Below are 52,575 nucleotides of genomic sequence, written 5' to 3' on the forward strand. Positions count from 1 at the left end.
AGCGTCAGCTCCCAGCCTCCCGGCGGCCAGGCCCGCCACGGCGGCCGGGTTCCGCGCGCGGCAGTCGACGACCGGCGGCCCGGATTCCGTGACCGTCGCCCGCGAGATCCTCCTGCGCGCCGAGGAGGGCGACGATCAGGCCCGGACCGTCGTCGAGGAGGAGGGCCGCACCATCGGCGAGGCGATCGCCACCGTCTGCGCCGTCGTCGACCCCGACTGGTCCTCCTCGGCGGCCCCATCGGCAGCCACCCCGCCCTGCTCGAACCCGTCCGCGCGGCGGTGAACGCTCTCGCTCCCCTGCCCCCGCCCATCGAGTCCGGCGCCCTGGGCGAGGCGGCCCCCCTGCGCGGAGCCCTCGCCGTCGCCCTGCGGCGCACCCGGGCCGACCTGCTCACCCACGCCAAGGAAACCTGAGCCCGCACAGACGGCCGGCCCGTCCGGGAGCACAAGGGCCGGTCCCGTCGCCGGACGCTCCCAGGTCACGGGCCGGTTGTGAGATCTCCCACCTGCTCTTGCCGGGGCGACGGACGCTTACCTACGTTCGGTCGCATGTCCCCCCATGGCCGCGCCCTACCTGGCGAACCGGACGAACCCGCTCCGGACGAACCCGCTCCGGAGACCAGGTCTGCTGCGGACCGATCCGACGCCCTCCCGACGGTCGACCTGGACGTCGACCTGAGCTCGCACGAGATGCTCCGGCGCGCCCATGTCCTGGCCGCTCTCGGCTCCGACTGGGACCCGCTCGCCGCACTGCGCGGCGAGGAAGCGGCGTACGAGCTGCTGTACTCCGGTCTCGACGCGGAGCAGCAGCGCGTGTACGACCAGCTGGTCGAGGCCGGTGTCCTGCCGAGGAGAGGGGACGGCCATGCTGCCGCTTGACCCCCAGGCCGACGTCGGGCGTCGCGCCTGGGTGGCCTGCCCGAACTGCGACGACCGACGCGGGTGTGCCACCTGTGAGCAGGGGCGTACCTGCTCCGAGCACTGGCGCTATCTGCTCTCCAACGTCGGCAGCCTCCTCCATCTGCAGTGCAGCTCGTGCACGCACATCTGGACCCACGAAACCCACTTCGGCGCCACCGCTCCCCGTGGGAGCGCATCACCAGCGGCCTGCGGCGACGCTGATCGTTCACCACGGCCGACCAGGTGAGCCGCGTCGACGGCGCTGCCGCGCACGTTCACCGGTGAGGCCGGACGGCGGAGCGGCGCCCGCTTTCGGATGACCCGGGCGTCTGTCGCCGGGGACGGCGGCGCCACCGTGGCCGAGGATCGCGGTCGGCGGCCCTCGCTGCCTGCCGTTCGTCCGCCCGGAGGCAGCCGTGCACATCCTGATCCTGGCCAGCGCGTTCAACAGCCTCACCCAGCGCACCCACGCCGAACTGCGCGACCGCGGCCACACCGTAACCGTGGAACTCGCTCTGCCGGGCAGCTCACTGCCGGAGGCCGTGCGCCGCCACGCACCGCGGCTGATCGTCGCGCCGATGCTGAAGACGGCGATCCCCGAAGAGGTGTGGGCGGCGCACACGTGCCTCGTCGTCCATCCGGGACCGGTGGGCGACCGGGGGCCGTCCTCCCTGGACTGGGCGATCCACGAGGGCGTCGACCAGTGGGGCGTCACCGTCCTGCAGGCCGACGGGGAGATGGACGCCGGTGACGTGTGGGCCTCCGTACCGTGTCCGGTCCCGCAGGTCTCCAAGAGCGAGCTGTACCGGGGCGAGATCGCCGACGCCGCGATCGAGGCCCTGATGCTCGCGGTGGAGCGCTTCGCCGGGGGCACCTACGTACCGCGCGAGCAGGACGACGCTCGCCCGAGCGACGTCCGCCCGCGCGCACGTCCCTACCTCGACCAGAGCGTCCGGCGGATCGACTGGGCCGAGGACTCCACCCAGGTCGTCCTGCGCAAGCTGAGGGCGGCGGACTCGCAGCCGGGTGTGCTGGACGTGCTGCTCGGCGGTGAGTGGTATCTGCACGGCGGTCACCCCGAGAGCGTGCTGCGCGGCCGGCCGGGCGAACTGCTGGCCACCCGGGCCGGGGCGGTCTGCCGGGCCACCAGGGACGGCGCCGTGTGGATCCCGGAACTGCGGCCCCGGCGCGGGCCCGGGGGACCGCCCACCTTCAAGCTGCCCGCCGTACAGGCCCTCGGCGACCGGCTGCCGCCGCTGCCCGAGCACACCCCGGCCCGGTTGCCCGAGGTGTCGCGCGGCACATGGTCGGACATCCGCTACCGCGAGGACGGGAACACGGGCTTCCTCTCGTTCTCCTTCCCCGGCGGCGCCATGAGCACGGAGCAGTGCCGGCGTCTGCGGGACGCCTACCGGGAAGCGTGTACGCGGCCCACGTCCGTGCTGGTGCTGGGCGGCGAACGGGACTTCTTCTCCAACGGGATCCACCTCAACGTCATCGAGGCCGCCGCCGACCCCGCCGCCGAGTCCTGGGCGAACATCAACGCCATCGACGACCTGGTCGAGGCGGTCCTGACGACGACGGACCGGCTGGTGGTCTCGGCGGTCGCGGGCAACGCCGCGGCCGGCGGGGTCATGCTCGCCCTGGCGGCCGACGAGGTCTGGTGCCGCTCGGGCGCCGTGCTCAACCCCCACTACCGGCTGATGGGCCTGTACGGCTCCGAGTACTGGACGTACACCCTGCCGCGCAGGGTGGGCCCCTCCACCGCCGAACGGCTGATGCGTGAGGCCCTGCCCGTCAGCTCGGCGAGCGCACTGCGCCTCGGACTCGTCGACCGGGTGGTCGACCGCGGTCCGGACGAGTTCGCGGGGGAGGTCGCCGTCCTGGCGGCGCGTCTGGGCTCACTCCCGGCGACGGCCTCCCGGATCGCCGCGAAGAAGACGGAGCTGGACCGCCTGGAGAGCACGACCCCGCTGGCCGGCTTCCGTCAGCGGGAGCTCGCCCGGATGCGCCGGACCTTCGACGACCCGAACGCCCCGTACCACGCCCTGCGCCGTTCCTTCGTCCACAAGGAACGGCCACCGCACACCCCGCCGCATCTCTCTCCGGCTCCGGTTGCGTGAACCGGCGAGATCCGCTCCGCGGGCGATGTCACCGGAACGGCCCTTGATGGCGTCTCGTCACGGCCGCACCGCTGATACGAAGAAGAGCGACGGTCGAAATGCAGGCCTTCATCCCTTACCTCCCCAGGAGGCGGTCCCATGACTGAGGCGACGCCGGGCACGGTGGACGTGGCGGACGCGGGCGGCGCGCCCGCCGACGAGACACCCACGATCCACATCCTCTGGATCAACGCGGGGCTGAGCTGCGACGGTGACTCGGTCGCGTTGACGGCGGCCATGCAGCCCAGCATCGAGGAGATCGTGCTCGGTGTGCTGCCTGGGCTTCCGAAGGTCGCCGTGCACTGGCCGCTCATCGACTTCGAGTGCGGCCCGATCGGCGGCTCGGACACGTTCATCGAGTGGTTCTTCAAAGGGGAGCGGGGCGAGATCGACCCGTTCGTGCTGGTCGTCGAGGGTTCCATCCCCAACGAGGCGATCAAGCCCGAGGGCTACTGGTGCGGCTTCGGCGACAACCCGGAGACCGGCCAGCCGATCACCACCAGCGAGTGGATCGACCGGCTCGCCCCGAAGGCGCTCGCGGTCGTCGCCATCGGCACCTGCGCCACCTATGGCGGCATCCACGCCATGGCGGGCAACCCGACCGGCGCGATGGGCGTGCCGGACTACCTCGGCTGGGACTGGAAGTCCCACGCCGGAATCCCCATCGTGTGCGTTCCCGGCTGCCCGATCCAGCCCGACAACTTCGCCGAGACGCTCACCTATCTGCTCTACCAGGCGGCCGGCGCCGCCCCGATGATCCCGCTGGACGACAAGCTGCGTCCCACCTGGCTGTTCGGGGCCACCGTGCACGAGGGCTGCGACCGCGCCGGCTACTACGAGCAGGGCCAGTTCGCCCTGTCGTACGACTCGCCGACCTGCCTGGTCAAACTCGGCTGCTGGGGCCCGGTCGTCAAGTGCAACGTGCCCAAGCGCGGCTGGATGAACGGGATCGGCGGCTGCCCCAACGTCGGCGGGATCTGCATCGCCTGCACCATGCCCGGGTTCCCCGACAAGTTCATGCCGTTCATGGACGAGCCCCCCGGCGCCAAGGTGTCGAGCAACGCCAGCGGCGCCTACGGCGCCGTGGTCCGCAAGCTCCGGTCGATCACCGCCAAGACCGTGGACAAGGAGCCCAAGTGGCGCCGCACCGGAGACAAGATCACCACCGGGTACCGGCCGCCGTGGTGAGCATCCGCCACACGTAATCCCCCACCCCGCTTCGTGCACCCCCACAGGACCCGACCGCGCAACGAAGGGCACGGCACAGACGATGGCACCGAAGACGAAGGCGGCCGGCGACGGCAGCGGCCTGGTGGAGATGGCCTGGGACCCGATCACCCGGATCGTGGGCAGCCTGGGCATCCACACGAAGATCGACTTCAAGCAGAAGCAGGTCGCGGAGTGCTACAGCACGTCGTCGGTCTTCCGTGGCTACAGCGTCTTCATGCGCGGCAAGGACCCCCGCGACGCCCACTTCATCACCAGCCGCATCTGCGGCATCTGCGGCGACAACCACGCCACCTGCTCGGTGTACACGCAGAACATGGCGTACGGCGTGAAGCCCCCGCACCTCGGCGAGTGGATCATCAACCTCGGCGAGTCGGCGGAGTACATGTTCGACCACAACATCTTCCAGGAGAACCTGGTCGGGGTCGACTACTGCGAAAAGATGGTCAAGGAGACCAACCCCGGCGTCCTCGAACTCGCCGAGCGCACCGAGGCCCCGCACGCCGCCGAGCACGGCTACCGCACGATCGCCGACATCATGCGCTCGCTCAACCCCCTGGAGGGCGAGTTCTACCGTGAGGCCCTCCAGGTCAGCCGCTACACACGCGAGATGTTCTGCCTGATGGAGGGCCGCCATGTGCACCCCTCCACGCTCTACCCGGGCGGCGTCGGCACCATCGCCTCCGTACAGCTGTTCACGGACTACCTCAGCCGTCTGATGAAGTACGTCGAGTTCATGAAGCGCGTCGTGCCCCTGCACGACGACCTGTTCGACTTCTTCTACGAGGCGCTGCCCGGCTACGAGGAGGTCGGCCGCCGCCGCGTGATGCTCGGCTGCTGGGGCGCCCTCAACGACCCCGAGTACTGCGACTTCACCTACGCCAACATGTCGGACTGGGGCCGGCGCATGTTCGTCACCCCCGGCATCGTCGTCGACGGCAAGCTCGTCACCAACGACCTCACCCAGATCAACCTCGGCATCCGCATCCTGCTGGGCAGCTCCTACTACGAGGACTGGCAGGGCCAGGAACAGTTCGTCACCCACGACCCGCTCGGCAACCCGGTGGACCCCCGCCACCCGTGGAACCAGCACACCATCCCCGCCCCGCAGAAGCGCGACTTCGACGACAAGTACAGCTGGGTCATGTCACCCCGCTGGTTCGACGGCAAGGACCACCTCGCCCTGGACACCGGCGGCGGCCCCATCGCCCGCCTCTGGTCGACGGCACTGTCCGGTCTCGTCGACATCGGGTACGTCAAGGCCACCGGCCACAGCGTCGTCATCAACCTGCCCCGCACCCTGACCAAGCCGGAGACCACCTTCGAGTGGAAGATCCCGCAGTGGTCCAACGCCCTGGAGCGCAACCGCGCCCGCACCTACTTCCAGGCGTACGCCGCCGCCGTCGCCCTGCACTGCGCGGAGCAGGGACTGGCGGAGGTCCGCGCCGGACGCACCCAGACCTGGGAGAAGTTCGAGGTCCCGGACGAGAGCATCGGCGTCGGCTTCACCGAGGCGGTCCGCGGCGTCCTCTCCCACCACATGGTGATCCGCGACGGCAAGATCGCCAACTACCACCCGTACCCGCCCACCCCCTGGAACGCCAGCACCCGGGACACCTTCGGCACACCGGGCCCGTACGAGGACGCCGTGCAGAACACCCCCATCTTCGAGGAGAACACCCCGGAGAACTTCAAGGGCATCGACATCATGCGCGCCGTGCGCAGCTTCGACCCCTGTCTGCCCTGTGGCGTCCACATGTACGTCGGAGGCGGCAAGACGGTGAAGTCGATGCACGTGCCCACCGGCCTGAGCGGACTGGGCGGATGAGCGCGGCGACGGCGGCGGCGCCGGTCGACGCGGAGCGGACCGGCCGCCGGATCGAGGAGGTGCTGGACCGACTGACCGCGAGCGGCGACCCGGCCGCCTCCCAGGCGGCGGAGGAACTCGTGCGGACCCTCATGGACTTCTACGGCGCGGGCCTGGCCCGCGTCCTCCACCTGCTGTCCTCCGCTCCGGGCCGAGCGACGGCGGCACTGCTCGGCGACGAACTGGTCGCGAGCCTGCTCGTCCTGCACGACCTGCACCCCGAGGACCGCGACACCCGCATCGCCCGGGCCCTCGACAGCGTCCGGGAGCACCGGCTGGAGGTCGTGGGCTTCGAGGAGCACAGCGGCACGCTGAGGGTGCGCAACCGGGCGGGCGGCGGGTGCGGTTGCGGCTCCGAAGCGGATGTCCGGCAGGCCGCCGAGGCGGCGCTCGCCTGCTTCGCGCCCGAGGTCGAGGCCGTGGAGGTGGAGACCACCCCGGCGGGGCCCACGCTCCTCCAGATCGGTACGGCACCGACGGGGGCCCGATGAGCACGACCACCCTAGGCCTGCGGAGGTTCCTCACCGAGCGTCCCCCGCGGCCGGAGCGGTGCGAACTGTGCGCGGTGGTGGTGCCCGAGGGCCACCGCCACCTGGTCGACACCGAGAAACGCGCCCTCGTCTGCGCCTGCGCCGGCTGTGCGCTGCTGATGGAACAGCCGGGCGCCGCCGCGGGCCGCTTCCGCACGGTCCCGGCCCGCTACCTCAGCGACCCGGCACATCGTCTGGACGAGAGCGCGTGGGACGCGCTGCAGATCCCGGTCGGCGTCGCCTTCCTCTTCCGCAACGCGGCGCTCGACCGGCTGGTCGCCCTCTACCCGAGCCCGGCCGGAGCCACCGAGAGCGAACTCGAACCGGCCACCTGGACCGAGGTCCTCGGCGGCAGCGGCCTCGCCGAACTCCTCGAACCGGACGTGGAGGCCCTGCTGCTGCGCCGCACCGACGGCCGCTGCGAGTGTCACCTCGTCCCGATCGACATCTGCTACGAACTCGTCGGCCGCATGCGCCTGTTGTGGCAGGGCTTCGACGGCGGCCCCGAAGCCCGCGCCGAACTGGACGCGTTCTTCGCGGACGTCGCCCGCCGCGCCCGTCCCGTCGACGAGGTGGGGCGTCCGTCGGACGAGGCGAGGCACCCGCTGGACGAGGCGAGGCACCCGTCGGGCGAGGCGAGGCACCCGTCGGGCGAGGTGGGGCACTCATGACGGAGCTCTCCTTCGCATGCACCGGCGTCCGCGCCGACCGGTACGCCGCCGGACCGACCCTCGTCTTCCGCCTGCGCGTCACCGCCGCCGACAACGCCCACGTGCACGCCATCGCCCTGCGCTGCCAGATCCGCATCGAACCCGCCCGCCGCACCTACGAGTCGGCCGAGGCCGACGGGCTGGTGGACCTCTTCGGCGAGCGCTCCCGCTGGGGCAGCACCCTCCAGCCGGTGCAGTTCGCCCAGGTCTCGCTGATGGTCCCGAGCTTCACCGGAGAGATCGAGGCCGACCTCGTCGTGCCCTGCACCTACGACCTGGACATCGCCGCCACCCGCTACCTCAGCGCCCTCACCGACGGCGAGGTCCCCCTGTTGATGCTCTTCTCCGGTACGGCCTTCACCGGCGCCGGCGGCTTCCGGGTCGAGCCGGTCCCCTGGGACCGCGAGGCGGCCTTCCGGATGCCGGTCACCACCTGGCGGGAGATGGTCGAGCAGCACTTCCCCGGCTGCGGCTGGATCCGGCTGCCCCGCGACACCATGGACGCCCTCCTCGCCTACCGCTCCCGGCACGCCCTGCCCTCCTGGGAAGCGACCCTCAAGGCCCTGCTCGACGCCAGCCGCGCCCCGGAGCCGCCCGCGAAAGACCCGTTCCGCGCGCTCACCGGCACCACCGGAAGGACCGACCCGTGACCATGACCGCGTTCGCCCCTGAGACCGAGGAGCGGTTCGCCGTCGCCCGGCAGGTGGCCGACGCCGTCCTCTTCGAGGGCTATGTGCTCTACCCCTACCGTGCCTCGGCGGCCAAGAACCGGCTGCGCTGGCAGTTCGGGGTGCTCGTGCCGCCCGGCTGGGGTGCCGACTCCGAGGAGCACGACTTCCAGCACACCGAATGCCTGATGGAACCGAAACAGGGCGCGACCCTCTCGGTCGAGGTGCGCTTCCTGCAGGCCCGCAGACGCACGGTGCAGCGGGCCCGCCCGGACGGCGGCTTCGACACGGTGCCCGAACTCCGTCTCGACGACCGGGTGTTGGTGCCCTGGGACGAGGGGAACGAGGAGCGCGTCGAGGTGGTCGCGCCGGTGGACGACCTCCTCGGCGACGGCGTCACCCATCCCTTCCACCGCCCCGCCCGGGAGGACACCGCACCGGTCCTGGACGCGGCCGGCCGCACCGTCGGCCGACTGGTCCGGCGGTACGAGGAGATCAGCGGGACGGTCCGGCTGTCCGCCCGCGAACTCGACGGCCCCTACCGGGCCCTGCGGCTGACCGCCGTCGTCGAGAACACCAGCGCCTGGATTCCGCCCGAGGGCCGTGGCGCCGACCGGGACGCGGCGCTGCCGCACTCCCTGGTGGCCACCCACCTCCTGATGGCCCTCAGCGCCGGGTCGTTCCTGTCGATGACCGATCCCCCCGAGTGGGCGAAGAGCGCGGCAGCCGCCTGCCGCAACCTGCACACCTGGCCCGTACTCGCCGGCGAACCCGGCCGCGCCGACCTCGTCCTGTCCTCGCCGATCATCCTCGGCGACCACCCCGCCATCGCCCCGGAGAGCCCGGGAGCGCTCTACGACGCCACCGAGATCGACGAGATCCTCGCGCTGCGCACCGCCGCCCTCACCGACGAGGAGAAACGCGAGGCCCGGGGCACCGACGAGCGGGCGGCCGCCGTGATCGAGCTTGCGGACTCGATGCCGCCCGAGGTCCTGGAACGTCTGCACGGGGCGGTGCGCGGTCTGCGCGAGGTGACCGGCCCGGGCCTCGCCGCCCCGGACGGCGGCTTCCCCGACGAGTACGGGGTGCGGCGGCCCGACACCCCCTGGTGGGACCCCGCGAGCGAGGCGGGCTTCGACCCGGCGCGGGACCGCGTGGTCGCGGACGGCCGGTCCGTGGGCAAGGGCAGCCGGGTCGAGTTGCAACCCGGCCTGCGGCACACAGACGCGCAGGACATCTTCCTGCGGGGCCGCACCGCGACGGTCGAGGCGGTGCTGCACGACGTCGACGGCGGCGTACACCTCGCGGTCACGGTCGACGGCGACCCGGGCGCCGACATCCGCCGCGAACAGGGACGGTTCCTGTACTTCCAGCCCGACGAGGTCACACCGCTGGAGGACGACGGATGAAGCTTCCCCCACCGGCCGGTGCGAGGACTCTCGTCGCGGGCATCGGCAACATCTTCCTCCGCGACGACGGCTTCGGCGTGGAGACCGCGCGCCGGCTCGCCGAGCGCGACCTGCCCGGACACATCGAGGTCGTGGACATCGGGGTGCGCGGGGTGCACCTCGCCTATCAGCTGCTGGACGGCTACGACACCCTCGTCCTCGTGGACGCCACGGCACGCGGTGAAGCCCCCGGCACGCTGTACGTGATCGAACACGACGTCGGCGGCGGGAGCCCTTCCCCCGGCACACCGCCGCTGGACGGTCACCGGATGACCCCCGACGCCGTCCTGGCGCTGCTGGACACCCTCTGCGCCGGGACCGGCGGCGAGCCACCACGCCGCGTCCTGGTCGTCGGATGCGAACCGGCCTCGGTGGACGAGGGCATCGGTCTCACCGCGCCGGTGTCCGACGCCGTACCGCAGGCCGTCCGGCTGATCGAGGAACTGCTGTGGAACGGGGAGCCGGGAGAGTCCGCGCCGCGGGCCACGGCCGGTGGGGCCTCGACGTGAGGAGCGACGGGATGAATGTCGACATGAGGAGAGACGGAATGAAGAAGATCGTCATTGGCGGGGCGGCCGTGGCCGCCCTGGTCGCCGTCGCCACCGAGGTGCTGCCCGACCTCAGGCGCTACCTGCGGATCCGACGGATGTGAACCGCGGGCGCCGGCGGCCGTGCCCCGCGGTTGCGTCGAACGGCGTACCTGCCGACCGGTGACGGCGCGCCGGGCCGTACGACCCGAGTGCGCGCGCCTGTAATGAACCCCGGCGGGAGGCAGGCGGCGGAAGGACGAGGACCCATGCACGAGATGTCCGTCGCGCTGGCCGTCGTCGACCAGGTCACGGAGGCCGCCGAACGGGTAGGCGGCATCACGGCGGTGCGATCGGTACGGCTCCAGGTGGGCGAACTCGCCGGCGTCGTACCCGACGCGCTGTCCTTCTGCTTCGAACTGGCCTGCGCCGGAACCCTGTTGGAAGGCGCCGAGCTGGTCACCCGCGCGGTGCCGGGGCGGGCCCGCTGCACGCCCTGCGCACACGAATGGGCCGTCGGCATGCCCCCGCGACTGACCTGCCCCACCTGCGGCGGGACACGTACCGAACTGCTCGCGGGCCGGGAGCTGCGGATCCTCGACGTGCACTGGGAGGACGGCAGTCCCGCGCAGGCGCCCACCCGCGAACCGATCTCCGAGGAGCGCTGAACCATGTGCCGTGTCGTCGACCTGCGCCAGGCCGTACTCGCGAAGAACGACGCGAGCGCCCACGACCTGCGCGCACACCTCGCGGCCCGAGGCACCGCCGTCGTCAACCTGCTGTCCAGCCCGGGCAGCGGCAAGACCGCGCTGCTGGAGCAGGAACTGCTGCGGGCACGCGAGCGGTCCGTTCCCGTCGCGGCCCTGAGCGCCGATCTCGCCACCGAGAACGACGCGGTGCGTCTGGCACGTTCCGGCGTCCCGGTCAAACAGGTGCTCACCGACGGACTCTGCCATCTGGAGGCGGGGATGCTCGCCGGGCACCTCGACGGATGGCTCCCCGACGACATCCGGCTGCTGTTCGTGGAGAACGTCGGCAACCTCGTCTGTCCGGCCTCCTACGACCTGGGGGAGACGCTGAGGGTCGCTCTCGCCTCCGTGACGGAGGGCGAGGACAAGCCGCTCAAGTACCCCACCGCCTTCGGCCTCGCCCACCTGGTCGTGATCACCAAGACCGACATCGCGGAAGCCGTCGAGTTCGACGAGCTCGCCTTCCGCGCCAACCTGGAGCAGGTCAACCCCGGCGTCGAGGTGATCCTGACCTCGGCACGCCAGGGGAGGGGGATCGGCGCACTGCTCGACCGGGCCATGGCAGCCGCGGACGGCGCCCCCGTCCACTCGCCCGTCATGGCCACGCAACCCCATCACCACGGTCACACCCACGCACACCCCGAGGCCACCGGCGCCATGGCCCACACCCACTCGTGAGCGCTCCGCAGGCCCCGGCCGCCGTCGCCGAGGACACTCCGCTACGCCGCCGCGTCACCGTACGGGGAGTGGTGCAGGGCGTCGGCTTCCGGCCCTACCTGTACGGTCTCGCCACCGAACTCGCCCTGGTGGGCCATGTGACCAACACCCCGGAGGGGGTCGTCGTGGAGGTCGAGGGCGCCGCCTCGGCCGTCGCCGGGTTCTGCGACCGGATCGCCGCCCAGGCACCCCCGTTGGCCCGCGTCGAGTCCGTCGACCACAGAGAGGTGCCTTCGGCCGGCGGGACCGCCTTCACCATCCTCGCCTCCCAAAGCGACGGCCCGGCCCGCACCCTGGTCTCCCCGGACACGGCCACCTGCGCCGACTGCCTCGCCGAGCTGGCGGACCCGACGGACCGGCGCTACCGCCACCCGTTCGTCAACTGCACCCACTGCGGCCCCCGTTTCACGATCGTCACCGGCGTGCCGTACGACCGCGCCCACACCACCATGGCCGGCTTCGCGATGTGCCCCGACTGCGCCCGGGAGTACGCCGATCCGGCCGACCGCCGTTTCCACGCGCAGCCGGTCGCCTGCCCGGCCTGCGGGCCACGGCTGCGGTTGGTCGTCGCCCAGGAGACAGGGCTCAGGAGCGCCGACGCGGCGGACCCGGTGAGCCGGGCGCGTGATCTGCTGACCCGGGGCGCGATCCTCGCGGTGAAGGGCCTGGGCGGCTACCACCTGGCCTGCGACGCCTCGAACCAAGAGACGGTCGCCCTCCTGCGGCGCCGGAAGGCGCGCGGGGACAAGCCGTTCGCCGTCATGGCCAGGACCGCCGACGACGTCCGGCACCTCGTCCGGCTGGGCCCCGAGGAGCGGAGCCTGCTCGAAGACCGGGCCAGGCCGGTCGTCCTGATGAGGCGGCGCCCGCACCCGTCGTACGCCGCCGGGGGCCCGCGGCCCGCCGAGGCCGTCGCACCCGGCAGCCCGGACCTCGGCGTGATGCTGCCGTACACGCCCCTGCACCAGCTGCTGTTCGGTCTGCCCGGCGATGTGGAGGGGCCCCGGCTGCTCGTCATGACCAGCGGGAACCTCTCCGGTGAGCCGATCGTCACCGACGACGCCGAGGCCCTGGAGAGGCTCGCGCATCTGGCCGACGCCTGGCTCACGCACGACCGGCCGATCCACGTCCCGTGCGACGACTCCGTGGTCCGGGTCTGCGACGGGGAACCGCTGGTGATCCGCCGCTCCCGTGGCTACGCCCCCCTGCCGCTGTCTCTCCCGCTGTCCGTGCGGCCGGCCCTCGCCGTCGGCGGAGACCTGAAGAACACCTTCTGCCTGGGGGCGGGCCGCCGCGCCTGGTTGTCGGCGCACATCGGCGACATGGACGACGTCGGCACGCAGCGGGCCTTCGAGCGCGTGGCGGGGCAACTGCAGTCCCTCACGGGCGTGCGGCCGGAGACCCTGGTGTCCGACCGGCATCCCGGCTACCGCTCCGTCCGATGGGCCGACCGGAACGCGGCGCATCGGCCCGTCGTGCGGGTACAGCACCATCACGCGCACATCGCCGCCGCGATGGCCGAGCACGGGCTCGACGGCACGCGGCCGGTGATCGGCGTCGCCTTCGACGGCACGGGCCACGGCGACGACGGCGCCGTGTGGGGCGGGGAGTTCCTGCTCGCCGACTACGACCGCTTCACCCGGTTCGGGCACCTCGCGTACGTCCCGCTGCCCGGCGGCGACGCCGCGGTGCGTCGCCCGTACCGCATGGCGCTCGCCCATCTCCGGGCGGCCGGGATCGAATGGTCCGACCACCTCCCCTGTACCGCCGCCTGCCCGCCCGACGAACTGCGCCTGCTGGAGCGGCAGTTGGAGCGCGGCCTGAACTGTGTTCCCACGTCCAGCATGGGCCGGCTCTTCGACGCCGTGTCCTCGCTCGCCGGTGTGCGCCACCGCGCCGGATACGAGGCACAGGCCGCCGTCGAGCTGGAGGGCGCGGCTCTGTGCGCACCCGTCGAGGACAGCATCGCGTATGCCTTCGCCCTGCACGAGTCGGAGGAGAACGGGGGCGTCGTCGTGCGGGCCGATCCGGCACCCGCGCTCGCGGCCGTCGTCCGAGACCTGCGTGAGGGCGTCGAGCCGGCCCTGGTCGCGGCGCGCTTCCACCGGGGCGTGACCGGCCTGGTGCGCCGGATGTGCGGACGAGCGCGGGAGCGGCACGGGCTGGACACGGTCGCCCTGACGGGAGGCGTGTTCGCCAACGCACTGCTCTCCTCCGCCTGCGCCGCCACCCTGCGCGAGGACGGCTTCACGGTCCTGCGGCACCACCTGGTGCCGCCGGGCGACGGCGGCCTGGCGCTGGGCCAGTTGATGGTGGCCGCCCGGGCCACTCCCGTTCCCACCGGCTGAGCGACGCGACCCACAGCGAGGAGAGGCCAATGTGCCTGGCGGTACCCGGCAGAGTGCTGGACATCGAGGAACGGGACGGCACCCGGATGGCAACCGTCGACTTCGGCGGCGTGGTCAAGGAGGTGTGCCTGGAGTATCTGCCCGACCTCCAGGTCGGCGAGTACGCCATCGTCCACGTCGGGTTCGCCCTGCAACGGCTGGACGAGGAGTCGGCGCGGCAGACGCTCGAACTCTTCGCCGAACTCGGCATGCTGCAGGAGGAGTTCGGCGACCCCTGGGAGATGGCGGCGGTGGAGGCGGGCGTGGACCCGGTGGAAGAGGTGCGCGACAAGTGAAGTACATCGACGAGTTCCAGGACCCGGAGCTGGCACGTCGGCTCCTCGACGACATCCACGTCACGGTCACCAGGCCGTGGGCCCTGATGGAGGTGTGCGGAGGGCAGACACACAGCATCATCCGGCACGGCATCGACCAACTCCTCCCGGACCAGGTCGAGTTGATCCACGGGCCGGGCTGCCCGGTGTGCGTGACCCCGCTGGAGGTCATCGACAAGGCGCTGGAGATCGCCTCCCGACCGGAGGTGATCTTCTGCTCCTTCGGTGACATGCTGCGGGTGCCGGGCACGGGACGGGACCTGTTCCAGGTCCGCGGCGAAGGCGGTGACGTGCGCGTCGTCTACTCCCCGCTCGACGCGCTGCGGATCGCCCAGCAGAACCCGGACCGCGAGGTGGTGTTCTTCGGCATCGGCTTCGAGACGACCGCACCTCCCAACGCCATGACGGTCCATCAGGCCCGGAAGCTGGGCATCCCCAACTTCAGCATGCTGGTGTCCCACGTCCGCGTACCGCCGGCCATCGAGGCGATCATGTCCTCGCCGAGCTGCCGTGTGCAGGGCTTCCTGGCGGCCGGGCACGTCTGCAGCGTGATGGGCGTGGGGGAGTACCCGGAACTGGCCGAGCGCTTCCGCGTCCCGATCGTCGTGACGGGCTTCGAGCCCCTGGACATCCTCGAAGGCGTACGACGGGCCGTCCGCCAACTGGAACGCGGGGAGCACACCGTCGACAACGCCTACGCCCGCGCCGTGCGCCCGGAGGGCAACCCGGCCGCCCGGGCCATGCTGGAGGACGTCTTCGAGGTCACCGACCGTGCCTGGCGCGGCATCGGGGTGATCCCGGACAGCGGTTGGCGGCTGTCGCCGAAGTACCGCGACCACGACGCCGAGCACCGCTTCCCGGTCGGTGGAATCCGGACGGCCGAACCTGCGGAGTGCCGCAGCGGAGAGGTCCTGCAAGGGCTGCTGAAGCCGCACGAGTGCGAGGCCTTCGGCACCCTGTGCACCCCGCGCACTCCGCTGGGAGCCACCATGGTCTCCAGCGAGGGCGCCTGCGCGGCGTACTACCTCTACCGGCGGCTGGACATGCCCACCACCACGACGGCCCGGGAGGCGAGCCCCGTTGTCTGACACCACCGATCTCCCCGGCCCCGCCCTGGACATCGAGGCCTGGACATGTCCGGCACCGGTACGCGACCTGCCACGAGTCGTCATGGGCCACGGCGGCGGTGGAGCCCTCTCCGCCGAACTGGTCCGGCAGATCTTCGCCCCGGCGTTCGGCGGCGTGGTGCTCGCCCAGATGGGTGATGCCGCCGTCCTCTCCCTGGGCGGAGCCCGGCTGGCCTTCTCCACCGACTCCTACGTGGTGCGGCCCCTGTTCTTCCCCGGCGGCAGCATCGGCGACCTGGCGGTCAATGGCACCGTCAACGACCTGGCCATGAGCGGCGCCCGCGCCGCCTACCTCTCCTGCGGGTTCATCCTGGAGGAGGGCGTCGAGCTGGACGTGGTCACGCGGGTGTCCGAGGCGCTGGGGGTGGCCGCGCGCACCGCCGGTGTGGAGGTGGCCACCGGTGACACCAAGGTGGTGGAGTCCGGCCACGGCGACGGGATCTTCATCAACACCGCGGGCATCGGACTCGTCCCGGCGGGCGTCGACCTGCGTCCTCAGCGGGTGGTCCCCGGGGACGTCGTGATCGTCAGCGGCGCCATCGGTGTCCACGGCGTGGCGATCATGAGTGTGCGTGAGGGCCTGGAGTTCGGAGTGGAGATCAACAGCGACTGCGCGGCGCTCGGCGGCCTGGTCGACGCCATGCTCGCCGTCACCCCCGACCTGCACGTCCTGCGCGACCCCACCCGAGGCGGCCTCGCGGCCTCCCTCAACGAGATCGCGGAGGCCTCCGGCACCGGGGTGGTCATCCGGGAACGAGATGTCCCCGTCCCGCCGGCCGTGGCCAACGCCTGCGCCATCCTCGGGCTGGACCCCATGTACATCGCCAACGAGGGCAAGCTGGTCGCCTTCGTCCCGCGCGAGCACGCCGACGCCGTCCTGGAGGCGATGCGGGCCCATCCCCTGGGCGCGGACTCCGTGATCATCGGTGAGGCCGTCGAGGCTCATCCCGGCATGGTCGTGGCCAGGACCGGCCTGGGGGGCACGCGGGTGGTCGATCTGCCGCTCGGGGAGCAGCTACCGCGCATCTGCTGACACGGCCTCGCGCGTCGCCCGCGCATCTGCTGACTCGGCCACGCGCGTCGCCCGTCGATCTGTCGATACGGCCTCGCGCGTCGCCGCCCGAGGGCACCCGCCGCCCCCGAGCCGAACGGACGCTAACCGTGATGGTCCTCCGGTGGCGGGTCCTGAGGGTCCACGCCGGTCTTGGCGGCGGCGTCCTTGGTGCCGCTCGGGCGCTGGGAGCGGCCCTTGCGCCCGGTGTCGCGCCTGCCCTTCTCGTCCGCGTGGCCGTACTCCTCGCCGCGTGCCCCCTGGCTCCTCGCCGTCTCACCCGGAACGGACTTCGTCTCCTCCGCGGCCTTCGTCCGGCCCCGGCCCCTCTCGCCCGCGTGTTCGGCATGGAAGGAGCGGTGGGCGCTCGGGTTGTCCTGCTGACGGGTCTCGTCCACATCGGGCGCCCAGCCGTGGTGCTCGGTGCCCTGGTGACGGCTCGGGCCCTTTCCGTGCGGTGGCTCGGACGAACGTGGTTTCTTCGGCATGGTCCGACCTGCCTGTTCATGGGATCGGGGACGCGGCTCATGAGTCACCGCGACGAGTCAATTGTCCCTTATTGCAATATTTCAGGCATATTGGTGCACCCTTTGGGGCGATCCTTTCGGGACCTCCTGCGGGGCGATGCCGTGCCGGAGACGGCGAGGACGGACAGGAGGACGAGGGCGGCGGCCGGGGCGAGCACGGTCCAGGGGGCCAGTTCCACGTACGGCTGGTTCTCCGAGAGCAGGCGGCCCCACTCCGGGGTGGGCGGCTGTTCGCCCAGGCCGAGGAAGCCGAGGGAGGCCAGGACGAGGACCGTGGTGGGCAGCCGTAGCAGGGCGTTGCGCACCAGGGCGGGCAGGACCGCGGGCAGCAGGTGGTGGCGCAGGAGGTAGGAGGAGCCCGCGCCGAAGGAGATCGACGCGAGCATGTGGCCGCTGGCCCGTTCCTGTTCGAGCAGGGCGGCCGTCTGGGCGGCGTACGGGGTCCAGGCGACCAGACACACCGCGCACGCGGCGCCCCAGACGGACGGTCCGGTCACCGCGGTCGTGAGCAGTCCGGCGAGGACGGCCGGCAGCGTGGACACCACTTCGGTCAGGCCCGCACCCACCTGGGTCGCCATGCCGATCAGCAGTCCGAGGAGGGCGCTGACCGTCGTCACCGCGAGAGCCACGGCGGCCGTGCGCAGGGCTCCGTGGCCCAGCCGGGCCAGCAGGTCACGGCCGAGCGAGTCGGTGCCCAGCGGATGCGCGACGGACGGCGGGAGCAGCCGGGCCGTCGTATCCACGTGCAGGGGATCGCGCAGGAGGCCCGCCACGACGAGGATGAGCAGGGCGAGGGCGCAGAGACCGATGACCCAGGGCAGGGAGCGGGGCCGTGGCAGGGCGGGCGGGTGCAGAGCGGGCAGGGCACCGTCCCGCAGGGCCGGCCCGAGCAGTGCGCGACGCAGTGCCTGGATCAGGAGGCCGGCGCAGACGCCCAGCAGGACCAGGGCCAGCGTCGCCGTCTGTAGCGGCGGCAGGTCCTGGGCGATGGCGGCCTCCAGCGCGAGACGGCCGAGGCCCGGGATGTTGAAGATCTTCTCCACCGCGACCGCCCCGCCGACCAGGGCGACGACGGTGGGCAGGAGTTGCGGGAGCACCCCGGACAGCGCGCGGCGCAGCGCGGTGCGCGCGATACGGCCGGGTGGGAGGCCGAAGGCGCGCCAGGTCCGGGCCCAGGACTCGTGGAAGGCGGCGGGCAGGGACTGGTCGAGCAACCCGCCGATCATCGCCCCGGAGGGCACCCCGAGGGCGAGCGAGGGCAGCACCATCGACTGCGGTCCCGTCCAGCCCTGGGAGGGGAACCAGCCCAGCCACACCCCGCACACCGTCGCCAGCAGCGAGGCGAGCAGGAACTTGGGCAGTGAGGCGAGGACGGCCGCCCCGGCGCCGGCCTTCCCCTGCCGCAGCCGGCGCCGGGAGCCCAGATGGAGCGTGCGGGCGCAGATCAGTGCGGCGACCGCGACCGTGACCAGCAGAGCGCCCAGCATCAGTGTGAGGGAGACCGCGAAGGCCGTCGTCACCTGGGGCAGGACCGGTTCGCCCGACACCCAGGAGGTGCCCGCGTCCCCGCGTACGAGACCCTCCAGCCATCGTGCGAGATGGGCGAACGGCCCCTCGTCGAGGCCCAGTTGCTCACGTACGGCGGTGATCTGGGCCGGAGTCGGGTCCTGGTCGGCCGAGCGGGCGCGCAGGACGGTCAGCGCGGGATCGGTGCCGGACAGCCAGGGCAGGAAGGCGACGGCCGTCAGCAGCGTGGTCCCGGCGACGAGGCGTCCGGCCCCCGCACGCCACCGGGTCGGCCGACCGTCGGCGCCGGCCGACGACGAGGTGCTCACCTGCGGCTACTTCAGACGGGTGGCGACGTCGACCAGGGAGCGCTCGCGGGGGTCGAGGAGGACGCCCTCGACGTTGTCGGCGATGCCCTGGACGACCTTCTCGTGGACCAGTGGGATCACGGCGTCGGTGCGCAGGATCTCCGCCTCGGCCCGCATGATCTTCTTCTGCCGCTCGGCCGTGTCGCCTTCCTCGGCGGCGGACTTGATGGCCTCGTCGACCTTCGCGTCCTTCAGACCGGCGATGTTGTAGACGCCGTCGCCGGTGTAGTCGCTGGCGAGGTAGCCCACCGCGTCACCGGTGTCGAGGAGGGTGACCCGGGAGAAGACGAGCGCGTCGTACTTGCCCGCGAGGAGGTCGGCCTCCATCTGCGTGTACTCGCGTACGTCCTGCTTCACGGTGAACCCGGCCTTCTCCAGCTGCTGTTGCAGGACGGTCGCGGCCTCGGGGAGTTCGGCGCGGTTGGTGTAGGTGGCCAGACGGAGGGTCTTGCCCTTCGTCTCCGACTTCACCTGCGCGGTGGTCGCGGCCTTCGCCCGGCCGGTCACCTCGACACGCTGCTCGGCGGCCCAGGGGACGGCCGGCCCGAACAGGCCCTGCGCGGGGTCGGCGTAGCCGCCGAAGACGGAGTCGACGAGGACGTCGCCGTCCACGGCCTCGCGGGCGGCCGACCGCAGTCCGGCGTCGGTGAACAGACCGCTGGCGGTGTTGAGGATGAGGCTGTCGGTGCGCACGGAGGGCACCTCGTGGCGGGTGCTCTCGTCGAGCAGCTTCGCCTGGGCGGTGGGGATCCACTCGGCGATGTCGACGTCGCCGCCGCGCAGGGCGTTGGCACGGGCGGTTCCGTCGGCTATCCAACTGACGTCGATGCCGGACGCCTTGGCCTCGCCGCCCCAGTAGCCGTCGTAGCGATTGAGCGTGGCCTTGGTCTTCCCGGTGAGCTTGGTGATCTCGAAGGGGCCGCTGCCAGTGCCGACCGGGCTGACGGTGCCGTCCTTCGCGTACGCCTTCGGGGAGAGGATGCCGAGGGCGGGGCTGGCGAGCCGCAGCGGGAGCACCGGGTCGGCGCTCTTGGTGGTGATCGTGACGGTGTCGGCGTCGTCGACCTTCGCGGTCAGCGTGACATCGCTGAGGACGCGGGGCTTGGTCTCGGCCTCGTTCGCGTGGTCGAGGGCGTTCACGACCGACTCGGCGGTGACTTCGGCGCCGTCCTGGAAGGTGGCTTCGCGCAGCTCGAACACCCAGGTCGTGGCGTTCTTCTGGGTCCAGGACTTCGCCAGGGCGGGTGCGGCGACACCCTCCTTGTCCAGCGCGGTGAGGCCCTCGGCCACGGAGAGCTTGCTGAGCACGGTGGCGTCGTTGCTGTACGGGGACAGGGCCTGCACCGGCGGCACCGCGAGGGCGACCCTCAGCCGGCCCCCCGATCCCGCGTCGCCACTCGTGCCCGAGCCGTTCTCGCTCGACGCGAAACAGCCGACCAGCAAGGGGCTGAGAGCGAGCGCCGCGAAGAGGCCGCGGGAGGTGGTGCGCATGGTGGGGTCCTGTCGTACGGGGCTGGGGCGGCCCCCGCTCGACCGAAGCCCGCGAAGGCCTGGCCAGCATATAAGGCTAGCCTTACCGAATCACCACGGGGCTTGAAACCTGAATTGGTGGGCCCGCCCGCAGAGTCGCGGACTTCGCCGTGGGCGCCCTGACCCCTGACCAGGTCGCGTGTGGGGCTACCGCGTGCCGCAGTAACCCCACGACAGCAAGGACGCGCCGGCGGGCGCGATCACGGCCCGCCGCACGCGCAACCGGCCGAACGAGGACGGGATCGAGATCTCCCTCCCGTACGCCGACTACTACCTGCTCGACTCGACGGCATCCTGCGCGTGCTCCGGCCGCGGGACGTCAACCCGCGAGGGAGTCCAACTGCCCGCCGCCGGGCGCAGATCCCACAGATCACCGCCCGGCGGCGCTTGGAGCAGCGGCACCGCTCCGCGCGCCCGCGCGTCCCCCGCGTCGGCAGCCGCGTGAACGACGTCGGTCGCCGCGTACCGGAGGAACCCGAGCTCCGGATGTGGCCAGGTCTCCGCCCCGGTCGCGGCGGGCAGCAGATAGTCCACGGCCTTGAACAGACTCTGCCCGTCCGGGCCCCGGTACGCCCACAGGTTCACGCCGACGTGCCGGCCGACGGCCGCGAGCCGGGTGTGGGCGACCAGGGTGAAGGTCGAGTAGTGCCAACTCCTGGTGCGCGCCAGTTCCTTCGGCTGGCTGCCGTCGGACGCGATCTGCGGCGCGATGCGCGCGCTCCGGGCGTTCAGAACCGTGCGACGGGCCAGGTCCTTGTCACCGGTCGCGTAGGCGAGCGCGGCGAGCTGCATGTCGTAGAAGGTGCCGTGGTTGTTGGTCGCGGCGGCCTCCTCCTCACCGAAGTCGCTGTTCCTGAGCCAGTGCAGGAAGTCGGTGTTCCATTTCGCCATGCCGGCGCGATCAGTCCCGGTCCAGCCCGGGGCGCCGGTGTCCAGCAGAGCGAGCGCGTCGAGGACGCTGGTGAAGGACTGGGAGAAGTCAATGATGCCGATGGCGCGGCCGTCGTACTTGCAGGGGATGAACTGCGCGTGGTTCAGGTGCGGGTTCATCCTCGTGGCCGGATCGAGGAACCAGGTGCGCAGAACCTGTCCGGCCTTCTCCGCGTACCGCCTCTGGTCGGTGTAGTACCAGGCGAGGGAGAGGTCGTACGCGGCGTCGAAGGTCTTCTCGACGTCCTGCCGGTCGGTGCCCGAGTCGACCTCGGGGTTGCGCTCGCCGTCGCGTTGGACGTACGGGCAGCCCCACGGGTTGTCGGCGGTCGGCGGCCGGGAGGGCCACCAGTACGGGGCCTGGCTGAGGTAGTCGTGGACGTCGCCACCGGGCGCGGGCCTCGGCTTGTCGACGACCGTCCAGGGGCCCTGGCCCAGCCAGTCGTCGGCGCGTTCCGTCAATGCCTTCAGGGCTTGGCGCAGTTGGCGGTCGCCGCGCTGCAGACGGAGCTTGGTCTGGTGCAGACGGGTGCCGTCCAGTACGGCGGTGTGCGGGACCTTGGACGCGGCGTGTGCGGTCATCCGCGCCGACGCGGCGGGGACGGCGCCGGCGGCGAACGCGGCGAGAGCCACCAGGAGGACGCCCAGGCGTGAGAGTGCGCTCATGGATCCACTCCGTTCGTGTGGGTGAACGTGCGGTGTGGTGCTCCGTGCGCTACAGCGCGCGCTGCGCGGCGTGCAGGTTCCGCGGCCGTACCGCGTGCGGGCTGCCGTACAGCTCCAGGCGCGTACGCAGATCTCCCGTGAAGTCCGGGACGTCGATCTGGTCGAACTCCCTGACCTCGTCGATGCCGACGGTGGCGGAGTACGGTGCCAGGCCGTCGATCTTGACCAGGCCCGCTCGGGAGTTGGTGACGCGGATGTTCCAGTGGGTGAAGCGGGCCCCGAACAGGGGGCCGGCGCTCGCGTCACCACCGTGGCGGCCGTTGTTGTTCAGGGTGATGTCGGTGCGGACGTTGGCGAAGGGCAGGCCGCGGTGGCTGTCGAAGGTGCCCATCCGCATGTCGCCGCGGGACCAGACGTTGTACGAGGACAGCCCCTCGACGTTGATGCCGTGCAGTTGGGTGCCGGAGGGTGTGGGGCTGGTGCGCTCCTCGATCGTGAAGTCCTCGATGAGGTTGTCGTGCGATCCCTCGCGGCAGAAGTAGGGGTGATGGGAGCCGCGGCCGGTGACACGTGTCCGTCGCAGGGTGCACGCGGAGGAGGACACGAGACCGAAGCCGTTGTCGACGTGGCGGACCGTCACGTCGTCCACCCAGCAGTCGTACGCGCACTGCAGGACGACCCCGTTGTGGCCCTTGTCCAGCAGATGCGGCTGCTGGGGAGTCTCCGTCGCCTCCAGGGTCAGGCCCTCCACCCCCGCGCCTGTCAACTCCGGGACGTGCGTGGTGAGTTGAGGCGTCCATTCCGGCCGTACGTCGAGCGGGAGCGGGCGTTCGAGGGTGACCTTCCGGCCCCGGACCCGGACGACACGGACGGGCCACTCGTAGGGGACGTACGACGTCAGTTTCGTCTTGTCGTCCCAGGAGTAGGCCTCCGGGCCGGGGCCACCGCCGCACATGTGCTCGAGGAGGGTGTGGTCCGCGTCGTCGGCGAGCCGGAGGAGCACCAGGGCGCCGGGGCGCAGCGACGAGGGGTCCGTCACCGTGATGGTCCATGCGCCCCGCCGGGCCGGATCGACCGCCGTGAGTGCACGCCACTCGTCGCGCCGGTTGCCCGTCCAGCCCTCGAAGGGCCACGCCTTCGCCCTGATCGCGGCGACTAGAGAGGCCCAGCGGGCCCTGGGGGCCAGCCAGATCAGGCCGCCCGCCCACGACCAGCCCGACTTGTCGCCGCCGTAGCGGGAGCCGTACACCCCGATCAGCTCGGTGAGGCTCTTCGTCGCGTACAGCGTCGTACGGCGGCTGCCGGCGCCCCTGAGGATCACGTTCGAGCGATCCAGACGGATCACGTCGTCGATCCGGAACGTGCCGGGCGGGATGGTGACCGTGCCACCGCCTGCCCTGCCGGCTGCGGCGATGGCAAGGTTGATCGCGGGTGCGGAGTCGGTCGTGCCGTCCGGCACGGCGCCGAAGTCGCGTACGTCGGCGACAGCCGGGCGGCGGGGGAGCCGGACCGCCCCGCCCCGGCAACCCGCTCGGCCGATGTACGGGATCTGCGGGTGCGTGAAGGGGGTGCGCTGGAACTCCCGCCACAGGAGTGGAGTGCCGGACGGCGGCCGTGTACCCGCCGGGTCGGCTGCTGCCGCCGCGGCCGCCGCCGTACCGGAGCCGACCGCTACGACGATGGCGCTTCCCAGGAGAGCCCGTCTGGTCATGCCCATGACATTCGGGCCGTCATTGGTGGCTGTATGTGCGTCTCTCATGCCCGTTCGCCCTTCCCATGGTCTTTCATGGATGTGAACGACGTTCAGATGTGCGCTGAGCGGTGAGCATGCCACGACGTTCTTGAGCGCGAAAGGGCTCGTGCGGCGTTCATTGGTTTGGACCTTTGTGGCGGGTGTGCCATCGCCGGGTCAGATGGCTGAGCCACCGCGACTCTGCCCCTTCATGACGAAAGCCAGGGCCGGGACGCGGTCGGTGGCGAAGAGTCACCTGATGTGCGTCGCGGGCCCTGGCTGATGCGCTGATCAGGGCATGGTCAGCTGACGGGCAACCCCCAGCGGGGTGCGTCCGCGTTCGGGCGTACGGGCCTGATGGTCAGGTCGGGCCGGTCGCCCTTGGGGATGATCAGCGCCGAACCGCCTTTGCCCAAGGGGACTTGGATCGCGCCGTCGTCGGCGGCGGAGTAACGGAGAGGGCGCCCTCGCCCGTCCCGTACATCGATCGGTCCCACGATCCCGTGCCGTACGACACAGGGGGCGCCCGCCTCGCTGACCAGTCGTACCCAGCGCGTGGTGCCACCCCGGCGGTGCGCACTGAGCAGAAAGGCGCCCTGTGTGCGGAAGTTGTGGACCGTCAGATCGGCCCACGAGGCGGGCAGGGCGGGGAAGACCCTGATGATGTCGCCCCACGACTGGCACACCATGTCGTGCAGTGACTGGGCCGCGGACAGAGGTGTTTCGATCACCGGCCCCGACTCCTGGTACATGGTGTTGGGCTTGATGAACCGGGTCATCAGCTCGCCTAGGTACCGCAGCGCGTCCTCGCCCTTGCCGAGCAGCGCGGACACCGAGGCGGCGCCCGTGAAGGTGTATCCCTGGAGGGCGCCCTCGAAGCCCACCCAGTGCGCCAACGACTTCTCGATGAGGGCGCGTTCCTCGGCGGTGCGGCCGGTCACCTCGTGCAGGGGGTAGACCGCGAGCAGATGGGAGTAGTGACGGTGGGACTTCGCGAAGGGGATGTCCGCGCCGATCATGAAGCCGTTCGCGTCCGTCGGGTACGGCACGCGCTTGGTGAGAACCTCGCGCCAGCGGGGCGCCGCCGCGTCGTCGATGCCGAGGAGCTCGGCCGATTCGAGAAGGGTGCGGCACCCCCAAGTAAGGAGCATCAGGTCGTAGTTGCAGTCGCGTGAGTTGCCGCCGTACTCGGGGGAGAAGGTGGCGGGCAGATGCAGTCGGCCGTCCGGGCCGGCCTCCAGGAAGTGCAGGTAGTAGTTGATCGCCCCGCGCAGGAGCGGGAACAGGACGTCCCGGAGGATCCGCTTGTCCATCGTGTGCCGGTAGCTGAGCCAGACGTTGTGCAACGCCCAGGTCAGGTTGCCGACTTCGGGGGTCGGCGGGTCCTGGCCGGGGATGCCGACGCCGTAACCCATCAGGGCGCTGGCCGCGCCGTTGACGAGGCTGGGGTCGGTGGTGCGGGGAATGCCGAGCGAGTCGGCGCGGTACGGTGCCGGCACCTCCTTGGCGAGGGTTTCCCGGAACTCGCTCAACGCCCGGGTGATCGCGTCGAGTTCGAGGTGGTTGGAGCCGTGGATGAGCCAGTACTCCAGCTGCGCGTTGAGGTTCCACCAGGTGTTGGGCCACGGTGTGGGCTCCAGCCAAGGGCCGCACGTCGCCATCACCGGGGCGTCGCGGCGGGCGGCGGAGGCGGTCTTGTACAGCTGGATCCAGTAGAAGCGCTGGATACGGGCGTCGGGGACGGACAGGAAACTCTTGCGGTAGTAGGCGCGCCACCATGCGCGGTGGGGTGCGGCCAGGGTCGAGTAGGGCAGTCGGTCCGCGGCGCGGACCGCCGCGAGGGCCCGGCCGAGGGCCGTGGTCCGTGGATGCGAGTGCGCGACGTGCGCGTACAGCGTCCGCGTGCGGCCCCTGGTCCGCTCCCGCCACGCGGTGACGTGCTGCCCGCCGGCGAGCAGCGGCTGTACGGCGGCGGTCACTCCGTCGTGGTCGGCGACCTCGGCGGGCGGGTTGCCCTGGTAGCCCTCGGGCAGTGGCTTGAAATCGGCCCGCGGACTGACCGCGTCCGCCGGGCGGAACACCCAGCGGAAGTCCCGCTCGCCCTTGCTCGGCGTCACTTCCACGGCGAGGAGCGAACGGTCGTTGTGGACGATCGCGCGCAGGGAGAGCGTGCCCCGTTCCGTGGTGATCGTGCCGGTCAACTCGGCGTCATGCAGGGACAGTCGCCAGTCCAGACCCGTGATCGCGCCCACCGGCTCCAGCGTGAAGTGTCCGATCGGCAGTCGGGCCAGGCCGAACAGGGAGCCGAACTCCGGCCGGTGGTCCTGCACTTCGGAGTGCTGGACGTTGAAGCGTACGGCCGTCGACGCGGCGCCCGGCTCGGCGTAGATCCCGGAGCCGAGGAAGCCGTTGCCGAGGTACGGGCCCTCGTACCAGGTCGTCGGCATCCGCTGCCAGACCAGGTCGGCGTCGTCGAGGACGGTGCGCCAGGGGTCGAGCGGGTTCGCGGCGGTCCCGGTTCCGGTCCCGGTCATGGTCTCGGCCTCGGCCGGGGTGGCCGCGGTGGCCTGCGTGGGCAGACCTGAAGCCAGTAGTGCGCCGCCGAGGGCGGATCCGGTCGCGAGGACGGTACGTCTGGACGGATCGGGCGCGGAGGGAGAGGGCATGGTGCCTCCAAACAGGCTCACGCGAGTCATCGGAGCTATACCGCGATGAAACATAGGGATGGGGTGAGCCTGCGTCAATGAGGGGGTATTGGGAAGATATAGCTCCGATGTATAGACTGCCGTGCGCCAGGGCTCACGCTGGTTCGGCTGCGGGCTGCGGGCTGCGGGCTGCGGGCTGCGGGCTGCGGGCAGGGGGCGCAGGGGGCGTGCGGGCTCACCCTCCCCGCATCCACGCCCGGGTGCCGAACGAGGCGCACGCCCGCGAGGCCACGGCGGCCGCACCCCGCAGGGCCTCGACGAAGCCTTGTGACGTCAAGGCCCCCTGTAGCGCGAGGCGATGGGCGAGGGCCCCGTGCAGGACGTCCCCCGCCCCCAGCGTGTCCACCACCCGTACGGCAGGCACGTCCACCGTGCCCCCGCCGTCGGGGCCGGCCCACACGATGGGTTGCCCTCCCCGGCTGACCGCAGACCAGCCCACCCCGTGGTCCCGCAGGAACCGCAGGGTCTCCGTCGGCGTGTCCGCACCGGGCGGGTGGAAATCGTCCGAGCAGACGGCCACGTCGATCGACGACAGCAAGGTCTCCGTGCCGGCCTTCCAACTGCCTCCGTCCAGGACGGTCCGACGGCCGGCGGCGCGGGCGGCAAGGGCGGCCTCCACAGCCAACTCCCTGTGGTGACCGTCGAGTTCGACGATGTCGCAGGCGGCCACGAGCGCGTCGAGATCGTCGGGTGGGGTGAGCCGACATCCCGTCGCATTGGTCGAGGCGACGGCTCGGTCCCCGCTGGACTCGGTCACTACAATGGACGACACGGCGGGCGGCTCGACCGAGTCGGCAGTCAGGTCCACCACGGTCACACCCAGCCGGCTCAGGTCTGCCGCGACAGCGACTCCCAGCGGATGGGAGCCGATCGAGGTGAGCAGCGTGGCCGCGCCGCCCAGGTGCGAGAAGGCGGCGGCCGCGTTCGCCGCCGGCCCGCCCGCCGCCACGACCTGCTCACGAGCGGTCAGCTTCTCGTTGGGGCCCGGCGCGTGCTCGACGAGCTGGATGACATCCAGCGTGCACAACCCGACGAACAGACCACGAGGGCGTCCTCGCGGCGCCGCCACCACCATCCCCTGCGACGACTCCGTCAAGGTCTCCCACACCCCTCTCGCCCGGTCGTCTCGGCGACCGTCCTCAAGGATCGATCCGCCGACCGTGGGCGTTTGCCGGTACCGCGTCGAACGTATGCTCCGACCGTGCCCGAGACAGAACTCATGCGACTTCCCGACATGCCGCTGCACGATCCGTTCATCGTCGCCGACTCCGAGACCCGTTCCTACTACCTCTACACGTCCAACGACCCCTCCGTGTCGGGCGTGGACGGCACCGGAACGATGGTCTACCGCAGCCACGACCTGCGCGACTGGACGCGTCCCGTGGTGGTCTTCCTGACCGCCGACCAGCCGGGGATCTGGGCGACCGACGGCGCGTGGGCGCCGGAGGTGCACGCATGGGGCGGCAAGTACCACCTGTTCACCACCCTGCACAACGAGGACAGACCCCTGCCGGTGTCCCCACCCAACCGATGGGGCACACCGTTCCAGATCCCGAACCACATGCGCGGCACCGTCACCGCCGTATCCGACTCGCTGCTGGGCCCCTTCACGGTCGTGGACCCCTCACGCCCCACACCGCCCGAGAACCTCATGACCCTCGACGGCACGCTCTACGGCGACCCGTCCGGACAACCCTGGATGGTCTACGCGCACGAGTGGCTGCAGACCATCGACGGAACCATGGAAGCGATCCGCCTGGCCCCGGACCTGTCCCGGACCGTCGGGGACCCCCTCTTCCTGTTCAAGGGATCGGACGCGCCCTGGCTCGGCGAGCAGATCCCCGGCGGCGCACCGCATCAGCTCCCGCCCTACATCACCGACGGACCGCAAACGCACCGCGCCCCCGACGGATCACTGCTCATGCTGTGGTCGACGTACGAGAAGAACCTGGCCGGCGAGGATGGCACGATCAGCGGCGGATACGTGCAGACCTACGCCGTCTCGACGTCCGGCGACATCACCGGGCCGTGGAGCCAGCAACGACCCCTGGTCCGGGACGACAGCGGCCACGGCATGCTGTTCACCACCTTCGACGGCCGACTGATGATGATCCTGCACCGCCCGTTCGACAACGCGCGGGGCAAGCTGTACGAGATGCGGCTCGATGGCCACGAGCTGAGCGTCCTGCGTCAGCGCACCGATCTCGACGGCGGTGGATGACAGCGGATCGACCAGGGCGGAGGGCCGAGCTCAGGATTTGCCGGTCGCTTCGGCGGCGCTGTCGGCGGCGGCCGTCTCGTCCTGCGCCATGCGAAGAAAGCGGCGGATCGCTTCGACCGACATGTCGAGGGCTTCGGACGCGCCCTCCTCGTCGCCGAACACCTGCACCGCCTCGGTGACGGCCACGGCCAGCTCGGCTTCCGCCTTGCGGACCTTGACCTCGGCCTTGTCCACGGTGTCGACGACCGACAACTGGCGGCGCTGCTTCTCCTGGAGCCGCTGCTTACGGGAAAGAGTCTTGTCAGAGTTCTGCACAGTCATGACCAAGATCATAATCGGCCGGGCGCACCCCATGAAATTGTCAACGCACGGGCGGCGCGAGGGTGTTGACGGCCGGGAGTCTCGGCGGCCTATGGGCCCGTGGTGGCTGTCCGGTCGGCGCGGCCGCCGGCTCCCAGCAGGCCGGTGGATTCGAGTGCGCTGTGCACTTCGAGGCGGGGGAGTGTGCGCCGGGTGGAGCGGAGGACGAGTGGCGGGACGGCGGCTCGGGTGATTTGGATGAGGCGTAGCCATGGGGGGATGTAGACGGCGGTCTGCCGCTGCTCCACGGCGCGTGTCAGGCGGGCGGCGACGGTTTCGACGGGGCTGATGCGGCGGGTGGGGGGTGGCATGTGGGCGCGCAGTTCGCGTAGGGCCGTGTGGTGTTCGGCGTCCCGGATCATGTCGGTGTCGGTCCAGCCGAGGTAGGCGATACCGACGGCCACGCCGTGGTGCGCGGTCTCGGCGCGCAGGGTGTGGGTGAAGGCTTCGACGCCGGATTTGGAAGCGCAGTACGCGCTCATCATGGGGGCGGCGCCGATCGCGGCCAGTGAGGCGATCTGGAGGTGGTAGCCGGCGGTCACCATGAGGTCCGGCAGGAAGGCCCGAGCGGTCTGGGCGCTGCCGATGAGGTTGACCTCGATCACGCGTCGCCACGTCGCGGGATCGGACAGCGCGAAGGGGCCGCCCTCGGCGATCGCGGCGTTCGCCACGACGACGGACGGTGGCCCGAGGCGTCCCCGGATCTCCTCGGCGGCCTCGGCGAGGGCGGTGTCGCCGGTGACATCGGCTTCGATGGCCAGCGCTGTCCCGGGAAGCGCGGCGGCCGTGGTTTCCAGCGCGGGTCTGTCGTGGTCGAGGAGGGCCAGCCGTGCGCCCCGCCGGGCGAGCGCGTCCGCGAGAGCCGCTCCCACGCCGCGCGCTGCTCCGGTCACCACGACGGTCCGGTCTTGGAGGGGACTGTCCTGCACGGCGGGGTCCTTTCTGGACGGACGGTCCGTTTTGGCCTGGTGGCCTGGTGGCCTGGTGGCCTGGTGGCCTGGTGGGCTTGGTGGGAACCGTCCGGCCCGGTGAACGCCCGTGACGCGTGGTGCTGCTCCATCGGGATCCTGGGCGTGCGCTGTGCGCGTCCGTACTCCTGAGGACGAGCGGAGTGTCAGCCGGGGCGGCGTGCTTTTCGTTCGGTGCCGGTGCGGTCCCGGTGGGCGAGAAGCTGTTGGGCGCGGGTGAGACCGGAGAGCCGGTGCGAGCGCAGTGCCGCGCGGGCGGCATTGGCCCCGGGTGCTCCGTGGACCCCGCCCCCCGGGTGGGCGGAGGCGGAGGCGAGGTAGAGGCCGCGTACGGGTGTCTCGGGGCGGCCGGTGCCGGGGAAGGGGCGGAAGACGAGCTGCTGGTGCAGGGCCGCGGTGCCGCCGTTGATGGCGCCTGCGCGCAGGTTGCGGTCGAGTGACTGGAGCGTGGGCGGGGCCAGTACGCGTCGGGCGCGGATGCGGGAGCGGAAGCCGGGCGCGAACCGCTCCACCTGCCGCTCGACCCGGTCGGCCATCACTTCCTGCTCCGTGCTGCTCCAGGAGCCCGTGAGCCCTTCGTCGCCGGCGTCGGACTTGATGTGATGCGGGACGTGCGTGTACGCCCACGCTGCCTCGGTGCCCTGGGGCGAGCGGGAGCGATCCGCTGTCGTCATCTGGCCGAACAGGGCAAAAGGGCGGTCGGGTACCTGGCCCATGGCGATCTGGGCCGCACACCGGGTGAGCTCGTCCATTCCGTCGGCCAGGTGGACGGTCCCGGCCTGTGCCGCCGCTTCCGCCTGCCAGGGCACGGGCCCGTCGCACGCCCAGTCGACCTTGAACGTGGCGAAGTCCCACTGGAAACGCTTCAGGTCGGCCATCAGCTGGGACGGCACGTGTTCCGCGTCGACGAGTTCGCCGTAGAGGGCCGGCGCGGACACGTCCGCCAGGACGGCGCGTCGCGCGGCCACCGTCTCACCGTCGGCGGTGAGCACACCGGCGGCCCGCCCCTCGCGCACGAGGACGCGGCGGACACGCTGCCCGCAGCGCAGGCTGCCGCCACGCGCCCGCAGCCGGCTCACGAGGGCCGCGGTCAGGGCGCCGGCGCCGCCGACCGGCACGGGGAAGCCGTAGGTCTGGCCGAGCATGGACATCAGCCAGCCGAAGCCACCGCTGCCCGCGGCCTCCGGCGCGAGGTCGGCGTGCAGGGCGTTCCCGGCCAGCAGCAGCTTGCCGCCTTCTCCCTGGAACTCCTCGTCCCCCATGCGGCGCACCGGCAGGATCAGCGTGCGGGCCATGCGCAGACCGCCGGCTGCCCTGAGCCTCATGGCGACGCGGGCTGCGGCGCGCACCGGCGGGAAGGGGGTGAACAGAGCGTCCAGAACATCGGGGCCGAGGCCTTCCCAGACGAGGTGCAGACCTCGCCAGGCGTCTCCGTCGCCGGGATGGAAGGCGTCGAGGGACTCGGCGGTGGTGTCGACCGTGCGGGAGAGCACCGCACACCTGCCGTCGCTGAGGGGGTGCGCCAGTACGTGGGGCGCGTGGCTCCAGCGCAGACCGTGTGCGTCGAGACGCAGACGGGCCAGTACGGGCGATGCGGCGGCCAGAGGGTAGAAGGAGCTGAAGAGGTCGCTGACGAAGTCGGGGTCGACGTCCCTGTCGTGGCGCACCGCGCCGCCGGGCTCGGGCTGTTCCTCCAGGACCTCCACACTCCATCCCGCGTCGGCCAGCAGGTTGGCCGCCACCAGCCCGTTGGGGCCAGCCCCGACCACCACAGCGTCAGGCATGGCCGCCGCCGGCGCCCTGAGCCGCCGTCCTGCGCGCACCCTCGGCGCCTTCCGGCTGTCCGGCGCCGACCTGCTCCTCGCAGACCCGGGCGAGCCGGGCCAGCATCGCGCGGTGCCGCAGCTGGATCAGTGCCTCCACTCCCACGTTGTGGAGCGTCCCGCCCACTCCCTGCAGCGGGTGCTCGTCCGCGATCACCAGGCAGTGGCGTCCCCAGGGACGTAGCTCGAGGGAGATCCGCGCCGTGCCCAGCGCGCCCGCCCGCGCCTCCAGCTCCAGTACGGAGCCCTCCTCGCAGTGCCGGACGACCGTCTCGTTGCTCAGCCGCACGGGGCCCACCCGGACCTCGTAGCCGATCGCCGAGTCCACCTGCGGCCACTGCCCCCGCACCGGCTCGGAGTCCGACGTACCCACGACCCACTCCGCGTACCGGTTGCCGTCCGCGAGAACGGCCCACACCGCTTGCGGACTCGCCTTGATCAGTCGATGCCGTATCGCCATGGCACACCTCCAGCACCCGTCTCGGTTGAGGCCCGAGTGCCCGGCGAGATGAAGGCCAACCAGATCTTGGGCGTCGGAGAGACGGCCGGCCTGATCTTGGGCGTCGGAGAGACGGCCGGCCTGATCTTGGGCGTCGGAGAGACGGCCGGCCTGCGGATCACGACGGGCCCGCGGATGTGCTGCAAGGGTGACCGAGGCGTCGGCGAGCTGTTTTCGATCGTTCCCAGCAGGGGACTCGGGGCTCATGGTGCACATCGGATACACGATGATGACCGAGCAGGCCGGACCCCGTGAGCTCGTCGACCATCTGGTTCGGGCCGAGGGCGCGGGCTTCGACTTCTCGGTCACCTCTGACCACTACTTCCCGTGGCTGCGCTCGCAGGGCCACGCGCCCTACGCGTGGAGCGTGCTGGGCGCGGCCGCCCAGGCGACCTCGCGCATTCCGCTGATGACGTACGTGACCTGCCCGACGTTCCGCTATCACCCCGCAGTGGTGGCGCAGAAGGCCGCGACGATGCAGTTGCTGTCGCAGGGGCGGTTCCGGCTGGGGCTCGGCTCGGGTGAGAACCTCAACGAACACGTGGTGGGCGGCGGTTGGCCGTCCGTGGACGTACGGCACGAGATGCTCGAGGAGGCGGCGGAGATCATCCGGGCGCTCTTCCAGGGCGGCCATGTGAACCACCACGGCACGCACTACGACGTGGAGTCCGCCCGGCTGTGGGACCTGCCGGACGAGCCGCCGCCCCTCGGCATCGCCGTCTCCGGCAAGCAGTCCTGCGCCCTGGCGGGCAAGCTCGCCGACCTGGTCATCGCCACGGAGCCCGAGGCGGGGCTGCTCCAGTCCTTCGACCGACACGGCGGCGCGGGAAAGCCCCGCGTGGGCCAGCTGCCGGTCTGCTATGACCCCGACCGCGACACGGCCGTCCGGCGCGCTCACGACCAGTTCCGCTGGTTCGGCGGCGGCTGGAAGGTCAACTCGGAGCTGCCGCACCCGGATTCGTTCGATTCGGCGACGCGGTACGTCACGCCCGAAGACGTCGCCGCCTCGATCCCGTGCGGCGACGACCCGGAGGCCTTCGTCGAGGCCGTACGCCCGTACGCCGAGGCCGGTTTCACCGAGGTCGCCCTGGTGCAGATCGGCGGTGAGTCGCAACCCGAGTATCTGGACTGGTCGGAGAAGACGCTGCTGCCCGCGCTGCGCGACGCCTTCGCCTGACGACACCGGTTCTACGGTTCTGGCGGTGGTCCCGCGCGGGTGGTGCGGCCGTTGCCAGGGGCCTGGGTGTGGGTGGTGTCAGATGTGTGTGAGGAGGCGGTCCAGCGGCCGGGGAACGCGCTTGAGGTCCAGGTGTGTGACCAGCGCCTGTGCGTAGAGTGCCTTGCGGCCGCTGTGTGTGCCCATGAAGCGTCGCAGTTGGTGTTCCACGGGCCGGTGCCGCTGCGCCGGCTGGCCCCGGAAGGTGCGGAAGGGGCGCGTTTCGCCCTGGGCGTCGATCACTTCCTGCACGCCCTCGGCCCCGACAGCGCGGATCAGTTCGTCCTCCAGGTCGGCGTCGCACACATGGAACCCGTACGTCTCCAGCTCCCTGTGGGTGAGACCTGGCGCGAGCCCGACGCGTTGCAGATGACGCCGGAAATGCCGCTCCTCGCCGATGTCGCAGAGACCGGCCAGCGGGAGGCCCAGCCCGGCGGGACCGCACACGTCCAGAAAACGCCCGATGTTGGTCGCTCCTCCGAGCGGTACCACCGCGACGCCCTCTGCGCCGAGGTCGCGTCCGTAGCGGGTGGCCAACGCCTCCAGGGCGGCCTGGTCGCTGCTGCCCTCGACGAGCACGATCGTCCGCACGCCGTCGCCGGCCAGCTCCCGTGCCACGGCGGCGGCCGCGCCCGCTTCCGTTCCGCCGGCCGCCCACGCGGCCAGTGCCAGGCGGAATCGCCTCAACTCGTCCACGAGACCTCGCTTTCCGATGTCATCCTGGCACGGCAGAGATCCCGTACGCACGCGCGTTTTCACGTTGGTGAGCGGCTCAAGAACCCGTCCCGGCCTCGTCGGATCCGGGTTCCGACGAGGCCGCGGCGCTGAGCGCTGTCGAGGAGTCCTGGTCGTGAGTTGTCGCGGAGCGGCTAGTGCCCAGGGTCGGCCGGTCGGGTGTCCGTCTCCTCCTGCTGGTTCTGGGTGGGGGTGGGGCGTAGGGCCTTGGTGCTGTCCTTGAGACGTTCCAGGGTGCGTGTGAGGTGGTGGATGGCGGAGGTTGTCGTCCGTGGCACGGCTGGTTGTCGTCCGGGGGGAGGGGTGTCGGGGGCGTCGCGGTAGGCGACGAGTGCTTCCTGGGCGCGTTCGTACGCGTCCCGGTACAGGTCCCGGGACTTCGTCATGGTTTCCAGCGCTTCGGCGTACATGGTGACCAGTTCGCGTTCCCGGGCGAGTTCTTCCTCGAGGGTGAGGAGACGCCAGTTCTCGCGCAGTGCGGTGAGGGCGATGTCGGCGCCCTCGGGCAGTGGGTGCGGCAGGGCGGCGAACCGTGTGACTGCCGCGAGGAGGTCGGTCGGCTCTGAGCCGTCGAGGAAGACGGCGTGGACGGCGAAGTCCTCGGTGTGGTGACCGGGCGGGGCCGGCGTGGCAGGCAGGATCACCGCGCCGCCGCGTGGCACCTGCACGCCGAATTCTCGCAGCGCCCAGTTCACGGCCCGCAGTTGGTGCGGTGCGGCCCGGTGTTCGACGATGCGGTGGCGCAGGCTGGGCGGCAGCCATCGCACCAGGGGCAACCGGCCGCGTTCGTCGGTGGTCATGGCCTCGTGGACGACGACGTGGAAGCACCATCCGCCGTGTGCGCCCTTTCTGAGCAGGCGCCGTATGTCCTTGTCGTCCTCGGGCAGGGGGTTGATCCTGCTCAGTGACAGGCCGGTGGCGGAGTCGTGGTCCCAGTCGCCGTACTGCGGCCAGAACCGGGTGACGGGAGACGGCCATGCCGGCTCCCATGGCTGTTCGGCTTCCGCGAGCAGGGTCCACTCCCGCCCGCCGTCCAGGTCGGGGGCGAGGCTGAGGCGCGCACGTACGGTCACGTCGCCGGGAACGCGCCAACGGGCCTGGAAGACCTGCTGCGGGGCGTCACCCTGGGTGTCAGGTACTTCCAGGTAGTCGTCGATGGCCTGGCTGTCCTTGAGCCCGCGCAGGGTGCGACGGAGTACGTCTGGTGCGTCGGGCCCGATGTGACGGCCGCGAGCCGGCCACACCGTGGGGGGAGCCGCGGGAGGGTCTGTGGGGGAGGTGGGCATGAGTCCATCGGGGAGCGGGGGCACGTGCGGGTACCAGTATCGCCGCTGCGGCCCCGCGGAGATCACGCGGGGTCCGGGCCGGTCTCCGCGCTTGGCGTGTCTGCGCTTGTTCGCGTCGGCGTGCCGGCGTCCGCACACCCTTTCCTCCCGCGTCCGGGGACGGTGCGAACCGCACACCGCAGGTGTCGCTCACGGCCCTGTCCTCTAACCTCGTACCGGGAGACGTCACTTGCCGTGGGTGCGGAAGTTGCCGTGTGTCTCCGCGGTGAGGAGGAGATGGTGTTCGCTACGGGCACGCGGTTGCTCGCGGGTGCCATGACCCTGGTCTGCATGGTGCTCGTCGGCCCGAGTGCACCCGGCGGTGCCCTCTTCGCGCGGTCACAACCCGTCGGGGCCGTCAGGGATGTCGTACCGAACCGGGTCATGACCTGGAACATCTGCAACCCCTGCGACGAGAGCGACATCGACCGGGCAACGCAGATCGCCAGGTACGCGCCCCAGGTCATCGGTCTGCAGGAGGCGTGTGTGCGCGACGTCGAGAGGATCCGGGACTACCTGGAGGACCTTTACGGGCTGGTCTACCACGTCGCGTACGGGACGGTTCTTCGGCACTGGGGCCGCTGCGGGGGAGTGCCGTGGAGTCCGGGGGCCTTCGGGCAGGCGGTCCTTTCGGCCGCACCGATGACGGATCCCGTCGCCGTGGAATACCCCGACGGTGGATCCGAGGACCGCGGATACATGGCGGTCACCACCGAGGTGGGCGGCCGGCTTGTCCGGGTCTTCAACACACATCTCGCCCAGCGACGTCAAGAGGCGGTCCGGGCAGAACAGGTGGGTGTACTCGCCGCGGAGGTCGCCCGCCACGACCGCGCGATCGCGCTGGGCGACTTCAACGCGGTGCCCGCCGCCCCCGAACTGACCGCGATGTGGGAACTGGCCGCGGACACCGACCCGGAGTGCCGGCCCTCGTCCACCGCCGCCTGCACGCCGACCACCGCCTGGCAGAGCAAGTTCGACTACCTCTTCCTGCGAGGGCTCGTCCCGCTCGCACACCGTGTCCATCCGACGCAGTACTCGGACCACCACCTGGTGCACGCCGACGTGGACCCGACCTGACGCCGGGTCGCTGGGCGACGCGCGGGCCGTCACCTGTGGTGTGGCCCCGCACGAGGACCTGCCTGCCGTGTGGGCGGACAGCCCCTCGTGCGGCCGAGGCGGACGCCAGGCGCGGGAACCGCTTCGTCGGCGGTTCCCGCGCCCGGTCATGACACGGTGAGAGTTGTCAGTTGACGCGGACGATCTTCCAGAGCTGGTCGTCGAGGTCGGCGGTGCCCCACTGGACGACGGCTGCCCCGTTGGCGGTGGAGGACTGGGCGACTCCGGCGACGAGGGTGCTGTTCACGTTCCGGAGCTTGAAGTAGCCGCCGCCCGCGTCGGTGAGGGTCCACTTCTGTGAGTCGGCGCTGGAGGCGGTGTTCTGGACGATGGCCGCGCCCGCGGCACTGGAGGAGCCTTGGACGTCCAGGTTGAGGTTGCTCCTGGCGTTCTTGATGGTCCAGGCGCCGCTGCCGGCGGACTGGAAGGTGAAGAGCTGGCAGACACATGCCGTGTTCTGCCACTGGTTGGCGGCGGTGCCGGCGGTGGTGGAGCCGGCCGGGATGTCGAGGTGCTTGCCGCTGTTCTTGTTCACCAGGACGTACTGGCCGGTGCCCAGGGGCGGCAGGGCGGTCTGGGTGAGGTTCCAGCGCTGACAGCCGCACGTGGTGCCGCTCCACTGGACGGCGGCGGTGCCGACCGTGGTGGAGGCACTGGGGATTTCGAGGAACTTGCCACTGACGCGGTTGGTGATGCTGTACCCGCCGGACGGGTGGGGCGCGACGGCCCATTCGTGGTCGAGGGTGCCGTTGTCGTCCCACTGCAGGACGGTGGCGCCGTTGGCGGTGGACTGGTTCTGGACGCCGAGGACCTTGCCGCCGGCGACGTTGAAGATCTTGAAGTAGCCCGAGGACTGCTGCTCGAAGCGCCACTGCTGGTTGGTGGAGGTGGTGGGGTTCTGCTGGGTGGCGGTGGTGCCGTTGGTGGTGGAGCCGCCGGCGATGGTGAGGTTCAGGGCGCTGTTCGCGTTGGTCATGGTGTAGGTGGCGCCGTCGGAGATGCTTCCGCCGAAGTCGACCGTGCTGTAGGTGACCGGGTTGCGGCGGTTGTCGCCGCCGAAGCCCGCGCTGAACACCATCAGGCTGTGGCCGTCGGCCAGCGGAAGCAGACCGCGGCTGTAGCCGCCACCGACGTTGGAGGGCATACGCGTCCAGGTGTCCGCGGCGCCGTTCTGTGTGTTGACGAACAGGTCGTCGCTGCTGTGTGCGGTGGCGACGAGGGTTCCGTTGGGGCCGCCGGTGGGCAGCCAGGTGATGTAGGGCGTGCCCTGGGGGACCTGGCCGTCGGTGGTGCGCAGCGGGATGCCGGTGACGGAGTCGAACGCCTCCGGGTCGGAGGAGATCTTGTAGTGGACGGCGAAGTTGCCCGCGGCGGAACCGCCGTACTCGTACGTCATGATGTATTTGCCGTTGGGCATCTTCGCGACGGTCGGCATGCCGGGGCGCTGGCTGTAGGTGGGCATCGCCACGTCGTCCACGACCGGTCCCCAGTTGCGGACGTCGGTGGAGACCTGGTGGACGATCTTCTGTCCGTGGTCGGTGTCGCGCTGGTCGGAGTAGTAGACGATGAGCTTGTCGCCGGAGACCAGGAAGAACGGTTCCCACACGGGGGTGTTGCCGTTCACGTCGGTGGCCTTGCCGCCGGTCGCGATGTTGGTGACGAAGGTCCAGCTCTGGCCGCGGTCGGTGCTGGCATACAGGTCGATCTTGCTGCCGCCCCGGTCGTACGGCACCGAGTCACCGGCGGCGAGGATGGTGCCGGCGGGGAAGCCGCCCATGGCCCTGGGCAGCTCGAACAGCTCGGGCTGCCAGCGCATGCCCCAGCCGTTCTGGGTGTCGGCGACCTCGGAGATCTTGGCCCAGGAGGCGCCGTTGTCGGTGCTGCGATAGATCGGGAAGACGGGCATGTCCACGCGGTACTGCTCGAACGTGGCGAGCAGGGTGCCGTTGGCCGAGCCGTTGTGCTGCAGGCGCATGGCCCGCGGGTAGTAGCTGCCGGGGGAGAGCGCGTCGGACGGCGGGGTGTAGAGCGTCTGGGCGGGACGGGAGAGGGCGTCCGCCCTGCCCGCACCCGGCAGGACCAGCGTTGCCGCGGCGACAACCAGCGAGAGCAGAAGGAAGAGAAGAATGGCGGGGTGGGAACGCGGAGCGGCGCCGGGTCTGGCGCCTGTTCGAGCGGGGGACATGTGCGGCTCCGATGGCGGGGTGAGGTTTTTTCTGCGGGCCCACCGCCCCGGGATGATCGGGTTGGGGGCGGTGGAGTTCAGGGGCGGGTCGGCCGGCGGGGTTCGGACGACAACGCTGCTGAGGGCGTGGTCGGCATCCGCGTTCGGGGACGGCTGCGCGTAGCCCAGTGGTGGGACCGCTGCGGGGTTGACGGCCGCTGTGCGCGGGCCGCCGCGGTGCGGGCGGCGTGCCTCCTGCGTCGGCCGAGGACTCAGGAGGTGCTCAGGTGGCGGGCGAAGGGCCGTGGCCCTGTCGGGACGGTGGCGGTGCGGTCGAGCCGCGGACGACGAGTTCGACCGGTGGGTCGCTCGCCGGCGGCAGTTCCTCGCCCGGTTTCTCGATGGCGTGGACGAGCAGCCCGACTCCCTGCCGCGCGGCGGCGTCGAAGGGCTGCCGCACGGTGGTCAGCGGCGGAGAGACATAGGCGAAGACCGGGGTGCCGTCGAACCCGACGACACTGACGTCTTCCGGAACACCACGCCCTCCTTCACGCAGGGCGTGGATGAGGCCGACGGCCATCTCGTCGCCCGCCGCGAACACCGCTGTCACCGAGCTGTCCGAGGCCAGCTCGCGGCCCGCCGCGTACCCGGAGGCGGGCGACCAGTCGCCGTTGAGTACAGGCGGTTCGTGGACGCCCCGCGCCGCGAGCGCCGCCCGCCATCCCTCGATACGGTCCTTGGTGGCGTACCACTGCCTCGGACCGGCGAGGTGGTGGACGGTCGCGTGCCCCAGGTCGAGCAGGTGCTCGGTGGCCGCCCGCGCCAGGGCGTAGGACCCTACGCTCGCGGTGACCGTGCGGGTGGCGGTGAAGGCCGGCGGTGCCCCCAGGAAGAGGACCGGCACGTCGACACGGAGGGAGACCTCTCCCTCCACGATGGGCTCGGAGACGACGATGCCGTCCACGCCCTGTTCGAGGAGCGATTCCACGGCGCCGGCGATGCCTTCCGGGTCGCCGTCCGGCGTGTTGACCACACGGAGCGCGTATCCCGCGTCCCGTACGGCCTGTTCGATGTGCACGAGCAGTGAGGCGGTTCCGTACCCGGCCGTTCCCAGAGCGACCACTCCGATGGAGCGGGTGCGTCCGGAAGCGAGCGCCCTGGCCGCGTGGTTCAGCCGGTAACCGAGTTCCCCGGCGGCCGCGAGGACGCGTCGGCGGGCATCGTCGGAGACGTACGGCTCGTCGTTGAGGACCCGGGAGACGGTCTTGCGCGAGACGCCGGCCAGCTGAGCCACGTCCGCGCTGCGCGGCGCGGGGGAAGCCGTGTCCCGTCCCACACCTGGTGCCATGAAGTCTCCCGAGAGCCGTGTGTCTGCATTGACTGAGGTCAACGGTATGACCGCGCGGTCATGACTATGCAGTCCCGGGGCCTACGTCAAGAGGTCCGGCGGAACAACTTCTTCTCTGGGGGCAGATCGAAGCCGCCGGTCAGCGTGCTCACCGCGATCCCCACCCTGATCGTCTACTTCGTGCTGCAGCGGCAGTTCGTCAGCGGACTGACGCTCGGCGCCAACAAGGGCTGACCGCACCTTTCCCGTCGTTCCCCACACCCCCGGAGTCTCACCAGTGACCACCGAACGCAGTCTCCGCCTGCCCGGCATCGCCTACGGCGGCGACTACAACCCCGAACAGTGGCCCGAGGAGGTGTGGGTCGAGGACATGGCCCTGATGCGCGAGGCCGGGGTCACCATGGTCAGCATCGGCATCTTCTCCTGGGCCCTGCTGGAGCCGTCCGAGGGCGTCTACGACTTCTCCCGCCTGGACAAGATCCTCGGTCTTCTCCAGGAGAACGGCATCGCCGCCGACCTCGCCACCCCGACGGCCTGCCCGCCCGCCTGGTTCTTCCGAGCCCACCCGGAGGCCCTGCCGGTCGACCGCGACGGCCGCACGCTCTCGTACGGCAGCCGCCAGACCTTATGCCCCTCCAGCACCGCCTACCGCACCGCGGCACTGCGCATCACGGGCGCGCTGGCCGAGCGGTACGCCGACCACCCGGCCGTCGCCATGTGGCACGTCCACAACGAGTACGGCTGCCACAACGCCGCCTGCTACTGCGACACCAGCGCGGCGTCCTTCCGCACCTGGCTGAAGGCGAAGTACGACAACGATCTGGCCGCGCTCAACCACGCCTGGGGCACCACCTTCTGGAGCCAGTGGTACTACGACTGGGACGAGATCATCCCGCCCCGCGCCACCGGCGCCGACCCCAACCCCACCCACCAGCTGGACTGGCGCCGCTTCTGCTCCGACGAGCTGCTGTCGCTGTTCACCGCCGAACGCGACGTGCTCCGCCGTGCCGCCCCGGACACCCCCGCCACGACCAACTTCATGGTGATGCACAACTTCGACGCCCTCGACTACTGGCGCTGGGCCCCCGAGCTGGACATCGTCTCCAACGACCACTACCTGCTCTCCACCGACCCGGAGTCGGAGATCGACATCGCGCTCTGCGGCGACCTCGTCCGCTCCCTGGCCGGCGGGCGGCCGTGGTTGCTGATGGAACACTCCACCGGAGCCATCAACTGGCAGCCCGTCAACCGGGCCAAGAACCCCGGCGAAATGCGCCGCAACGCGCTCGCCCATGTCGCGCACGGCGCCGACGGCATCGCCTACTTCCAGTGGCGGGCCGCGAAGGCGGGCGCCGAGCAGTGGCACTCGGCGATGCTCCCGCACGCGGGCACTGACAGCCGTATCTGGCAGGACGTCGTCCAACTCGGCGCGGACCTCGCGGCGTTGGCCGAAGTCCGCGGCTGCACCAGCCCAGCCCAGGTCGCCATCGTCTGGGACTGGAACGCCCGCTGGGCCATGGAACAGCCCTCCCAGCCCAGCGCCGAACTCCGTTTCCAGGACCTGGTGAGGCGTTGGTACACACCGCTGTGGGAGGCCGGCGTGGCGGTCGACTTCGTGCGTCCCGACACCCCGGACCTCGACCGCTATCAGCTCGTGCTCGCCCCCAGCCTGTATCTGGTCGACGACGCCGGAGCGGCCAACCTGGCGGCGTTCGTCGAGCACGGCGGCACCCTGGCCGTCGGCTTCCACAGCGGCGCGGTGGACGAGAACTGCCATGTCCGGCTGGGCGGTTACCCGGGCGCCTTCCGCGAGACGCTGGGCGTACGCACGGACGAGCTGTTCCCGCTGCTGCCCGGACAGACGGTCGGCCTGGCCGGCCGGATCCCGCAGGACGCGACCGCCGACCTGTGGACCGAACGGCTCCGGCTCACCGGGGCGGAGGCCGTCGCCACGTACGCGAACGGACCGTTGGCGGGTGTCCCGGCCATCACCCGCCACGCATACGGCAGTGGAACCGCCTGGTACATCGCCACCCACCCGGACGCCGCCACCCTGGCCGCAGTCCTGGAGCGCATCCGTAGAGAGGCGGGCGTGCGCCCGGAGCGTGAGGCGCCGGCCGGCGTCGAGGTGGTGAGGCGGCGGGGTGCGGATGCCGATTACCTCTTCCTGATCGACCACGCGGGCCGCGGCGCCGAGATCCCTGCCGACGGGGTCGAACTCCTCACCGGAAAACCGGTCACCGGCTCGGTCACCGTCGCCGAGGGAGGCGTCGCAGTCGTTCGTGAGCCGAGGGCGGAGCTGCGGGAACGGGTGACTGCGTAGAGATCACCGCGCGGTCAGCCGGGGCGACGCCGGACATCAGCGAGGTCCGGCCGCGGCGGCCTGCGCGGGCCGCGCAGGTCCGAGAACCGCACGTCGTGCCAAGAGAACGTCCTGCTTCGACTCAAGGGAAGTGAGTTCTGACATGACAGGTTTGCCCAGTCGCCGACAGATGCTCGGCGGGGCGGCTGCGGGAGTGCTGGCCTCGCTGGCCGGAATTCCGTATGCCGGTGCCGCGTCCGCCGCCGTGACGTACACGGCTCCCGATCCGCGTGTGTGGATCCACCTTAACAACGGGTGGCGGTTCGTCAGAGCGGACGTGACCGGGGCGCAAGCGCCCGGATTCAATGACTCCGGATGGACGTCGGTCAACACGCCCCACACCTGGAACGCCGTCGACGGTGCCGACGGCGGCAACAACTACCACCGCGGGGTGGGCTGGTACCGCCGCCACTACACCGTGCCGTCCGACCTGGCCGGGAAGAGGCTGTACCTGCAGTTCGCCGGGGTCAACCAGGTCGCCGACGTCTGGGTCAACGGCACGTACCTCGGGCAGCACAAGGGCGGGTACTCCCGCTTCAGGTTCCAGGTCACCGACGTGCTCCTCCCGGGACAGGACAACGTGATCGCGGTGAAGGTGACCAACACCCGCGACGCCAACATCGCCCCGGTGGGCGCGGACTACACCTTCCAGGGCGGCATCTACCGCAACATGAGTCTGTGGGCCGTCGACGACCTCCACGTGCGGATGGAGGACTACGCGGGTCCCGGTGTCTACCTGCGGCAGAGCAACGTGACCGCGGCGTCGGCCACGGTGAGCGTCACGACGAAGCTGTGGAACGACAGCGGCACCGCCAGATCAGTGGTGGTCCGCACCGTCGTCGCGGACAGGAGCGGGGCCATCGTCGCGGAGGCCGCCGGCACCGCGCAGACCGTCCCCGCGGCCGCCGGCGCGGAGGTCCGGCAGACCGTCCGCATCGACAACCCACGCCTGTGGAACGGCGTGGCGGATCCCTACCTCTACAACGCCAGCGTCGAGATCCATGACGTCACCGCGGGCGGTGACAGAATCGCGGATGTGGTGACCGAGCGCCTGGGCCTTCGCTCCATCGCCGTCGACGCCGACACGGGCTTCCGCCTCAACGGCAGCCACCTCCACCTGCACGGCGTCAACCTGCACCAGGACCGGGCCGTCAAGGGCTGGGCGATGTCCGACGCCGATCACACCCAGGACCTCGACCTCATCAGCGAGATCGGCGCCAACGCCATCCGGATGGCGCACTACCAGCACGACCAGAAGGACTACAACCTCGCCGACGAACGCGGGATGATCGTCTGGGCGGAGATCCCGCTGGTCGACATCGTCACCGACTCGGCCGCCTTCACCACCAACACGCAGAACCAGCTGCGGGAGCTGATCCGGCAGAACTACAACCACCCCTCGATCGCCTTCTGGGGCATCGGCAACGAACTCCTCGACTACAACGGCACCGCCACGAACAGGCTGCTCGCGTCACTGGCCGACATCATCGAAGCCGAGGACCCCGACCGGCTCTCCACCTACGCCGTACGCGGTGAGGACCCCGACAACGCGCAGGCGGGGCTGCACACGCGGACCACGGGCTTCAACAAGTACTACGGCTGGTACTACGGCTCCAAGGACGGTGACCTCGGAGCGTGGGCCGACAACCTGCACGCCACGTCCCCGTCCCGCAGGATCGCCATGTCGGAGTACGGCGTCGGCGCCAGCACCACCCAGCACGCGCTCAACCCGCCGAAGCCGGCTCCAGGCGGATCCTGGCACCCGGAGGAGTACCAGTCGCTGTTCCACGAAGCGGCCTGGAAGCAGCTCGCCGACCGTCCCTACATCTGGGGCACGTTCGTCTGGGCCATGTTCGACTTCGCCTCCGACGGCCGCAACGAAGGGGACCGGCCCGGCACCAACGACAAGGGTCTGGTCACCCGTGACCGGCAGATCCGCAAGGACGCCTTCTACTGGTACAAGGCCAACTGGGCGACCACGCCGACCCTCTACATCACCAGCCGCCGCTGGACCCAGCGCACCGACTCCATCACCGAACTCAAGGTCTACTCCAACGCGGACAAGGTCACCGCGACCCTCAACGGCCTCTCCCTGGGGACCGCGAGCAGCAGCGACACATCTTCCGGTGGACCGACGTCACGCTCAGGCCGGGGCAGAACACCGTGACAGTCACCGCGACCATCAACGGCTCCACCTACACCGACAGCGTCAACTGGACACTCGGCTGAGAACCTCGCCCCTCGACTGCCGCCTGTCCCTCAAGCGGGACAGGCGCTGCAGGAGCAGGTCAGTCCCACAGGGTGGGACCGTCCACGGCGTCGGAGCGCCGGCTCATGCTCGTTCAGGTGATCGATGATCAGAGAACTGATGTCACCGTGGTGCTGTGACAGCCCCTGAGCTTGCACGCGTGGTGTCGTCTTCTGCGATCAGGGGTTGATGGTCAGTCCCGTTTCGGCGAGGCAGCCGTCTATGAGGTGGCTGCGGTACTTGATGTGGCGGAGGCCGCGTCGGATGCGCTGCATCAGGTGTTCTGGGGTGGTGAAGCCGACGTTGGAAAGCCAGCCGCGCCGCAGCAGGGACCAGACACCTTCGACGGGTTGAGGTCGGGGGCGTAGGGCGGCAGGTAGTAGATGGTCAGCCAGTCACGGGACCCGGCGCATTCCTGTAAGTCGGAGGCTTTGTGAACGTTGGGGCTGTCCAGACCAGGACGATCGGGCCGCCGAGCTGCTGGTGTGCTGCGATGAGCAGGTCGCGGTAGTCCCGCCAGGAGAAGCTCCTGCGTCCGTCGCGGTTGTTGTCGTCATGGCGGGGCCGGTAGATCAGCTGTGACCGGTGGCCGGGTATGTAGCAGGTCGGGGCGGCGATGGAGACGCGTCCGCGGGAGCGGCCGCGGACCCGCACCACTGGGGTGCGGCCGCGTGGCGACCATGCCTTCGCACGCGGCGGCGTCATGGCGAAGCCGGCTTCGTCCTCGAAGACGAGCCATGCTCCACGGGCTGCCGCGAGTCTTCCGCGCAGGGCCAGGTCTCCTTCACCCAGCCGGCCACGGTTTCGTCGTCCCGCTCCCTCGCGCGTCGGGCCGGGCCTGGCAGGACCAGGCGTTGCGGACTCGATGACCGCGCGGGCCCGATGGTTCATCAGCAGCGAGATGTCCATCCTCTGTCGGGCAAGGCGGCTGGCCCCGCCCAACTCGCTGATGCTGTAGGGGTTGTAGTGGAGGTAGACCTGGGGCATGAGCGCCGGGAGGTTGAAGCCGAGCTTGAGGTAGGTGTCGAACACCAGCAGTTCAGCACCGTTGTTGCTCAGCGAGCGCCGCAAACCGCTCCCGCAGAGAGATCCGCGCCTGTGCCGGGTCACCTGAGCGCTCGGGATGCTGACAAACCCACCAGGTGACCAAGTCCTGCCAGCTCAGCCCGCGCTCTTTCAGCGGCTGGTCATACACAGGGCACTACTGCCCGTTCTTGACGATGCGGATGGTGTTGCTGATGGAGTGCGAGGTCCTGGGCGATGCGCTGCTGGACCGGACACAGCCCGTCGCCGACCTCGAGACGCGTCTCAACCAGCTTGAGGCCGACCGTATCGCGGAGCAGAAGCGGGCAGACCAGCTCGCGGCGGCACACCCCGACATCTCCGGCCTCGTTGCCGAGCACGACGAGCTCCAGCTGGAAGTCGAGCGGCTTCGGACGGACCTCAACAAGGCACAGGCTCAGCGTGCCGCGGATCTGGATCACCAGCGTCTTCCCCCCTCGGCTGACGCGATGGCGGGCCCGGCCCGCGGTCGGCCCGCATGCCAGCACCGTCCCAGAGACCGGAGAAACGTCCAGGTCACAGCGGGTCGTCCATCCCAGCGTCCCAGGTGATGCTATGCGCTTGCCGTCCTTTGGCGAGGAACCCCAGGCTGACCCGAGTAGGGCAGTCAGAGAGCGGCGCGGTGCCGCTCGCTCCCTTGCCGACGGTCACGCCGGGCGCGGGCCGGGCCGGCACGTACACAGGAATGGAACTGCATACGCATGATGATGTCCCGAACGAACCGGACTGCCTTGGCCATCGGCACCGCTTTCCTCATGGCGTCCGGAATGGTCGTCGCGGGGGCTACGACCGCCTCCGCTGATGACTGCGGAGGTCCGCGCAAGTACCTCTGCGGCGCGGTGAAGAACAGGACCGGCAAGCCGATGCACTACACGATGAAGCTGGGTAGCGGCCCGCACCTGTGCGACGTGTGGAACATCGACGGTGGCACCAAGAGCAAGTGGGACCAGACCGAATGCGACCAGCAGTCGTTCAACAGGGGGACGAAAGGCGGCAACGGCACCGGCCAGGACGTCGACGCCTTCACCTTCGCCACCCACGGCTACCACGAGCGGTTCACACGCGTCGGCACGTGGAACTGGCGGAAGAAGGGTGTCTGGACGAAGATCCGGAGCGGGGAGATCGCCGACTGCGGCATCGGCGACAACAACGAGGTCTGGTGCACCGTGCTCGTCCAGGTCTGAGCTTGCCTTTTAACCCCTGAGGCTGTTGCGCTCGATGATGCTCTCAGGGCGCCTGGTCGTTTTCCCGACCATCGTGGGTCGTGGGGCGGCGGTTCTTCGAACCAAGTGGCTTTCCTGGTCCTGGTGTTGAGGGTTTCGGTGCACTGGCCGGGCAGTGCAGGTGCGGGCGGAGGTTCCGAAACCCTCGGCGGACTCGGGCCGGGGTGAGCCGTGCGGGCTCGGCCGGCTTCTCCCAGGGGCCGGCGGAGGTCTGCCGCGGCTTCACGGGTGAGCCGGAGCTGGGTGTGGGCGGCGACGATCACCCACGTCCAGCGGTCTCCGGCCTCGGGGGTGCGGGGTTTCGGCCGGGCCCAGCCGAGGGTCTGCAGACGTGACAGAACAGACGATCCGCGCTGGTCGGCGCGTCCGGGCAGAGCCAGTTGCTCACGTCGACCGCGAGGACCAAGCGGCCGTCGGCGGCCTGCGGCATGGGCAGGCCGACCAGCACCTGCCGCAGCCGGGATGCGTCCACGTGTCCGCTGCTGAACGCGTCGTACATCGCGCCGTGTCCGCGCCGGTGCTCAACCACCAGCGTCAGGTCGACCGGCGCTGTCACCGGTCCGTCCGCGCACAGCAACGCGTCGGCGAGGTCCAAAGTTCGTCCCCGTGCGCGGTCAGGCCGTCGAATAACTCCCCCCGGAAGCGTGACGCTTTCGCGAACGCCTCCCCCGGAACATGATCAGGCAGCAAACCCCCCTTCAACGGTCTTCGCCGTGGTCATGTGTGTCCTTGGTCGGAGCACATGATCAGATGAAGGCCGCCTCAGCGTCCGGCCAACACCCAGGCGAGCGGCCTAGATCGAAGACCATTTCGACACCGGCCCTGCCGCGGTGCCGACAGCCGGGGATGAGGCCAGCCGGCAATCCGGTCGAAGCCCTATGAGCCCACCGCGCCTTGCACGAAGCGCCGAAGGTGCGCACGCACGGTGTTGGGCTGCTCCAACCAGGGCTCGTGCTCAGCGTCTTCGACCCGGGTCAGCGGAAGATCGAGCCTGAGCGCGAGTGCTTCAAGCGCCGACACAGGGCGGGGGTCGTCCGCCCCACCGAGGAGCTCCGCCCGCGCGGGCAGGCATGCGCGGAGCTCGGCAAGATGCTCATCGAGCGGGTCCGCGCGGTCTTCCTTGCCGAGCTCGCTGTTCATAGACCAGTTGACGGGGCGACGCCGTCGGGCACCCTGCGCGGCCCAGTGCCACCCCCGTTCGGGATCGGCGTGGTCGGTGAACCAGGCCAGTGTGAGCAGCTCGACTTCCTGCTCCTCCGTGCGGTGTGGCAACTCCTTCAAGGCGCGGAGCTGCTCCTGCTGCGCCGCGGACATGCGGCGGCCTCGCTCCGCTCGGTCCCCGGTACGCCAATCACCGACGAATGGCCCGCACATCAGCAGCATCGCGGCAACCCGGTCAGGATGCGTCAGACAGAACCGGCTCGCCAGGTCAGTGCCGTAGGAGTGCCCGATCAGCACGGCCTTGGGCACGTCCCATGCGTCGAGCAGCTCGGCGAGATCGTCGACATGCCGGGCGAAGGAATGGCGGCCCCGCCACGGGGATTGGCCTGTGCCACGCTGGTCGTACCGGTAAACGGGTGCGAGGTCCGCGATCATGGGGGCGACATCGCCCAGATAGTCCGGCAGCCCCGGACCGCCATGGAGCAGGATCACGGCCGGCTGCCGAGTCGTGTCCCCCAGCGCCATCCAACGTAACTGCGCCTCGTCGGTCATCGCCGTCAGGCCCTGCGTCTCCATCAAGGTCACCGCGGAGGACCTACCGGTGTCACTGAGACTCCGCCAAAGGTTAAAGGGCAACCTTAGCCAACAAGTGGCCACACTCACCCTATGGACAGATCGCATGTGGTCCAGTTCGGGGCGACCGGGAACACACTGGACCAAGAGACCGCGCAGGGAGTTCTGGTCTACGCCTGCTACGGCTACGCCATGTACGGGGCCAACGTCGTCGAGACCAACCTGATTCACGTACGAGCAACCGAACGGGTCATCCTGGCCCGGACCGAGGGACGACAGATCAAGGACCCATGGGAGAAGCACAAGAGCGACACCATGAAGGACTTGATCAAGGAGATCGCGCCACTCACTGTTGCCGATCCGAACCCTGAGGCTGACCTTGCGCGGGTCACGGAACGACGCAACTACCTGGCCCACCAGTCCTGGCTCGACCGGACGGAAGAACTCTTTTCGCCGTCGGGCCGCAATGACATGCTGGCCGACCTGGAACAGGACATACATCTGTTCTCCGATGTCAACGCCCGTCTGGACGACGTAGTGGTGATGCCGCAGCTCCCTCGGGCCGGTTGCACGCATGAGGAGTTCGTCGCCGAGTACAACCGACTCCACCGGCAAGCCCTGCTCCACACTTGACCACCAGGGCGCACCCCACACCCGCGACCCCTGAATCACCTCCCTGGCGGCGCACGCGGGAATGTCAGCGCGGCTTGCTGGCACACCCGATCAAGTGGAATGGCGAACCGACAACGCCGACGGACGATCTACTCCGCAGACTGCCGCCCACGACCGGCGTGAGCACCCTGAGTACCGGTCACACCAGCCCTTTGACCTGCGCCTTCAAGTTGGCGGAGGCTGAGTGGATTCCACTCGGTGCGCGACATCGGCCGGGAGCGCGTTAGGTGAGCTCGCGGTTGTGACGCTTGAGCTTGGCCTTTCGGGCGACGAGCCTGTCGTAGCGGGTCGGTTCGCTTGGGGGGCTGCTCAACACCCGCGGACTAACCGGTGAGCCGGAACCGACCTGCCCGCCTTCAAGAGCTGGTCAGCCCGACACCTGCGCCTGGGAGCGTGCTCCCAGGATCGCCCGGGCACTGTGCGTTCCCCGTGCGCCCTGGTGACACCGGCACGCCAGGACCACAGTTCAGGTATGCCAGCAGACGAGAGGCTCGGCGAGAGTGCTGTCGATCGGATCAGCACGTCGGCCCCAGCGTCCCGGAATCGCTCACAGTCGTGTGTGGTGTCGAAGACCCCATTCCGGCTTCGATCGGGCGACCCGTGCCACGGCACCTCGGCATCGTACTCGACGGTAATCGCCGCTGGGCCCGCGCGCGGGGCCTGACTCTTCCCCGCGAGGGTCACCTCATCGGCTTCGCCAAGATCCCTGATGTCCTTGACTGGTGTGAGGAGTTCGGGATCGAGATCGTCACGCCGTGGATGCCCTCCGACGACAACATCCGCAATCGCTCGCAGGACGAACTCTCCGACCTGTACGCCATCGACGCGGACGTCATCACACGACTCGCCACGTCCGGCCGCTGGCGCCTGCACCCCATCGGCGACCTGGAGCTGCTGCCCGCATGGCTGGCCGCCCGCCTGCGCGCAGCCGAGGCGGAGACGGATGGCTGCGGCGGCATGCTGGTGAACCTCGCCCTCGGTTACGGCGGCCGCAGGGACGTACTGAGTGCGGTACGGGCCCTGATCGAGGAGGTGGCAGCGGGCCGGACGCTCCCGGGGACCATCACCGAGGCTGCCCTCGCCCGCCATCTCTCCACTGCTGGCCAGCCCGACCCCGACCTCGTCATCCGCCCATCCGGCGAGGTGCGCACCTCCGGGTTTCTGCTGTGGCAGGCAGCCCTGGCCGAGTACTACTTCTGCGACCGACTCTGGCCCGACTGCAACCGTGCCGACCTCCTCGACGCCCTGCGCGCCTATAGCAGGCGACAGCGCAGGCTCGGTGCCTGAACTCAGCAATGCCGCACTGGACAACACACTGCTCCCGCCCCCTCGCCTCCAGCGTGACACCGCATGAAATGAAGCGAAAGGAGAAGACATGGAGCCTCTGCGGGCCGCGCTGGCGCGCTGGCAGGACCAGCTTGCGTCCATCGAAGAGCTCACTCCATGGGCCTTGGCCCATCTGGACAGCCTGTTCCGGCGAGTGCCGGCCGATGACGCGACACGTGCCTTCGAGCTGGAGGTGCAGAGTTGGGCCCTGGCCACGGGCGTGTATCCGCCCGAGACTGCGGCCGAACTCGCCGACGGGCACCTGGGCATGGTCACCTGCTACACCACTCCGGACACCGGCACGGCGGTGCGCTGGCCGATTGCCATCTACAACACCTGGATCACGTCCTGGGACGACGCCCTGGTAGAGAAAGGCGTCTCGGTCGGCCAGTTCGCTGGTCTACTGGACCGGCTCGTCCGCCACGGCCAACGACCCGACGCCGACACGCCCACGTATCGGGTCTTGACCGAACTGCGCGAGCGCGTCATTGCCCTGGGCGGCAGGGACCTCTTGGACGAGTTCGCTGATCAGCTGGCCCTGCAGTTCCAGGCATGGGACCGGGAGAAGCACTGGCGCACCCGGCAGGAACTGCCGGGCCTGCGGGAGTACCTGCCACACCACGGCTGCACGATGGTCCAGTACTCCACCATGCTGCTGCACCGCCTCCGCGGCGATCTGCTGCCCCCGGGCATCCGGTTCTCGTCCACACTCGACCACCTCGCGAAGAGCACGTGTGTCGTCATGGGCATCGAGAACGACCTGGTCGGCTGTCGAGCCGACCTGGAACGCGGTAACGCCGTCAACGCGGTGGCCATCATCGCCCACGCGTACGACGTCGACCTGGCCACCGCCTTCCGCTGCGCACTGATCACCCTCGCCACCCAGTGGCACGCGGTAGGACAGCTGGCCGACAGCTTCTGCGCCGCGGTCGGCGAGGGCTCTCCCGAAGCCCGCCAGGCCCGAGCGATTACCGCGTTCGCCCACGGCTTCCACACCTGGCATGTGACGGCCCCCCCGCGAAGACCTCCGCCCTCGGGAGACCCTTCCCTACGCGGCGCGGAACCTTCTGTGATCCTCCATGCCTCATGGCCGCGTTGGCGCGGCGGGAGAAACCACCGCACGTCGGCTGACGGACACACCGAGGACCACGGCCAGCCGAACACCGGTCCGGCCGACCAAGGCAAGACCCACTGCGGCCAGAGTCGGCGTCCGCCCGCCGTGTTCCTTCACCGAAAGCGCCGAACTTGTAACTGGAGAAAGTGCTGATGGGTTGGCCGACCAGGTCGCCACTCAGTTCGAGCATGGCATCGTCGAGCCGCGGGCTCGTTAAGGGGTCTTAGAGGTCCTAACAAAGGCGTTGGACGTGTCGGTGGGTGATGAGACAGGTGGCGATGCCGAGGAAGGCTTCATGGATGTCGTCGCGTCGTTCCCAGCGGATGCGCAGGCGGCGGAAGCCGTGGAGCCAGGAGATGGTGCGCTCGACGACCCAGCGGAAGATGCCCAGGCCGGAGCCGTGTGGCTGGCCTCGTTCGGCGATCGCGGGCCGGATGCCGCGTTTCCACAGCAGTCGCCGGTACTTGTCATGGTCGTAGCCGCGGTCCGCGAAGAGCATGTCCGGCCGTCTCCGCGGCCGCCCGACCGTGCCGGCCACGGGTGGAATCTTGTCCAGCAGCGGGATCAGCTGAGTGACGTCATTGCGATTGCCGCCGGTCAGCGACACCGCGAGCGGGATGCCCTGCCCGTCGACAAGGACGTGGTGCTTGCTGCCCGGCCGTGCGCGGTCGACCGGGCTGGGACCGCTTT

44 protein-coding genes and 5 pseudogenes are annotated in these 52,575 nt (G+C 70.5%); 29 read left to right on the top strand and 20 right to left on the bottom strand.

Annotated features, from left to right (window positions below):
* The first annotated feature begins 88 nt into the window (after window positions 1–88).
* The 18 genes from ACWD26_RS16440 (at window position 89) to hypE (ending at window position 16,387) form a co-directional block, all read left to right on the top strand.
* Window positions 89–283 (top strand): hypothetical protein, encoded by a 195-nt coding sequence (locus ACWD26_RS16440; RefSeq protein WP_451270481.1) that lies wholly within the window; start codon window positions 89–91, stop codon window positions 281–283.
* On the top strand, window positions 280–414 hold the full coding sequence (locus ACWD26_RS16445; protein ID WP_451270483.1) for a hypothetical protein: 135 nt from the start codon (window positions 280–282) through the stop codon (window positions 412–414). Before ACWD26_RS16440 ends, ACWD26_RS16445 begins: the two co-directional genes overlap by 4 nt.
* A 135-nt stretch (window positions 415–549) precedes the next feature.
* Window positions 550–879 (top strand): DUF6400 family protein, encoded by a 330-nt coding sequence (locus tag ACWD26_RS16450; protein ID WP_451270485.1) that lies wholly within the window; start codon window positions 550–552, stop codon window positions 877–879.
* A 437-nt stretch (window positions 880–1,316) separates the two neighbouring features.
* A complete protein-coding gene (locus ACWD26_RS16455; RefSeq protein WP_451270487.1) occupies window positions 1,317–3,023 on the top strand; it encodes an enoyl-CoA hydratase-related protein in 1,707 nt (568 codons plus the stop codon).
* A gap of 138 nt (window positions 3,024–3,161) precedes the next feature.
* The gene (locus ACWD26_RS16460) at window positions 3,162–4,250 is read left to right on the top strand and encodes an NADH-quinone oxidoreductase subunit B family protein (RefSeq protein ID WP_451270489.1); all 1,089 of its coding nucleotides are present in this window, start codon (window positions 3,162–3,164) and stop codon (window positions 4,248–4,250) included.
* A gap of 82 nt (window positions 4,251–4,332) precedes the next feature.
* On the top strand, window positions 4,333–6,117 hold the full coding sequence (locus ACWD26_RS16465) for a nickel-dependent hydrogenase large subunit (protein WP_451270491.1): 1,785 nt from the start codon (window positions 4,333–4,335) through the stop codon (window positions 6,115–6,117).
* A complete protein-coding gene (locus ACWD26_RS16470) occupies window positions 6,114–6,647 on the top strand; it encodes a hypothetical protein (protein ID WP_451270493.1) in 534 nt (177 codons plus the stop codon). The genes ACWD26_RS16465 and ACWD26_RS16470 overlap by 4 nt, the downstream gene beginning before the upstream one ends.
* On the top strand, window positions 6,644–7,357 hold the full coding sequence (locus tag ACWD26_RS16475; RefSeq protein WP_451270495.1) for a DUF5947 family protein: 714 nt from the start codon (window positions 6,644–6,646) through the stop codon (window positions 7,355–7,357). Before ACWD26_RS16470 ends, ACWD26_RS16475 begins: the two co-directional genes overlap by 4 nt.
* Window positions 7,354–8,046 carry a DUF6084 family protein gene (locus ACWD26_RS16480; RefSeq protein ID WP_451270497.1) on the top strand — a complete coding sequence of 231 codons (693 nt, stop codon included), beginning with the start codon at window positions 7,354–7,356 and terminating at the stop codon, window positions 8,044–8,046. The genes ACWD26_RS16475 and ACWD26_RS16480 overlap by 4 nt, the downstream gene beginning before the upstream one ends.
* Complete coding sequence (locus ACWD26_RS16485) at window positions 8,043–9,473, top strand: hypothetical protein (protein ID WP_451270499.1); 1,431 nt, start codon at window positions 8,043–8,045, stop codon at window positions 9,471–9,473. Before ACWD26_RS16480 ends, ACWD26_RS16485 begins: the two co-directional genes overlap by 4 nt.
* Window positions 9,470–10,021: a hydrogenase maturation protease gene (locus tag ACWD26_RS16490; protein WP_451270501.1), complete on the top strand. Its 552-nt coding sequence runs from the start codon at window positions 9,470–9,472 to the stop codon at window positions 10,019–10,021. Before ACWD26_RS16485 ends, ACWD26_RS16490 begins: the two co-directional genes overlap by 4 nt.
* A 38-nt stretch (window positions 10,022–10,059) precedes the next feature.
* Complete coding sequence (locus ACWD26_RS16495; protein ID WP_451270503.1) at window positions 10,060–10,164, top strand: DUF6893 family small protein; 105 nt, start codon at window positions 10,060–10,062, stop codon at window positions 10,162–10,164.
* 144 nt (window positions 10,165–10,308) lie between these two features.
* Window positions 10,309–10,707: a hydrogenase maturation nickel metallochaperone HypA/HybF gene (locus ACWD26_RS16500; RefSeq protein ID WP_451270505.1), complete on the top strand. Its 399-nt coding sequence runs from the start codon at window positions 10,309–10,311 to the stop codon at window positions 10,705–10,707.
* A gap of 3 nt (window positions 10,708–10,710) precedes the next feature.
* On the top strand, window positions 10,711–11,466 hold the full coding sequence (gene hypB, locus ACWD26_RS16505) for a hydrogenase nickel incorporation protein HypB (RefSeq protein ID WP_451270507.1): 756 nt from the start codon (window positions 10,711–10,713) through the stop codon (window positions 11,464–11,466).
* Entirely contained in the window at window positions 11,463–13,853 is a 2,391-nt protein-coding gene (gene hypF, locus ACWD26_RS16510; protein WP_451270509.1) for a carbamoyltransferase HypF, read from the top strand. Before hypB ends, hypF begins: the two co-directional genes overlap by 4 nt.
* 29 nt (window positions 13,854–13,882) lie before the next feature.
* Window positions 13,883–14,188 carry a HypC/HybG/HupF family hydrogenase formation chaperone gene (locus ACWD26_RS16515; RefSeq protein ID WP_451270511.1) on the top strand — a complete coding sequence of 102 codons (306 nt, stop codon included), beginning with the start codon at window positions 13,883–13,885 and terminating at the stop codon, window positions 14,186–14,188.
* On the top strand, window positions 14,185–15,315 hold the full coding sequence (gene hypD, locus ACWD26_RS16520; protein WP_451270513.1) for a hydrogenase formation protein HypD: 1,131 nt from the start codon (window positions 14,185–14,187) through the stop codon (window positions 15,313–15,315). The genes ACWD26_RS16515 and hypD overlap by 4 nt, the downstream gene beginning before the upstream one ends.
* Window positions 15,308–16,387 (top strand): hydrogenase expression/formation protein HypE, encoded by a 1,080-nt coding sequence (gene hypE, locus ACWD26_RS16525; protein WP_451270515.1) that lies wholly within the window; start codon window positions 15,308–15,310, stop codon window positions 16,385–16,387. The genes hypD and hypE overlap by 8 nt, the downstream gene beginning before the upstream one ends.
* Before the next feature lie 122 nt (window positions 16,388–16,509).
* Here hypE and ACWD26_RS16530 read toward each other — a convergent pair whose 3' ends face one another.
* The 3 genes from ACWD26_RS16530 to ACWD26_RS16540 all read right to left on the bottom strand — a co-directional run bounded on the left by ACWD26_RS16530 (window position 16,510) and on the right by ACWD26_RS16540 (window position 20,297).
* On the bottom strand, window positions 16,510–16,893 hold the full coding sequence (locus tag ACWD26_RS16530; RefSeq protein ID WP_451270516.1) for a hypothetical protein: 384 nt from the start codon (window positions 16,891–16,893) through the stop codon (window positions 16,510–16,512).
* A gap of 68 nt (window positions 16,894–16,961) precedes the next feature.
* Window positions 16,962–18,767, bottom strand: coding sequence for an ABC transporter permease subunit (locus ACWD26_RS16535; protein WP_451270518.1), 1,806 nt, complete (start codon window positions 18,765–18,767; stop codon window positions 16,962–16,964).
* A gap of 6 nt (window positions 18,768–18,773) precedes the next feature.
* The gene (locus ACWD26_RS16540) at window positions 18,774–20,297 is read right to left on the bottom strand and encodes an ABC transporter substrate-binding protein (RefSeq protein WP_451270520.1); all 1,524 of its coding nucleotides are present in this window, start codon (window positions 20,295–20,297) and stop codon (window positions 18,774–18,776) included.
* Between the two features lie 125 nt (window positions 20,298–20,422).
* Between ACWD26_RS16540 and ACWD26_RS16545 the strand changes: the two are divergent.
* A pseudogene (locus ACWD26_RS16545) lies at window positions 20,423–20,660 on the top strand (glycoside hydrolase family 88 protein); the annotation flags it as partial.
* On the opposite strand, the pseudogene ACWD26_RS16550 reads toward ACWD26_RS16545, so the two are convergent.
* The 4 genes and pseudogenes from ACWD26_RS16550 to ACWD26_RS16565 form a co-directional block, all read right to left on the bottom strand.
* Window positions 20,656–21,932 (bottom strand): annotated as a pseudogene (locus ACWD26_RS16550) (alginate lyase family protein). The pseudogenes ACWD26_RS16545 and ACWD26_RS16550 overlap by 5 nt on opposite strands.
* A 49-nt stretch (window positions 21,933–21,981) precedes the next feature.
* The gene (locus ACWD26_RS16555) at window positions 21,982–23,649 is read right to left on the bottom strand and encodes a glycosyl hydrolase family 28-related protein (RefSeq protein ID WP_451270522.1); all 1,668 of its coding nucleotides are present in this window, start codon (window positions 23,647–23,649) and stop codon (window positions 21,982–21,984) included.
* Window positions 23,650–23,966: 317 nt separating this feature from the next.
* Window positions 23,967–26,330, bottom strand: a complete 2,364-nt coding sequence (locus ACWD26_RS16560) for a glycosyl hydrolase family 95 catalytic domain-containing protein (protein ID WP_451270524.1) — start codon at window positions 26,328–26,330, stop codon at window positions 23,967–23,969.
* 214 nt (window positions 26,331–26,544) lie between these two features.
* The gene (locus tag ACWD26_RS16565) at window positions 26,545–27,444 is read right to left on the bottom strand and encodes a PfkB family carbohydrate kinase (protein ID WP_451270585.1); all 900 of its coding nucleotides are present in this window, start codon (window positions 27,442–27,444) and stop codon (window positions 26,545–26,547) included.
* A gap of 144 nt (window positions 27,445–27,588) precedes the next feature.
* On the opposite strand from ACWD26_RS16565, the gene ACWD26_RS16570 reads away from it, so the two are divergent.
* Entirely contained in the window at window positions 27,589–28,590 is a 1,002-nt protein-coding gene (locus tag ACWD26_RS16570) for a glycoside hydrolase family 43 protein (RefSeq protein WP_451270587.1), read from the top strand.
* 30 nt (window positions 28,591–28,620) lie between these two features.
* Here the strand turns inward: ACWD26_RS16570 and ACWD26_RS16575 are convergent, their stop codons facing one another.
* The 4 genes from ACWD26_RS16575 to ACWD26_RS16590 form a co-directional block, all read right to left on the bottom strand.
* Complete coding sequence (locus ACWD26_RS16575) at window positions 28,621–28,911, bottom strand: hypothetical protein (protein WP_451270526.1); 291 nt, start codon at window positions 28,909–28,911, stop codon at window positions 28,621–28,623.
* An 89-nt stretch (window positions 28,912–29,000) separates the two neighbouring features.
* Window positions 29,001–29,879 carry an SDR family oxidoreductase gene (locus tag ACWD26_RS16580; protein WP_451270528.1) on the bottom strand — a complete coding sequence of 293 codons (879 nt, stop codon included), beginning with the start codon at window positions 29,877–29,879 and terminating at the stop codon, window positions 29,001–29,003.
* A gap of 185 nt (window positions 29,880–30,064) precedes the next feature.
* A complete protein-coding gene (locus tag ACWD26_RS16585) occupies window positions 30,065–31,702 on the bottom strand; it encodes a phytoene desaturase family protein (RefSeq protein ID WP_451270530.1) in 1,638 nt (545 codons plus the stop codon).
* On the bottom strand, window positions 31,695–32,201 hold the full coding sequence (locus tag ACWD26_RS16590; protein WP_451270532.1) for an SRPBCC family protein: 507 nt from the start codon (window positions 32,199–32,201) through the stop codon (window positions 31,695–31,697). The genes ACWD26_RS16585 and ACWD26_RS16590 overlap by 8 nt, the downstream gene beginning before the upstream one ends.
* A gap of 244 nt (window positions 32,202–32,445) precedes the next feature.
* Between ACWD26_RS16590 and ACWD26_RS16595 the strand changes: the two genes are divergently transcribed.
* Entirely contained in the window at window positions 32,446–33,417 is a 972-nt protein-coding gene (locus tag ACWD26_RS16595) for an LLM class F420-dependent oxidoreductase (protein ID WP_451270533.1), read from the top strand.
* A 78-nt stretch (window positions 33,418–33,495) separates the two neighbouring features.
* Here the strand turns inward: ACWD26_RS16595 and ACWD26_RS16600 are convergent, their stop codons facing one another.
* Both ACWD26_RS16600 and ACWD26_RS16605 read right to left on the bottom strand, forming a co-directional pair.
* A complete protein-coding gene (locus tag ACWD26_RS16600) occupies window positions 33,496–34,152 on the bottom strand; it encodes a TOPRIM nucleotidyl transferase/hydrolase domain-containing protein (protein WP_451270535.1) in 657 nt (218 codons plus the stop codon).
* A gap of 173 nt (window positions 34,153–34,325) precedes the next feature.
* Window positions 34,326–35,477 carry a hypothetical protein gene (locus ACWD26_RS16605; RefSeq protein WP_451270537.1) on the bottom strand — a complete coding sequence of 384 codons (1,152 nt, stop codon included), beginning with the start codon at window positions 35,475–35,477 and terminating at the stop codon, window positions 34,326–34,328.
* Between the two features lie 276 nt (window positions 35,478–35,753).
* Between ACWD26_RS16605 and ACWD26_RS16610 the strand changes: the two genes are divergently transcribed.
* Complete coding sequence (locus tag ACWD26_RS16610; protein ID WP_451270539.1) at window positions 35,754–36,593, top strand: endonuclease/exonuclease/phosphatase family protein; 840 nt, start codon at window positions 35,754–35,756, stop codon at window positions 36,591–36,593.
* A 166-nt stretch (window positions 36,594–36,759) separates the two neighbouring features.
* Here the strand turns inward: ACWD26_RS16610 and ACWD26_RS16615 are convergent, their stop codons facing one another.
* Both ACWD26_RS16615 and ACWD26_RS16620 read right to left on the bottom strand, forming a co-directional pair.
* Complete coding sequence (locus tag ACWD26_RS16615; RefSeq protein ID WP_451270541.1) at window positions 36,760–38,817, bottom strand: RICIN domain-containing protein; 2,058 nt, start codon at window positions 38,815–38,817, stop codon at window positions 36,760–36,762.
* 262 nt (window positions 38,818–39,079) lie between these two features.
* The gene (locus ACWD26_RS16620) at window positions 39,080–40,144 is read right to left on the bottom strand and encodes a LacI family DNA-binding transcriptional regulator (RefSeq protein ID WP_451270543.1); all 1,065 of its coding nucleotides are present in this window, start codon (window positions 40,142–40,144) and stop codon (window positions 39,080–39,082) included.
* A 141-nt stretch (window positions 40,145–40,285) separates the two neighbouring features.
* Between ACWD26_RS16620 and ACWD26_RS16625 the strand changes: the two are divergent.
* The 3 genes and pseudogenes from ACWD26_RS16625 to ACWD26_RS16635 form a co-directional block, all read left to right on the top strand.
* Window positions 40,286–40,378 (top strand): annotated as a pseudogene (locus tag ACWD26_RS16625) (carbohydrate ABC transporter permease); the annotation flags it as partial.
* 43 nt (window positions 40,379–40,421) lie between these two features.
* Window positions 40,422–42,467, top strand: coding sequence for a beta-galactosidase (locus ACWD26_RS16630; RefSeq protein WP_451270545.1), 2,046 nt, complete (start codon window positions 40,422–40,424; stop codon window positions 42,465–42,467).
* Between the two features lie 142 nt (window positions 42,468–42,609).
* Window positions 42,610–44,673 (top strand): glycoside hydrolase family 2 protein, encoded by a 2,064-nt coding sequence (locus ACWD26_RS16635; RefSeq protein WP_451270547.1) that lies wholly within the window; start codon window positions 42,610–42,612, stop codon window positions 44,671–44,673.
* Between the two features lie 260 nt (window positions 44,674–44,933).
* Here the strand turns inward: ACWD26_RS16635 and ACWD26_RS16640 are convergent.
* Window positions 44,934–45,616, bottom strand: a pseudogene (locus ACWD26_RS16640) (transposase); the annotation flags it as partial.
* A gap of 325 nt (window positions 45,617–45,941) precedes the next feature.
* Entirely contained in the window at window positions 45,942–46,238 is a 297-nt protein-coding gene (locus ACWD26_RS16645; RefSeq protein ID WP_451270549.1) for a hypothetical protein, read from the bottom strand.
* A 333-nt stretch (window positions 46,239–46,571) separates the two neighbouring features.
* On the opposite strand from ACWD26_RS16645, the gene ACWD26_RS16650 reads away from it, so the two are divergent.
* Window positions 46,572–47,000, top strand: coding sequence for a hypothetical protein (locus tag ACWD26_RS16650; protein WP_451270551.1), 429 nt, complete (start codon window positions 46,572–46,574; stop codon window positions 46,998–47,000).
* 9 nt (window positions 47,001–47,009) lie between these two features.
* Here the strand turns inward: ACWD26_RS16650 and ACWD26_RS16655 are convergent.
* Together ACWD26_RS16655 and ACWD26_RS16660 are read right to left on the bottom strand one after the other, a co-directional pair.
* A pseudogene (locus ACWD26_RS16655) lies at window positions 47,010–47,729 on the bottom strand (transposase).
* A 186-nt stretch (window positions 47,730–47,915) separates the two neighbouring features.
* Window positions 47,916–48,776, bottom strand: coding sequence for an alpha/beta fold hydrolase (locus tag ACWD26_RS16660; RefSeq protein ID WP_451270589.1), 861 nt, complete (start codon window positions 48,774–48,776; stop codon window positions 47,916–47,918).
* A gap of 90 nt (window positions 48,777–48,866) precedes the next feature.
* On the opposite strand from ACWD26_RS16660, the gene ACWD26_RS16665 reads away from it, so the two are divergent.
* The 3 genes from ACWD26_RS16665 to ACWD26_RS16675 all read left to right on the top strand — a co-directional run bounded on the left by ACWD26_RS16665 (window position 48,867) and on the right by ACWD26_RS16675 (window position 52,038).
* Window positions 48,867–49,406, top strand: coding sequence for a hypothetical protein (locus ACWD26_RS16665; RefSeq protein ID WP_451270553.1), 540 nt, complete (start codon window positions 48,867–48,869; stop codon window positions 49,404–49,406).
* Window positions 49,407–50,045: 639 nt separating this feature from the next.
* The gene (gene uppS, locus ACWD26_RS16670) at window positions 50,046–50,732 is read left to right on the top strand and encodes a polyprenyl diphosphate synthase (protein WP_451270555.1); all 687 of its coding nucleotides are present in this window, start codon (window positions 50,046–50,048) and stop codon (window positions 50,730–50,732) included.
* Between the two features lie 88 nt (window positions 50,733–50,820).
* Entirely contained in the window at window positions 50,821–52,038 is a 1,218-nt protein-coding gene (locus ACWD26_RS16675) for a terpene synthase family protein (protein ID WP_451270557.1), read from the top strand.
* Between the two features lie 79 nt (window positions 52,039–52,117).
* Here the strand turns inward: ACWD26_RS16675 and ACWD26_RS16680 are convergent.
* Window positions 52,118–52,575, bottom strand: a 458-nt coding sequence (locus tag ACWD26_RS16680; RefSeq protein ID WP_451270559.1) for an IS5 family transposase, incomplete at its 5' end; no start/stop codon positions are given.

Source organism: Streptomyces sp. NPDC002787, assembly GCF_053592095.1.

Coding starts and splice junctions, on each gene's coding strand:
- ACWD26_RS16450 (WP_451270485.1), top strand. CDS start 550: ATGTCCCCCCATGGCCGCGCCCTACCTGGCGAACCGGACGAACCCGCT.
- ACWD26_RS16460 (WP_451270489.1), top strand. CDS start 3,162: ATGACTGAGGCGACGCCGGGCACGGTGGACGTGGCGGACGCGGGCGGC.
- ACWD26_RS16465 (WP_451270491.1), top strand. CDS start 4,333: ATGGCACCGAAGACGAAGGCGGCCGGCGACGGCAGCGGCCTGGTGGAG.
- ACWD26_RS16470 (WP_451270493.1), top strand. CDS start 6,114: ATGAGCGCGGCGACGGCGGCGGCGCCGGTCGACGCGGAGCGGACCGGC.
- ACWD26_RS16475 (WP_451270495.1), top strand. CDS start 6,644: ATGAGCACGACCACCCTAGGCCTGCGGAGGTTCCTCACCGAGCGTCCC.
- ACWD26_RS16480 (WP_451270497.1), top strand. CDS start 7,354: ATGACGGAGCTCTCCTTCGCATGCACCGGCGTCCGCGCCGACCGGTAC.
- ACWD26_RS16490 (WP_451270501.1), top strand. CDS start 9,470: ATGAAGCTTCCCCCACCGGCCGGTGCGAGGACTCTCGTCGCGGGCATC.
- ACWD26_RS16495 (WP_451270503.1), top strand. CDS start 10,060: ATGAAGAAGATCGTCATTGGCGGGGCGGCCGTGGCCGCCCTGGTCGCC.
- ACWD26_RS16500 (WP_451270505.1), top strand. CDS start 10,309: ATGCACGAGATGTCCGTCGCGCTGGCCGTCGTCGACCAGGTCACGGAG.
- hypB (WP_451270507.1), top strand. CDS start 10,711: ATGTGCCGTGTCGTCGACCTGCGCCAGGCCGTACTCGCGAAGAACGAC.
- ACWD26_RS16515 (WP_451270511.1), top strand. CDS start 13,883: ATGTGCCTGGCGGTACCCGGCAGAGTGCTGGACATCGAGGAACGGGAC.
- ACWD26_RS16530 (WP_451270516.1), bottom strand. CDS start 16,893: ATGCCGAAGAAACCACGTTCGTCCGAGCCACCGCACGGAAAGGGCCCG.
- ACWD26_RS16540 (WP_451270520.1), bottom strand. CDS start 20,297: ATGCGCACCACCTCCCGCGGCCTCTTCGCGGCGCTCGCTCTCAGCCCC.
- ACWD26_RS16555 (WP_451270522.1), bottom strand. CDS start 23,649: ATGGGCATGACCAGACGGGCTCTCCTGGGAAGCGCCATCGTCGTAGCG.
- ACWD26_RS16560 (WP_451270524.1), bottom strand. CDS start 26,330: ATGCCCTCTCCCTCCGCGCCCGATCCGTCCAGACGTACCGTCCTCGCG.
- ACWD26_RS16565 (WP_451270585.1), bottom strand. CDS start 27,444: ATGGTGGTGGCGGCGCCGCGAGGACGCCCTCGTGGTCTGTTCGTCGGG.
- ACWD26_RS16570 (WP_451270587.1), top strand. CDS start 27,589: ATGCGACTTCCCGACATGCCGCTGCACGATCCGTTCATCGTCGCCGAC.
- ACWD26_RS16575 (WP_451270526.1), bottom strand. CDS start 28,911: ATGACTGTGCAGAACTCTGACAAGACTCTTTCCCGTAAGCAGCGGCTC.
- ACWD26_RS16585 (WP_451270530.1), bottom strand. CDS start 31,702: ATGCCTGACGCTGTGGTGGTCGGGGCTGGCCCCAACGGGCTGGTGGCG.
- ACWD26_RS16590 (WP_451270532.1), bottom strand. CDS start 32,201: ATGGCGATACGGCATCGACTGATCAAGGCGAGTCCGCAAGCGGTGTGG.
- ACWD26_RS16595 (WP_451270533.1), top strand. CDS start 32,446: ATGGTGCACATCGGATACACGATGATGACCGAGCAGGCCGGACCCCGT.
- ACWD26_RS16605 (WP_451270537.1), bottom strand. CDS start 35,477: ATGCCCACCTCCCCCACAGACCCTCCCGCGGCTCCCCCCACGGTGTGG.
- ACWD26_RS16610 (WP_451270539.1), top strand. CDS start 35,754: ATGGTGTTCGCTACGGGCACGCGGTTGCTCGCGGGTGCCATGACCCTG.
- ACWD26_RS16615 (WP_451270541.1), bottom strand. CDS start 38,817: ATGTCCCCCGCTCGAACAGGCGCCAGACCCGGCGCCGCTCCGCGTTCC.
- ACWD26_RS16620 (WP_451270543.1), bottom strand. CDS start 40,144: ATGGCACCAGGTGTGGGACGGGACACGGCTTCCCCCGCGCCGCGCAGC.
- ACWD26_RS16635 (WP_451270547.1), top strand. CDS start 42,610: ATGACAGGTTTGCCCAGTCGCCGACAGATGCTCGGCGGGGCGGCTGCG.
- ACWD26_RS16650 (WP_451270551.1), top strand. CDS start 46,572: ATGGCGTCCGGAATGGTCGTCGCGGGGGCTACGACCGCCTCCGCTGAT.
- ACWD26_RS16660 (WP_451270589.1), bottom strand. CDS start 48,776: ATGGAGACGCAGGGCCTGACGGCGATGACCGACGAGGCGCAGTTACGT.
- ACWD26_RS16665 (WP_451270553.1), top strand. CDS start 48,867: ATGGACAGATCGCATGTGGTCCAGTTCGGGGCGACCGGGAACACACTG.
- ACWD26_RS16675 (WP_451270557.1), top strand. CDS start 50,821: ATGGAGCCTCTGCGGGCCGCGCTGGCGCGCTGGCAGGACCAGCTTGCG.